General features: G+C 64.5%; 59 protein-coding genes. 31 read left to right on the plus strand and 28 right to left on the minus strand.

Annotated elements, in window-relative coordinates; translation table 11 throughout:
* The 7 genes from BN948_RS27500 to BN948_RS17010 all read right to left on the minus strand — a co-directional run.
* Positions 1-100: DUF2761 domain-containing protein (locus BN948_RS27500; RefSeq protein WP_035622719.1), on the minus strand; the 100-nt coding region annotated here is incomplete at its 3' end.
* Between the two features lies 1 nt (position 101).
* On the minus strand, positions 102-428 hold the full coding sequence (gene kleE, locus BN948_RS16985) for a KleE stable inheritance protein (RefSeq protein ID WP_035622721.1): 327 nt from the start codon (positions 426-428) through the stop codon (positions 102-104).
* Positions 429-636: 208 nt separating this feature from the next.
* Positions 637-873, minus strand: a complete 237-nt coding sequence (kleA, locus tag BN948_RS16990; RefSeq protein WP_011255200.1) for a stable inheritance protein KleA — start codon at positions 871-873, stop codon at positions 637-639.
* Between the two features lie 157 nt (positions 874-1,030).
* Positions 1,031-1,288 (minus strand): transcriptional repressor KorC, encoded by a 258-nt coding sequence (gene korC, locus BN948_RS16995; RefSeq protein ID WP_035622726.1) that lies wholly within the window; start codon positions 1,286-1,288, stop codon positions 1,031-1,033.
* A 16-nt stretch (positions 1,289-1,304) separates the two neighbouring features.
* The gene (locus BN948_RS17000; protein WP_035622729.1) at positions 1,305-2,492 is read right to left on the minus strand and encodes a hypothetical protein; all 1,188 of its coding nucleotides are present in this window, start codon (positions 2,490-2,492) and stop codon (positions 1,305-1,307) included.
* A 10-nt stretch (positions 2,493-2,502) separates the two neighbouring features.
* Entirely contained in the window at positions 2,503-2,721 is a 219-nt protein-coding gene (locus tag BN948_RS17005) for a hypothetical protein (protein ID WP_174545038.1), read from the minus strand.
* Between the two features lie 44 nt (positions 2,722-2,765).
* Positions 2,766-3,197, minus strand: a complete 432-nt coding sequence (locus BN948_RS17010) for an antirestriction protein (protein WP_035622735.1) — start codon at positions 3,195-3,197, stop codon at positions 2,766-2,768.
* Positions 3,198-3,369: 172 nt separating this feature from the next.
* Here BN948_RS17010 and BN948_RS17015 point away from each other — a divergent pair, with 172 nt between their 5' ends.
* The gene (locus tag BN948_RS17015; RefSeq protein WP_015913623.1) at positions 3,370-3,633 is read left to right on the plus strand and encodes a type II toxin-antitoxin system RelB/DinJ family antitoxin; all 264 of its coding nucleotides are present in this window, start codon (positions 3,370-3,372) and stop codon (positions 3,631-3,633) included.
* Complete coding sequence (locus BN948_RS17020) at positions 3,620-3,901, plus strand: type II toxin-antitoxin system YafQ family toxin (protein WP_015913622.1); 282 nt, start codon at positions 3,620-3,622, stop codon at positions 3,899-3,901. The genes BN948_RS17015 and BN948_RS17020 overlap by 14 nt, the downstream gene beginning before the upstream one ends.
* A 1,053-nt stretch (positions 3,902-4,954) precedes the next feature.
* Here the strand turns inward: BN948_RS17020 and BN948_RS17025 are convergent.
* Positions 4,955-5,389 carry a mercury resistance transcriptional regulator MerR gene (locus BN948_RS17025; RefSeq protein ID WP_000414383.1) on the minus strand — a complete coding sequence of 145 codons (435 nt, stop codon included), beginning with the start codon at positions 5,387-5,389 and terminating at the stop codon, positions 4,955-4,957.
* Positions 5,390-5,460: 71 nt separating this feature from the next.
* On the opposite strand from BN948_RS17025, the gene BN948_RS17030 reads away from it, so the two are divergent.
* The 8 genes from BN948_RS17030 to BN948_RS17065 all read left to right on the plus strand — a co-directional run bounded on the left by BN948_RS17030 (position 5,461) and on the right by BN948_RS17065 (position 13,117).
* Entirely contained in the window at positions 5,461-5,811 is a 351-nt protein-coding gene (locus BN948_RS17030) for a mercuric transport protein MerT (RefSeq protein ID WP_001294666.1), read from the plus strand.
* Between the two features lie 15 nt (positions 5,812-5,826).
* Positions 5,827-6,102, plus strand: a complete 276-nt coding sequence (gene merP, locus BN948_RS17035) for a mercury resistance system periplasmic binding protein MerP (protein ID WP_000732290.1) — start codon at positions 5,827-5,829, stop codon at positions 6,100-6,102.
* 71 nt (positions 6,103-6,173) lie between these two features.
* The gene (gene merA, locus BN948_RS17040; protein ID WP_003090700.1) at positions 6,174-7,859 is read left to right on the plus strand and encodes a mercury(II) reductase; all 1,686 of its coding nucleotides are present in this window, start codon (positions 6,174-6,176) and stop codon (positions 7,857-7,859) included.
* 17 nt (positions 7,860-7,876) lie between these two features.
* On the plus strand, positions 7,877-8,242 hold the full coding sequence (gene merD, locus BN948_RS17045) for a mercury resistance co-regulator MerD (protein ID WP_035622741.1): 366 nt from the start codon (positions 7,877-7,879) through the stop codon (positions 8,240-8,242).
* Complete coding sequence (gene merE / locus BN948_RS17050) at positions 8,239-8,475, plus strand: broad-spectrum mercury transporter MerE (RefSeq protein WP_003090697.1); 237 nt, start codon at positions 8,239-8,241, stop codon at positions 8,473-8,475. The genes merD and merE overlap by 4 nt, the downstream gene beginning before the upstream one ends.
* Positions 8,472-9,461, plus strand: a complete 990-nt coding sequence (locus tag BN948_RS27320) for a DUF3330 domain-containing protein (protein WP_035622743.1) — start codon at positions 8,472-8,474, stop codon at positions 9,459-9,461. The genes merE and BN948_RS27320 overlap by 4 nt, the downstream gene beginning before the upstream one ends.
* A gap of 129 nt (positions 9,462-9,590) precedes the next feature.
* A complete protein-coding gene (locus BN948_RS17060; RefSeq protein WP_035622746.1) occupies positions 9,591-10,148 on the plus strand; it encodes a recombinase family protein in 558 nt (185 codons plus the stop codon).
* Positions 10,149-10,150: 2 nt separating this feature from the next.
* Positions 10,151-13,117, plus strand: coding sequence for a Tn3 family transposase (locus tag BN948_RS17065; RefSeq protein WP_035622749.1), 2,967 nt, complete (start codon positions 10,151-10,153; stop codon positions 13,115-13,117).
* Between the two features lie 425 nt (positions 13,118-13,542).
* Here the strand turns inward: BN948_RS17065 and trfA are convergent, their stop codons facing one another.
* Both trfA and BN948_RS17075 read right to left on the minus strand, forming a co-directional pair.
* Positions 13,543-14,766 carry a plasmid replication initiator TrfA gene (gene trfA / locus BN948_RS17070; protein WP_031942977.1) on the minus strand — a complete coding sequence of 408 codons (1,224 nt, stop codon included), beginning with the start codon at positions 14,764-14,766 and terminating at the stop codon, positions 13,543-13,545.
* 46 nt (positions 14,767-14,812) lie between these two features.
* Positions 14,813-15,151 (minus strand): single-stranded DNA-binding protein, encoded by a 339-nt coding sequence (locus BN948_RS17075; protein ID WP_035622753.1) that lies wholly within the window; start codon positions 15,149-15,151, stop codon positions 14,813-14,815.
* A gap of 108 nt (positions 15,152-15,259) precedes the next feature.
* On the opposite strand from BN948_RS17075, the gene BN948_RS17080 reads away from it, so the two are divergent.
* From BN948_RS17080 to BN948_RS17165, 18 genes are all read left to right on the plus strand, one after another.
* Positions 15,260-15,619 carry a transcriptional regulator gene (locus tag BN948_RS17080; RefSeq protein ID WP_011013260.1) on the plus strand — a complete coding sequence of 120 codons (360 nt, stop codon included), beginning with the start codon at positions 15,260-15,262 and terminating at the stop codon, positions 15,617-15,619.
* Positions 15,620-15,934: 315 nt separating this feature from the next.
* On the plus strand, positions 15,935-16,900 hold the full coding sequence (trbB, locus tag BN948_RS17085; protein ID WP_035622756.1) for a P-type conjugative transfer ATPase TrbB: 966 nt from the start codon (positions 15,935-15,937) through the stop codon (positions 16,898-16,900).
* 21 nt (positions 16,901-16,921) lie between these two features.
* Positions 16,922-17,344, plus strand: coding sequence for a conjugal transfer system pilin TrbC (gene trbC, locus BN948_RS17090; protein WP_035622759.1), 423 nt, complete (start codon positions 16,922-16,924; stop codon positions 17,342-17,344).
* A gap of 3 nt (positions 17,345-17,347) precedes the next feature.
* Positions 17,348-17,659 (plus strand): conjugal transfer protein TrbD, encoded by a 312-nt coding sequence (locus tag BN948_RS17095; protein WP_035622761.1) that lies wholly within the window; start codon positions 17,348-17,350, stop codon positions 17,657-17,659.
* Positions 17,656-20,214, plus strand: coding sequence for a VirB4 family type IV secretion/conjugal transfer ATPase (locus BN948_RS17100; protein ID WP_035622764.1), 2,559 nt, complete (start codon positions 17,656-17,658; stop codon positions 20,212-20,214). Before BN948_RS17095 ends, BN948_RS17100 begins: the two co-directional genes overlap by 4 nt.
* Complete coding sequence (locus BN948_RS17105) at positions 20,211-20,999, plus strand: conjugal transfer protein TrbF (RefSeq protein ID WP_035622767.1); 789 nt, start codon at positions 20,211-20,213, stop codon at positions 20,997-20,999. The genes BN948_RS17100 and BN948_RS17105 overlap by 4 nt, the downstream gene beginning before the upstream one ends.
* 17 nt (positions 21,000-21,016) lie before the next feature.
* On the plus strand, positions 21,017-21,910 hold the full coding sequence (trbG, locus tag BN948_RS17110) for a P-type conjugative transfer protein TrbG (protein ID WP_035622770.1): 894 nt from the start codon (positions 21,017-21,019) through the stop codon (positions 21,908-21,910).
* A gap of 2 nt (positions 21,911-21,912) precedes the next feature.
* A complete protein-coding gene (locus BN948_RS17115; RefSeq protein ID WP_035622773.1) occupies positions 21,913-22,365 on the plus strand; it encodes a conjugal transfer protein TrbH in 453 nt (150 codons plus the stop codon).
* A 3-nt stretch (positions 22,366-22,368) separates the two neighbouring features.
* Positions 22,369-23,745 carry a TrbI/VirB10 family protein gene (locus tag BN948_RS17120; RefSeq protein WP_035622776.1) on the plus strand — a complete coding sequence of 459 codons (1,377 nt, stop codon included), beginning with the start codon at positions 22,369-22,371 and terminating at the stop codon, positions 23,743-23,745.
* A 16-nt stretch (positions 23,746-23,761) separates the two neighbouring features.
* A complete protein-coding gene (trbJ, locus tag BN948_RS17125) occupies positions 23,762-24,535 on the plus strand; it encodes a P-type conjugative transfer protein TrbJ (protein ID WP_035622779.1) in 774 nt (257 codons plus the stop codon).
* A gap of 6 nt (positions 24,536-24,541) precedes the next feature.
* Positions 24,542-24,766 (plus strand): entry exclusion lipoprotein TrbK, encoded by a 225-nt coding sequence (trbK, locus tag BN948_RS17130; RefSeq protein ID WP_238327243.1) that lies wholly within the window; start codon positions 24,542-24,544, stop codon positions 24,764-24,766.
* 17 nt (positions 24,767-24,783) lie between these two features.
* On the plus strand, positions 24,784-26,493 hold the full coding sequence (gene trbL, locus BN948_RS17135; RefSeq protein ID WP_035622783.1) for a P-type conjugative transfer protein TrbL: 1,710 nt from the start codon (positions 24,784-24,786) through the stop codon (positions 26,491-26,493).
* A gap of 17 nt (positions 26,494-26,510) precedes the next feature.
* The gene (locus tag BN948_RS17140) at positions 26,511-27,092 is read left to right on the plus strand and encodes a TrbM/KikA/MpfK family conjugal transfer protein (protein ID WP_035622786.1); all 582 of its coding nucleotides are present in this window, start codon (positions 26,511-26,513) and stop codon (positions 27,090-27,092) included.
* 1 nt (position 27,093) lies between these two features.
* Positions 27,094-27,729, plus strand: coding sequence for a transglycosylase SLT domain-containing protein (locus BN948_RS17145; RefSeq protein WP_035622789.1), 636 nt, complete (start codon positions 27,094-27,096; stop codon positions 27,727-27,729).
* Between the two features lie 29 nt (positions 27,730-27,758).
* Positions 27,759-28,028, plus strand: a complete 270-nt coding sequence (locus tag BN948_RS17150; protein ID WP_035622792.1) for a hypothetical protein — start codon at positions 27,759-27,761, stop codon at positions 28,026-28,028.
* Entirely contained in the window at positions 28,025-28,723 is a 699-nt protein-coding gene (locus BN948_RS17155) for a TraX family protein (RefSeq protein ID WP_081921986.1), read from the plus strand. Before BN948_RS17150 ends, BN948_RS17155 begins: the two co-directional genes overlap by 4 nt.
* A 15-nt stretch (positions 28,724-28,738) precedes the next feature.
* The gene (locus BN948_RS17160) at positions 28,739-29,182 is read left to right on the plus strand and encodes an OmpA family protein (RefSeq protein ID WP_035622794.1); all 444 of its coding nucleotides are present in this window, start codon (positions 28,739-28,741) and stop codon (positions 29,180-29,182) included.
* A gap of 191 nt (positions 29,183-29,373) precedes the next feature.
* Positions 29,374-30,048 (plus strand): DNA adenine methylase, encoded by a 675-nt coding sequence (locus BN948_RS17165; protein ID WP_035622796.1) that lies wholly within the window; start codon positions 29,374-29,376, stop codon positions 30,046-30,048.
* Between the two features lies 1 nt (position 30,049).
* Here BN948_RS17165 and BN948_RS17170 read toward each other — a convergent pair whose 3' ends face one another.
* The 11 genes from BN948_RS17170 to BN948_RS17220 all read right to left on the minus strand — a co-directional run bounded on the left by BN948_RS17170 (position 30,050) and on the right by BN948_RS17220 (position 45,099).
* Entirely contained in the window at positions 30,050-30,700 is a 651-nt protein-coding gene (locus BN948_RS17170; RefSeq protein ID WP_035622842.1) for a recombinase family protein, read from the minus strand.
* Positions 30,697-30,906, minus strand: a complete 210-nt coding sequence (locus tag BN948_RS26715) for a hypothetical protein (protein ID WP_138820307.1) — start codon at positions 30,904-30,906, stop codon at positions 30,697-30,699. Before BN948_RS26715 ends, BN948_RS17170 begins: the two co-directional genes overlap by 4 nt.
* Complete coding sequence (locus BN948_RS17175; protein WP_346265422.1) at positions 30,903-31,889, minus strand: arsenic resistance protein; 987 nt, start codon at positions 31,887-31,889, stop codon at positions 30,903-30,905. Before BN948_RS17175 ends, BN948_RS26715 begins: the two co-directional genes overlap by 4 nt.
* Positions 31,890-32,317: 428 nt before the next feature.
* Positions 32,318-37,291 carry a zincin-like metallopeptidase domain-containing protein gene (locus tag BN948_RS25760; RefSeq protein WP_051756170.1) on the minus strand — a complete coding sequence of 1,658 codons (4,974 nt, stop codon included), beginning with the start codon at positions 37,289-37,291 and terminating at the stop codon, positions 32,318-32,320.
* Positions 37,292-37,294: 3 nt separating this feature from the next.
* Positions 37,295-37,675, minus strand: a complete 381-nt coding sequence (locus tag BN948_RS17190) for a hypothetical protein (RefSeq protein ID WP_035622799.1) — start codon at positions 37,673-37,675, stop codon at positions 37,295-37,297.
* A gap of 24 nt (positions 37,676-37,699) precedes the next feature.
* A complete protein-coding gene (locus BN948_RS17195; protein WP_035622801.1) occupies positions 37,700-39,760 on the minus strand; it encodes a DNA topoisomerase III in 2,061 nt (686 codons plus the stop codon).
* Positions 39,761-39,774: 14 nt separating this feature from the next.
* Entirely contained in the window at positions 39,775-40,311 is a 537-nt protein-coding gene (gene traF, locus BN948_RS17200; protein ID WP_035622804.1) for a conjugative transfer signal peptidase TraF, read from the minus strand.
* Positions 40,308-42,212, minus strand: coding sequence for a type IV secretory system conjugative DNA transfer family protein (locus BN948_RS17205; protein WP_035622806.1), 1,905 nt, complete (start codon positions 42,210-42,212; stop codon positions 40,308-40,310). Before BN948_RS17205 ends, traF begins: the two co-directional genes overlap by 4 nt.
* On the minus strand, positions 42,209-44,467 hold the full coding sequence (gene traI, locus BN948_RS17210) for a TraI/MobA(P) family conjugative relaxase (protein ID WP_035622809.1): 2,259 nt from the start codon (positions 44,465-44,467) through the stop codon (positions 42,209-42,211). Before traI ends, BN948_RS17205 begins: the two co-directional genes overlap by 4 nt.
* Positions 44,468-44,501: 34 nt before the next feature.
* Positions 44,502-44,873 carry a conjugal transfer transcriptional regulator TraJ gene (gene traJ / locus BN948_RS17215; RefSeq protein WP_035622812.1) on the minus strand — a complete coding sequence of 124 codons (372 nt, stop codon included), beginning with the start codon at positions 44,871-44,873 and terminating at the stop codon, positions 44,502-44,504.
* A gap of 4 nt (positions 44,874-44,877) precedes the next feature.
* Positions 44,878-45,099, minus strand: coding sequence for a hypothetical protein (locus tag BN948_RS17220; RefSeq protein WP_011798730.1), 222 nt, complete (start codon positions 45,097-45,099; stop codon positions 44,878-44,880).
* 364 nt (positions 45,100-45,463) lie between these two features.
* Between BN948_RS17220 and BN948_RS17225 the strand changes: the two genes are divergently transcribed.
* The 3 genes from BN948_RS17225 to BN948_RS17235 are packed head-to-tail and all read left to right on the plus strand — an operon-like array spanning position 45,464 to position 47,048.
* Positions 45,464-45,883, plus strand: coding sequence for a TraK family protein (locus tag BN948_RS17225; RefSeq protein ID WP_035622817.1), 420 nt, complete (start codon positions 45,464-45,466; stop codon positions 45,881-45,883).
* A complete protein-coding gene (locus BN948_RS17230; protein ID WP_035622820.1) occupies positions 45,883-46,608 on the plus strand; it encodes a nucleotide-binding protein in 726 nt (241 codons plus the stop codon). Before BN948_RS17225 ends, BN948_RS17230 begins: the two co-directional genes overlap by 1 nt.
* Entirely contained in the window at positions 46,608-47,048 is a 441-nt protein-coding gene (locus BN948_RS17235) for a conjugal transfer protein TraM (RefSeq protein WP_035622823.1), read from the plus strand. The genes BN948_RS17230 and BN948_RS17235 overlap by 1 nt, the downstream gene beginning before the upstream one ends.
* Positions 47,049-47,220: 172 nt before the next feature.
* Here BN948_RS17235 and BN948_RS17240 read toward each other — a convergent pair whose 3' ends face one another.
* The 7 genes from BN948_RS17240 to BN948_RS17270 all read right to left on the minus strand — a co-directional run.
* Positions 47,221-47,859: an IncP plasmid survival protein KfrC family protein gene (locus BN948_RS17240; RefSeq protein ID WP_035622826.1), complete on the minus strand. Its 639-nt coding sequence runs from the start codon at positions 47,857-47,859 to the stop codon at positions 47,221-47,223.
* 29 nt (positions 47,860-47,888) lie between these two features.
* Positions 47,889-48,236 carry an IncP plasmid survival protein KfrB gene (gene kfrB, locus BN948_RS17245; RefSeq protein ID WP_011304101.1) on the minus strand — a complete coding sequence of 116 codons (348 nt, stop codon included), beginning with the start codon at positions 48,234-48,236 and terminating at the stop codon, positions 47,889-47,891.
* A gap of 170 nt (positions 48,237-48,406) precedes the next feature.
* Entirely contained in the window at positions 48,407-49,435 is a 1,029-nt protein-coding gene (locus BN948_RS17250; protein ID WP_035622832.1) for a DNA-binding protein, read from the minus strand.
* A 201-nt stretch (positions 49,436-49,636) separates the two neighbouring features.
* Positions 49,637-50,695 (minus strand): transcriptional repressor gene korB, encoded by a 1,059-nt coding sequence (locus tag BN948_RS17255; RefSeq protein WP_051756173.1) that lies wholly within the window; start codon positions 50,693-50,695, stop codon positions 49,637-49,639.
* Positions 50,692-51,456, minus strand: a complete 765-nt coding sequence (locus BN948_RS17260; protein ID WP_035622835.1) for a ParA family protein — start codon at positions 51,454-51,456, stop codon at positions 50,692-50,694. The genes BN948_RS17255 and BN948_RS17260 overlap by 4 nt, the downstream gene beginning before the upstream one ends.
* Positions 51,453-51,761 (minus strand): transcriptional regulator KorA, encoded by a 309-nt coding sequence (locus BN948_RS17265; protein ID WP_011114062.1) that lies wholly within the window; start codon positions 51,759-51,761, stop codon positions 51,453-51,455. The genes BN948_RS17260 and BN948_RS17265 overlap by 4 nt, the downstream gene beginning before the upstream one ends.
* A gap of 120 nt (positions 51,762-51,881) precedes the next feature.
* Positions 51,882-52,269, minus strand: a 388-nt coding sequence (locus tag BN948_RS17270; protein ID WP_081921988.1) for a DUF2761 domain-containing protein, incomplete at its 5' end; no start/stop codon positions are given.

A 52,269-nucleotide genomic window follows, 5' to 3' on the forward strand; every position in this document is an offset into this window, starting at 1 on the left:
CGTTCAAGTCGCTGGCCGCGTACTCGCGCACCAGGACAGCCACGCGGCCCGTGGTCGGCTCCACGAAGCCCGGCGGGTAAGGGAGGGTCTGCTTTGCCATGTCAAAGCCCTTTCGGTTTGTAGATCGAAACGAAGTAGGTGATCGCGGTCAGCACCGCGAAGTACGCCAGGAACGTCCAGCCGGCATACACGCCGGGCGTGTTCCAGTGGTAGAGCATCCGCACGAACTGGAAGAAGGTGGCTATCGACAGCACCCACTTGAGGATCGGCCAGACCAGCACGGTCGCCACCCATACGAACTTGACCAGGCCGGCCAGCAGGCCAGCGCCGGGGGCCTTCGCGGGGGCAGCAGGCGCGGCGGCAGGCTGCACCGGCTCGGGCGCGGCGGCCTGCTCGATCTCCTTGGGAAACTTGATGATGTTGGACATAGCTTGACCCTCCACACGCTTACGTGTTGAATGCTGGGTGCTCCCACTCGGAAGCATGGTTACGGTGTTCCAGCACCAGGCCAAGCGCCCCGGATCACTCCGGGGCGTTCCTCCACCTGGGGCCGCCCTTGATCTTGCCTCGGTTCACGCAATACTCCTTCTTGGCGTCCACGATAGGCCCGGCCGTCGCCGACCGGGCCATGTGCTCTTACCAGCCAGCCCGGCGCTTGGCCTGCTCGACGGCTTCCATCGACCAATGACCCTTGGCCTGGCCCTCCAGGGAACACCCGGCGAAGTACGCCTTGCCGCGCAGTTCCTCGGCCTTGCGCACCAGCTCGGCGGCTTCGGCCATCATGGCCGCGATCTCGTCACGGCGGGCCGGGAAGTCGGTCGCTGCCGCACCTTCCAGCTCGTCAATCCAAGGCATGATCTTGTTGTCGCTCATCGGACTTTCTCCGGTAGTTGACCTGGGCGATATGCCCGGCCTTCAAGTGCTATATTAGGGCAAAATGTCCTAGTCTGTCAAGCACTTTAGCTAAACTTTTTTCGCTTTACCGGAATCCGAAGGCTAAACTTTAGCCGCTAAAACCTTTCCCTTGGCGTCAATCCTCTTTCCAGATCACGCCCAGCCCGGCCAGGTCGCACAAGATCGCCCATGCCGCATAGGGAATCGGGGTGTCCTCGCCGATCCAGCGGCGGATCGTGCGGTCGCCCTTCGCGCCCAGCCCCAGCGCCTTCGCGGCCTTGCTACCGCTGAACCCGGCCAGGCGCAGCACCTCGCGGACTTCCTCCCCGGTCGGCTGCGTCCATCGTTCGGCCGGCTTCAAGCACTCCAGCCGGATATTGGCGTCGTTCGTCATTCGTTCGTTCTCCTGGTCAAGTGATAAGCCGCAACTGGTCGAAGCCGTAGCACGACTGGATGCAGCTCGGGTCTGAATCGACCACGCGCCGGCCTGCGCGATTGGTCTTGTACGTTACCGGCCTGTCATCGTGCGCCCACACCTGGCGGGTGTCGGGATGCACCTTCACGATGATGATGCGCTTGCCGATGTAGTGGGCGAACACCGGATGATGGACGCTCACGATTTCGCACCGCTGGCCGGGCTTGAACTCCACCAGGTCGGCCGGGCCTCCATCGTCATTCCTGGCGATGCTGCAGGTCGCCGTGCTGCCTCCGGGTATCGTTGCTTCTGGCGATGCAGGCCCGCCCTGGGCCGGCTCGGCATCGTCGGCTTTGACGGTGCTGCAGGTCATCGTCGGTTCCGGCGATGCGGGATCTCGCTCCGGGCCTGCGCCCTTGATCTTTCCCTTGGCGTTCGACCTGGCGGCCCTGGCCGCCTTGACCTTAGCGGCCGCCTCGGCCGCCCAGCGCCTGGCAATGAAGGCTCGATGCGAGGGCAACACCACATCGACCAGGACGAACCCCGGCGGCACCGTGACGGTCGCCGGCTCGCGCCGCGCCGGCGGCTCCAGACCGGCCAGCCAGGCGGGCAGGGGATCATCGGCCAGACGGTCGCGGTAACTGGCCTCGACCATCACCGGGCGCTTCTTCTCGGCCCGCAGCGCGGCCAGGATGCCGCGCGCAACCTCGTCCACCGTCATGAGGCCCCGCGCCGTGTCGAAGTGCGAGCGGTAGCCCGTTTCGGAGATAAACGGGCTGTCCAGGTCGATGACGTGGAACTGGAAGTGGGCACCCAGCGGCCCGCCATAGCCGGCCTCGTACTCCACCAGGGCGCGCATGTCGCCAACTGTGACCAGGAACTGGCCGCGCTGGCCCCACAAGGGCACGTCGCCCGGCACCGCCGCGCAATGGCGCTCGATGACCTGGCCGGGCGCGTCGTGGTCGGCCATGCTGCCCACGTGCGTTCCGCCGTTCATTTTCCAGATGATGGCCTCGTACTTGTCGCTGGCCGCCTCGGCGGCAGCGCCGTCGCCGCGCATGATGGCCGCGTCGATCTCGACCACGGCGGCCGCCAGCAGCTCGTCGCGGTCGCCCGGCAGTTCGGCCGCCGGCGCGCTCCAGTCTTGGCCCGGCTGGGCCGGTGGCTTGCGTTTCTTCGCCATCGGCCGCCCCTCAAGTGTCAACGTGATGCCACGCGACCACATCGCGGGCTTCGTAGCCGTGGCGCTTGCAGTCGTCGCAGAATCCCGAGCTAAACCCTCGGTGGTTCGTGCCGATCCACGCGGCCGGCTTGCCGCATTCGTGGCCGTAGGTGCCCGCCTCGGCGTTGTGGCACTTGCCGTCCGTCGCGTAGCTTCCGGCCGGCTGCTGTAGGGTGGTGTTCGTGGTCATGGTTCGCTCCTGAAAGCCCCGACCGAAGCCGGGGCCGCCCCTCATCAGTCAATAGCGCGGTGGATTGCGCTGCTTTCGGGGTGAGTCGTGGCGAACTCGACCAGCTTGTAATACTGCTCGATCAGGTGGTCTTGGGCCTCGCCCTTGGCCTCGTGCGTGAGCTGGTTCAGCGCGAACAGGCTGGCAACGATGCCGGCGGCGTCAGCGGACAGGTTGCCCTCGTAGCCGTTACCATCGACCAGCACCGCCAGGCGCGCATCGCCCATGTCCGGGGCCATGTAGTGCCCGCCGTTGGTCAGCGTGTAGTAGTGCCAGAAGCCGCCGCTGTAGTCCTTGGACAGTCGGCGCATCCAGGAATACACCAGCGACTCGCCGCGCATGAAGTAGCGGCCGAACGTCGCCGGCAGGTAGTTCATGCGCTTGGCATCGGGGATCAGGGTAGCCGTGACGGCCTCGGGGACAGGTTGCATGCTCATCGGAAGTTCTCCGGTAGTTGACCTGGGCGAAATGCCCGGCCTTCAAGAGCTATATTAGGGCAAAATGTCCTAATCGTCAAGCACTTTAGCTAAACTTTTTAGCCGCTAAACCTTGTCCTTTCCCTTGGCGTGCATTACAATGTAATTCACGAACCCAACCGGAGAACCGATCATGGCTGCAAACCAGCTCGTACAAACGCGCATCGACGGCGCGATCAAGGAAGAAGCGGCGGCCGTCCTGGCCGCGATGGGCCTTACCGTGTCCGACGCGGTGCGGCTGCTGCTCACGAAGGTTGCCCAGGACAAGGCGCTGCCCTTCGAGCCGCTGATTCCGAACGCCACCACCATCGAGGCGATGAAGGAAGCCCGCAAGGGCAAGCTGCCGCGCTTCGCCACCGTGGACGCTCTGATGGCCGATCTGCATGCGGCAGATTGAGCGCACCGGCCAGTTCAAGCGCGACTACAAGCGCGAGGCGAAGGGGCAGCACCGGGCCACGCTCGATGCCGACCTGGTGCCTGTCCTGGTCGCGCTGGCCTCCGATCAACCGCTGGAACCTCGGCACCGCGACCACGCGCTGACCGGGGACTGGAAAGATCACCGGGATTGCCACGTCAAGCCCGACCTGGTGCTGATCTACCAGAAGCCCGACGCCGACACGCTGCGCCTGGTGCGCATCGGCTCTCACTCCGAACTCGGCTTGTGATCGGCGCGGGCCTGGCCCCGCGTCTCACGTTTCTTTGACACTTGAGGGGCGCTTTCCACGCCATCGCCCGAGCTGGCCGACCCCCTTCCTTGGCGTAAAACCTGCGGCGGTGGAGTTGCCGCGATGTTTGAGGATCGCGCAGACGGTCGAACCGCGGCGACCTGGTTGGGGAGTGTGAGGGGGTTTTGCCCCCTCGCAAGTTCTCGAACTTATTGCCTTTCGCCAGGCGCTTGCGCCTGGCTTTCTTAAGCCGCAGCGCCGAAGGCGCTCCATTTGTGGGGTGAGGCCGCTTGCGGCCGAGGGGCGCAGCCCCTGGGGGGATGGGAGGCCGCTTGCGGCCGGGTGGGATCGAGAAGGGGGGTTTCCCCCCTTCGGCGGCCGGTCATGCTGCGCGACAGCTTGGGCCGTATTGCCGTTTTTTTCGCCAGCTTCTAGGTTAAATACCAAGGTTTATAAGAAATGGTTATAAAAACGGTTAAAAACCTGGTTAGCATGGCCGAGAAACGCGCGTAAGTCGTTGTCACGCCAAGGAAAAATGCAAAGGGGCCGCCCCTCAAGTGTCAATGGATAAGCCCCCCATGTGTCAATACGCTGCCCCTCAAGTGTCAAGAACCGCGCCCCTCAAGTGTCAGTAGGGCCGCCCCTCAAGTGTCAATAGCGGGGCAGGGTTCCTAACAGGGTTATCCACAACTTCGGTGGATAAGTCCATGCCGATCAGGAACTTAGGCCACCTTTGCGGCCGCCTGGACGGCTCGACCAGGCCGAAATCGGCCGCTGCCCCCCAAATGTCAGCATCGCGCCGGCCTCGCTGCCCCTCAAGTGTCAACGCCAGGGCTGCGCCGGCCGGAATCGGCCGACTTGTCCCGAAACTGTCCACAACGGCCGCGCCGGTGGGGCAGGGCAGGGCAGGCCCCGGAAACGGGCCAGGAAGGCCCGTCAGGGCCGCAAAGCCCAGCGGCGAGGGCCACCGGCCCGGTGAGCGTCGGGAAGGCGCTGGAAGGGGTCGTCTCAGAAAACGGAAAATAAAGCACGCTAAGGCGTAACTACCCTCGGCTACACCGCGTCGGCACCACGCGGCTCTTTCTCCCCTTGCAGCGAAGCAATCAGCGGGCAAGAAACGTTCCCTTGCCGCGCATGGCAGGCGAACACAAGTTCGGATAGCACGGTTTCCATGCGCGCCAGGTCGGTCATTTTTTCGCGCACGTCCTGAAGCTTGTGCTCGGCCAGGCTGCTGGCTTCCTCGCAGTGGGTGCCGTCATCCAGCCTCAGCAGCTCTGCGATCTCGTCGAGGCTGAATCCGAGCCGCTGGGCTGATTTCACGAAGCGCACCCGCGTCACATCCGCCTCGCCATAGCGGCGGATGCTGCCATAGGGCTTGTCCGGCTCCGGCAACAAGCCCTTGCGCTGATAGAACCGGATTGTTTCCACGTTGACCCCGGCCGCCTTGGCGAAAACGCCAATAGTCAGATTCTCCAAATTTTTTTCCATATCGCTTGACTCCGTACATTGGTACGGAAGTAAGCTTAAGCTATCCAATCCAGATTTGAAAGGACAAGCGTATGTCTGAACCTCAAAACGGGCGCGGGGCGCTCTTCACTGGCGGGCTAGCCGCCATCCTCGCCTCGGCTTGCTGCCTGGGGCCGCTGGTTCTGATCGCCCTGGGGTTCAGCGGCGCTTGGATCGGCAACTTGACGGTGTTGGAACCTTATCGCCCGATCTTCATCGGCGCGGCGTTGGTGGCGCTGTTTTTCGCCTGGCGGCGCATCTACCGACCGGCGCAAGCCTGCAAACCAGGGGATGTGTGTGCGATTCCCCAAGTGCGCGCTACTTACAAGCTCATTTTCTGGGTCGTGGCCGCGCTGGTTCTGGTCGCGCTCGGATTTCCCTACGTCATGCCATTTTTCTATTAATCACAGGAGTTCATCATGAAAAAACTGTTTGCCTCTCTCGCCATCGCTGCCGTTGTTGCCCCCGTGTGGGCCGCCACCCAGACCGTCACGCTGTCCGTACCGGGCATGACCTGCTCCGCTTGTCCGATCACCGTTAAGAAGGCGATTTCCAAGGTCGAAGGCGTCAGCAAAGTTAACGTGACCTTCGAGACACGCGAAGCGGTTGTCACCTTCGATGATGCCAAGACCAGCGTGCAGAAGCTGACCAAGGCCACCGAAGACGCAGGCTATCCGTCCAGCGTCAAGAAGTGAGGCACTGAAAACGGCAGCGCAGCACATCTGACGCCCTTGTCTGCTACCACAAACGAAAAAGGATCTGTCGCATGACCCATCTAAAAATCACCGGCATGACCTGCGACTCGTGCGCGGCGCACGTCAAGGAAGCGCTGGAAAAAGTACCCGGCGTCCAATCTGCCATAGTGTCCTATGCCAAGGGCGCGGCCCAGCTCGCCCTTGATCCAGGCACAGCGCCGGACGCACTGACCGCCGCCGTGGCTGGCCTGGGCTACAAAGCGATGCTCGCCGATGCCCCGCCGACCGACAACCGCACTGGGCTGTTCGACAAGGTGCGCGGCTGGATGGGTGCCGCCGACAAGGGCAGCGGCGGCGAGCGCCCGTTGCAAGTCGCCGTGATCGGCAGCGGTGGAGCCGCGATGGCGGCAGCACTGAAGGCCGTCGAGCAAGGCGCGCAGGTCACGCTGATTGAGCGCGGCACCATCGGCGGCACCTGCGTCAACGTCGGTTGTGTGCCGTCCAAGATCATGATCCGCGCCGCCCACATCGCCCATCTGCGCCGGGAAAGCCCATTCGACGGCGGCATGCCACCCACACCGCCGACGATCTTGCGCGAGCGGCTGCTGGCCCAGCAGCAGGCCCGTGTCGAAGAACTCCGTCATGCCAAGTACGAAGGCATCCTGGACGGCAATTCAGCCATCACCGTTCTGCACGGTGAAGCGCGTTTCAAGGACGACCAGAGCCTTATCGTTAGTTTGAACGAGGGTGGTGAGCGCGTCGTGATGTTCGACCGCTGCCTGGTCGCCACGGGTGCCAGTCCGGCCATGCCGCCGATTCCGGGCCTGAAAGAGTCACCCTACTGGACTTCGACCGAGGCCTTGGTCAGCGACACCATTCCCGAACGCCTGGCCGTCATCGGCTCGTCGGTGGTGGCGCTGGAACTGGCGCAAGCCTTCGCCCGGCTGGGTAGCCAGGTCACGATCCTTGCGCGCAGCACGCTGTTCTTCCGCGAAGACCCTGCCATCGGCGAGGCCGTCACAGCCGCCTTCCGTGCCGAAGGAATCAAGGTACTGGAACATACGCAAGCCAGCCAAGTCGCCCATGTGGACGGCGAATTCGTGCTGACCACTGGACAGGGCGAAGTGCGCGCCGACAAGCTGCTGGTCGCCACCGGCCGGACACCGAACACGCGCAGCCTGGCATTGGAAGCGGCGGGGGTAGCCGTCAATGCGCAGGGGGCCATCGTCATCGACAAGGGCATGCGCACCAGTAGCCCGAACATCTACGCGGCCGGCGACTGCACCGACCAGCCGCAGTTCGTCTATGTGGCGGCAGCGGCCGGCACTCGTGCGGCCATTAACATGACCGGCGGCGACGCCGCCATCAATCTGACCGCGATGCCGGCCGTGGTGTTCACCGACCCGCAAGTGGCGACCGTGGGCTACAGCGAGGCGGAAGCGCACCACGATGGCATCGAAACCGACAGCCGCACGCTGACGCTCGACAACGTGCCGCGTGCGCTCGCCAACTTCGATACCCGCGGCTTCATCAAGCTGGTCATCGAGGAAGGCAGCGGACGGCTGATTGGCGTACAGGTGGTGGCCCCGGAAGCGGGCGAACTGATCCAGACGGCTGTTCTCGCCATTCGCAACCGCATGACGGTGCAGGAACTAGCCGACCAGTTGTTCCCCTACCTAACGATGGTCGAGGGCTTGAAGCTCGCGGCGCAGACCTTCAGCAAGGACGTGAAGCAACTGTCCTGCTGCGCCGGATAAGGAAAAGGAGGTGTTCGATGAACGCCTACACAGTGTCCCGACTGGCCCTTGAGGCCGGGGTGAGCGTGCATATCGTGCGCGACTACCTGCTGCGCGGATTGCTGCGGCCAGTCGCCTGCACCACGGGCGGCTACGGCTTGTTCGATGACGCCGCCTTGCAGCGGCTGTGCTTTGTGCGGACCGCTTTTGAGGCGGGCATCGGCCTGGACGCATTGGCGCGGTTGTGCCGGGCGCTGGATGCGGCGGACTGCGATGAAACAGCCGCACAGCTTGCCGTGCTGAGTCAGTTCGTCGAACGCCGACGCGAAGCGTTGGCCGATCTGGAAGTGCAGTTGGCCGCGATGCCGACCGCGCCGGCCCAGCAAGCGGAGAGTCTGCCATGAACAGCCCCGAGCGCTTGCCGACCGAGACACACAAGCCGTTCACCGGCTACCTGTGGGGTGCGCTGGCGGTGCTCACCTGTCCCTGTCATTTGCCGATTCTCGCCATTGTGCTGGCCGGCACGACGGCCGGCGCGTTCATCGGCGAGCACTGGGGTATTGCAGCCCTCACGCTGACCGGCTTGTTTGTCCTGTCTGTGACGCGGCTGCTGCGGGCCTTCAGAGGTCGATCATGAGCGCTTCCCAGCCAATTGAATGGACAGTGGCGCAACTGGCGCAGGCGGTCGAGCGCGGGCAGCTTGAGCTGCACTACCAGCCGATTGTCGATTTGCGCAGTGAGCAGATTGTCGGCGCGGAAGCCCTGTTGCGCTGGCGTCATCCGACGCTCGGACTGTTGCCGCCGGGCCAGTTCCTGCCCGTGATCGAATCGTCCGGCCTGATGCCGGAAATCGGCGCATGGGTGCTGGGCGCAGCCTGCCGTCAAATGCGCGACTGGCGGGTGCTGGCATGGCAACCGTTCCGGCTGGCCGTCAATGTTTCGGCGAGCCAAGTGGGGCCAGATTTCGACAAGTGGGTAAAGGGCGTGCTGGCCGATGCCGGGTTGCCCGCCGCGTATCTTGAAATTGAGCTGACCGAATCGGTTGCGTTCGGTGATCCGGCGATCTTCCCCGCCCTGGAAGCTTTGCGACAGATCGGTGCGCGCTTCGCCGCCGACGACTTCGGCACCGGCTATTCCTGCCTGCAACACCTGAAATGCTGCCCCATCAGCACGCTCAAGATCGACCAATCGTTTGTCGCCGGACTCGCCAACGACCACCGCGACCAGACCATCGTGCGCACCGTGATTCAGCTTGCGCATGGGCTTGGCATGGAAGTAGTGGCCGAAGGCGTGGAAACATCGGCGAGTCTTGATTTGTTGCGACAAGCGGACTGCGACACAGGACAAGGCTTCCTGTTCGCCAAGCCGATGCCGGCGGCGGCATTCGCCGTCTTCGTCAGTCAATGGAGGGGTGCCACCATGAATGCAAATGATCCGACTGCCACCAGTTGCTGCGTGTGCTGCAAGGAAATCCCGCTCGATGCCGCCTTCACCCCGGAAGGCGCGGAATACGTCGAGCACTTCTGCGGGCTGGAGTGCTATCAGCGCTTCCAGGCGCGCGCCAAGACCGGGAGCGAAACCGATGCCGATCCGAACGCCTGCGACTCATCACTGTCAGACTGAGGCATACCCTAATGCAACGTCAGGGGAGAGACTAGAATCACGTCAGGATAGAGTCCAATACTCTATTTATTGACATCATCAGTCAAGAGTCATAGATTTCAACTTGACACATCACCCCTTGGAGGCACTTTGTACGGTCAACGCATCGGCTACGTTCGCGTCAGCAGCTTCGATCAGAACCCGGAACGGCAATTGGAAGGGGTTCAGGTGGCGCGGGTGTTTACCGACAAAGCATCTGGCAAGGACACTCAGCGCCCCGAGCTGGAAAGGCTGCTCGCCTTCGTGCGCGAAGGCGACACCGTGGTGGTTCACAGCATGGATCGGCTGGCGCGCAATCTGGATGACTTGCGCCGCATCGTGCAGGGTCTGACCAAGCGCGGCGTGCGCATCGAATTCGTCAAAGAAAGTCTGGCCTTCACCGGCGAGGACTCGCCAATGGCGAATTTGATGTTGTCGGTCATGGGTGCGTTTGCCGAGTTCGAGCGGGCATTGATCCGCGAACGGCAGCGCGAAGGAATCTCGCTGGCCCGGCAACGGGGTGCCTACCGGGGCCGCAAGAAGTCGTTGAACGATGAACAGATTGCCGAACTGAAACGGCGCGTCGCGGCGGGTGAGCAAAAAGCCCTGATCGCCCGCGACTTCGGCATCAGTCGTGAAACGTTGTACCAGTACCTGCGCGAGTCCTGAGCATGCCGCGTCGTTCCATTCTGTCCGCCACCGAGCGCGAAAGCCTGCTGGCATTACCCGATGCCAAAGACGATCTGATCCGGTACTACACGTTCAGCGACAACGATCTGTCAGTCATCCGACAGCACCGTGGCCCGGCGAATCGGCTGGGCTTCGCCGTTCAGCTTTGCTACCTGCGATTCCCTGGCGTCATCCTGGGCGCTGATGAGTCGCCATTTCCGCCCCTGCTGCGCATCGTGGCGTCGCAGCTCAAAGTGCCGGTCGAAAGCTGGGACGACTACGGGCAGCGGGAGCAGACCCGGCGCGAGCACCTGGTAGAACTGCAAACGGTGTTCGGCTTCCAGCCGTTCACCATGAGCCACTATCGGCAGGCGGTGCATACGCTGACCGAGCTGGCCCTGCAAACCGACAAGGGCATCGTGCTGGCCAGCGCCTTGATTGAGCATTTACGGCGGCAGTTGATCATCCTGCCCGCGCTCAACGCCATCGAGCGCGCCAGCGCCGAGGCCATTACCCGCGCCAATCGGCACATCTACGAAACCTTGTCCGAACCGTTGTCGAACGGGCATCGCCATCGACTCGATGAACTGCTGAAACGCCGCGACAACGGCAAAACGACCTGGCTGGCTTGGCTGCGCCAGTCGCCCGCCAAACCGAATTCCCGGCACATGCTGGAACACATCGAGCGTCTGAAAGCCTGGCAGACGCTCAACCTGCCTACCGGCATCGAGCGGCAGGTTCATCAGAACCGGCTACTCAAAATAGCCCGCGAGGGCGGCCAGATGACGCCTGCCGACCTGGCCAAATTCGAGCCGCAACGACGCTACGCCACCCTCGTGGCTCTGGCCATCGAGGGCATGGCCACCGTCACCGACGAAATTATCGACCTGCACGACCGCATCCTGGGCAAGCTGTTCAATGCGGCTAAGAACAAGCATCAGCAGCTGTTCCAGGCATCCGGCAAAGCCATCAACGCCAAGGTGCGCTTGTACGGACGCATCGGCCAGGCGCTGATCGACGCCAAGCAATCGGGTGGCGACCCATTCGCTGCCATTGAGGCCGTCATGTCCTGGGATGCGTTCGCTGTAAGCGTCACCGAAGCGCAGACGCTCGCCCAGCCCGAGGACTTCGATTTCCTTCACCGCATTGGCGAGAGTTACGCTACCTTGCGCCGCTACGCGCCAGAATTCCTCGCTGTTCTTAAACTGCGAGCCGCGCCCGCTGCCAAGAACGTGCTCGACGCCATTGAGGTGCTGCGCGGCATGAACATCGACAATGCCCGTAAGGTGCCCGCTGATGCACCGACCGACTTCATCAAGAAACGCTGGGAAAAGCTGGTGATGACCGACGCCGGCATCGACCGACGCTACTACGAACTGTGTGCGCTGTCGGAGTTGAAAAACTTGCTGCGCTCGGGCGACATCTGGGTGCAAGGTTCACGGCAGTTCAAAGACTTCGAGGACTACCTGGTGCCTCCCGAAAAATTCGCCAGCCTCAAGCTGTCCAGCGAATTGCCGCTGGCCGTGGCCACCGATTGCGACCAGTACCTGAGCGAGCGCTTGGAACTGCTGGAAGCGCAACTTGCCACGGTCAACCGCATGGCGGCAGCCAACGACCTGCCGGACGCCATCATCACCGAATCGGGCTTGAAGATCACGCCGCTGGATGCTGCGGTGCCCGACACCGCGCAGGCATTGATCGATCAGACGGCGATGATTCTGCCGCACGTCAAGATCACCGAGCTGCTGCTCGAAGTCGATGAGTGGACGGGCTTCACCCGGCACTTTACGCACTTGAAATCAGGCGACCCGGCCAAGGACAAGAACCTGCTGTTGACCACCATACTGGCCGACGCGATCAACCTGGGCCTGACCAAGATGGCCGAGTCGTGCCCCGGCACGACCTACGCCAAGCTCGCTTGGCTGCAAGCCTGGCATACCCGCGACGAAACCTATTCGACAGCGTTGGCTGAATTGGTCAACGCCCAATTCCGGCATCCCTTCGCCGGGCACTGGGGCGACGGCACCACGTCATCGTCGGACGGCCAGAACTTCCGAACCGGCAGCAAGGCGGAGAGCACTGGGCACATCAACCCGAAGTACGGCAGCAGCCCAGGACGGACTTTTTACACTCACATCTCCGACCAGTACGCGCCATTCCATACCAAGGTGGTCAATGTCGGCGTGCGCGACTCGACCTACGTGCTTGACGGTCTGCTGTACCACGAGTCCGACTTGCGCATCGAGGAGCACTACACGGACACGGCGGGCTTCACCGATCACGTCTTCGCCTTGATGCACCTGCTAGGCTTCCGCTTTGCGCCGCGCATCCGCGACCTGGGCGACACCAAACTCTATATTCCAAAGGGCGAAACCGTCTATGACGCTCTGAAGCCGATGATCGGCGGCACACTCAACATCAAGCACGTCCGTGCCCACTGGGATGAAATCCTGCGGCTGGCTACCTCGATCAAGCAGGGCACGGTGACGGCCTCGCTGATGCTGCGCAAGCTCGGCAGCTACCCACGCCAGAACGGCTTGGCTGTCGCCCTGCGCGAGCTGGGGCGCATCGAGCGCACGCTGTTCATCCTCGACTGGCTGCAAAGCGTAGAGTTGCGCCGCCGCGTGCATGCCGGGTTGAACAAGGGCGAAGCGCGCAACGCGCTGGCCCGCGCAGTGTTCTTCAACCGGCTGGGCGAAATCCGCGACCGCAGCTTTGAGCAGCAGCGCTACCGGGCCAGTGGCCTCAACCTGGTGACGGCGGCCGTTGTGCTGTGGAACACGGTCTACTTGGAGCGGGCGACACATGCGCTGCGCGGCAATGATCATGCCGTCGATGACGCGCAGTTGCAGTACCTGTCGCCGCTCGGCTGGGAGCACATCAATCTGACTGGCGATTACCTCTGGCGCAGCAGCGCCAAGGTCGGCGCGGGGAAGTTCAGGCCATTACGACCGCTGCAACCGGCTTAACGTGCTTTATTTTCCGTTTTCTGAGGCGCCCCCTGGAAGCCCGCCAGGGGCGAGACGGGCGGCTCTGCCGCCTGGCTCGATGCGCAGCACGACATAGCCGGTTCTCACGGCCGCAGGCCGGGAGAATCCCCCGCAGCTCGGCCCCTCAAGTGTCAAAGGGTGGATCTCATCGTCAGAAGCGGCGATGCGAGATCCAGCGCCGGCGTCGGCCGTCATCGTCGGAACTGGCGATGGGGCCCTCGGTGCATCGTCAAAGGCAGCGATGGTCGACCGTGGCCAGGACGTGGCCAGCCTCGCCGGAAATGACGATGCTGCAGCTCGACGTGCGCGCGACCAGGTGGCCGGTACTCCCTCGCCAGAAGTGGCGATGCTCGAGAAAAAAAGCCGCCTCGATCTCGGGCGGCTCTCCAGGGACAGGGCGGCGCTCATCGCTTGCAATGCACCAGGTCATCATTGACCCATGCGCTTTCCACCAGGCCGTTTTCGCGCAGCTCGTCGCACGCTTCGCCAACCTGCTCGCGCCACTTCTTCGCGCGGGTGGAATCCGAGCCGCACATGAGCCGGAACGTCTCCAGCTTGAGCGGGTACGGCTCCTTGTGGGTGGCAAAGTAGTCGAACATCCGCCGGGCGGTGGGTGACAGCTTGCGGTACTTCTCCCACACGAATTTCGTGTAGTGGTCGCCGGCGAACAGCACCACCATTTCGGTGTCGATCTCGACCTGGCAGCGCGACGTGCGCTTGCCGCGATCCAGGATGCGGAAGCGCCGGATCAGCGACACGGATTCCAGGCGGCCCAGCCGCTGGGACGAGAACTGCATCGCGGATGCTTGCAGCCGCGAAAGGCAGTCCTCGGCCTGCTTGTAGTAGCGGCCATTGATCGACCAGCCCAAGTCCTGGCAAATCTCGTAGAAGGTGAACGTGACCGGCTCGCCCAGCGGCGTGCGCTTCGCGTATTCGAGCACCTGGGCAAACACCAGCTCGTCGCTGTCGGCCCGCAGCTCGACGCCGGTAAAGGTGATCTCCACGTCCTTGCTGATGTGGTAGATCGCCTCGCGCTGCAAGGCGGCGCGGGGCACCTTCTTGTTCCTGGTCGTGAAGATCGCCGACCGGCCGAAGTCGTTGGGCATCGCGCGCATGTGGTCGGGCCACGGCGCGAGGTCGAACAAGGAAAGCTGCATGTCCTTGATCTGCTGCTTCGTGTGCTTGAGCAAGGCGGCCTGCTTGGCCTGGCTGACCTGCTCGGCCAGCTCGCCGCCGGCGCTGGCTGGCTTCTCGGTCGTTTTCTTGGTCGCCATCTGTTGCGTTCTCCGTTCGGCGGTCACGCCGCTGACTTTCTCGGCCAAGGTGTTGACCACGGTTCGCGGCTCGGGCGGAAGGCCCATAGTCCGCGCCAGCTCGGCCGACTCGGCCGCCATCCGCTCGGAGCGCGCCACGGCCGCGCTGGGCGGCGGTGGCGGCGGCTCCGGTGCTGCCGGCCCGTCCGGCAGCTCGAAGAGGGAACCGGCGGGGCGGAAGGCCCCGCCGGCGGTGCCGGCCTGCGCGTTGCGCTCGGCCGCGTAACGGCGGGCAAGCGCCGTCGCGTCGGCCTCACTCAACCCGCCGTCGATGAGCTTGCGGCGATAGCCCTGCTCGTCGAAACTGTCCGGCATATCTTCGTCCTCCTAGGATAACGCCCGGCCTGGCCGGGCGCGTTTTTCATTTGCTGCCGGGTTCCTTGGTGTCCAGGTACTCGATCACGTCGGCGATGAAGTCGTGGCCGTACTCGGTCTGGCCGTCCTTCTCGAATTTGGTCGGCTCGATGCGGCCCTGGACGAACACCTTGGAGCCTTTGCCAAGGTACTTGCCCGCGTTCTCGGCCAAGCCAGCAAACGACTTGATGCGGAAGAAGTCGGTCTGCTCTTTTTTCTCGCCAGCGCGGTCGCGCCACACACGGTTTACAGCCAGGTCGAAAACGGCGCGGGCGCTGTTTTCGCTATGGCGAACATCGGTATCACGGGTAAGATTGCCGATAAACTGGAATTGGTTGTGGCTCATGCCTAGCTCTCCTGGCTGTGATGGAGCTTAGAGTTTAGCTAAACCTAATTCCAAGGTCAAGAACTTTAGCGGCTAAAATTCGAGCCGCCCACGCGCAAGGCGACGCCTTTGTATAACTACATCTTCTTCACGAATGTGCTCCGGCTGCTCGATGAGCGCCACATGACAAAAAAGGAGCTATCGGACAGGTCGGGGGTTTCGATCTCCTTCCTGTCCGATCTCACTACGGGTAAGGCAAATCCGTCTCTCAAGGTTATGCAGGACATTGCCAAGGCCCTTGATGCGCCGTTGCCCCTTCTGCTTGAATCAACCGACTTGGACAAGGACACGCTCGATGCCCTGGCCGGCGGCAAGGCTCCGCAGAGCCTCCCGGCCGGTTTCGAGCGAGTGGCGGCGGTGCTACCGTCGCACCAGGCATTCATCGTCAAGAAATGGGGCGAAGCCGCCCGCAAGAAGCTCCGGGGGTAGGGCGCCAAGAGAAGAGACAGGGAAGGGACGCGGCAAGGAACTGCGCCAGCAGAAGCCAGCACTTTTTAGCCGCTAAAAGCCCGCCGGGGTGGCTCAACCCCCGGAACACCCACAACGCAAGCCATAGGTTCGGTGCGAGGCGCACGGAGCATGCGCCGCGTTGTTTCTATTGCGATCAGCTCGGGACACGATTGAAAACACTCAATCCGTCATTCCGTTTGCTTGCTCGCTAAAAGACTTCGGTATATCGTATGAACCTGTGTAGAATGCGAGCGATCAGGGCCGCACGCAAATCACATACATGGGATACACGGAATGACCGAACAGAAGCTGGAACACAACACGATCAAGGAACGGGCGAAGAAGAAGCTCGAACGTGACATGGGGCCGGAGCTGCTGGCAGCTCTGAACGATCCCAAGACCGTTGAAATCATGCTCAACGCCGATGGGAAGGTCTGGCAGGAGAAGCTGGGCGAGCCGATGAAGTGCATCGGCACCCTTCGCTTCGCGCAGGCGCAAGCCATGATCGAAACCATTGCCGGCTACCACGGCAAGGAAGTCACGCGGCAGCGGCCGATCCTGGAAGGGGAGTTTCCGCTAGACGGAAGCCGCTTCGCCGGCCAGCTCCCCCCGGTAGTGCCTGCCCCGACCTTTGCGATCCGCAAGAAGGCCGTCGCCATCTTCACCCTGGAGCAGTACGTCGAGCGCGGAATCATGACCGCGCACCAGCGCGATTCCTTGATTGCCGCCGTGCGCGCCCACCGGAACATCCTGGTGATCGGCGGCACCGGCTCGGGCAAGACCACGTTGGTGAACGCGATCATCAACGAGATGGTTCTTCAAGACCCGACCGAACGGGTTTTCATCATCGAGGACACCGGCGAAATCCAGTGCGCCGCCGAGAACTACGTCCAGTACCACACCAGCATCGACGTGACCATGACGGCGCTGCTCAAGACCACGCTGCGCATGCGCCCCGACCGAATCCTGGTCGGCGAAGTGCGCGGCCCCGAAGCCCTTGATCTGTTGATGGCCTGGAACACCGGGCACGAAGGAGGAGCCGCAACCCTGCACGCAAACAACGCCAAAGCGGGCCTTGATCGGCTCGCCATGCTCATCAGCATGCACCCCGATTCACCCAAACCCATTGAACCGCTGATCGGCGAGGCGGTTCACGTGGTCGTTCACATCGCCCGCACCCCTGACGGCTCGCGGCGCATCCAGGAAATCCTTGAGGTTTCCGGCTACGCCAACGGCCAATACGCAACCAAAACCCTGTAACCCTGTAAGGAGCTTAGACCCATGCAATCGACCCTTCCCGCGTTCCGCTTCGACAGCCGCGCCGTGTTCTACCTGGGCATGTTTGCCCTCTTGGCGTTCTTCCTGCTGGCACCCCAGCACGCTTTTGCCTCCGAAGGCACCGGCGGTTCCCTGCCGTATGAAGGCTGGTTGACCAACCTGCGCAACAGCGTCACCGGCCCGGTGGCCTTCGCGCTCTCGATCATCGGCATCGTGGTCGCCGGCGGCATCTTGATCTTCGGCGGCGAACTCAACGGCTTCTTCCGCACGTTGATCTTCATCGTCCTGGTCATGGCCCTGCTGGTCGGCGCGCAGAACATGATGAGCACCTTCTTCGGCCGTGGCGCGGAAATCGCCGCCCTGACCGATGGCGTGCTGCACCAAGTCAACGGCCTGGCCGCCACCTACGCGGCGCGGATCGCATAAGTCATGGCACTGCGCGCGATCCCCATCCGTAGGGCTGGCAACCGAGAAAACCTGTTCATGGGTGGCGACCGCGAGCTGGTGATGTTCTCGGGCCTGCTGGCCGGTGCGCTGATTTTCAGCGCCCAAGAACTGAGGGCAACGGTGTTCGGCATCGCCTTGTGGTTCGGCGCGTTGTTCGTGCTGCGCCTCATGGCGAAGTCTGACCCGAAGCTGCGACACGTGTACCTGCGGCACCGCCGGTACAAGCCGTATTACCCGGCTCGCAGCACGCCCTTCCGTGAAAACACGCCGAGTCAAGGGAAGCAATACAAATGATCGAAGCAATCGCAATTGGCATTGCTGTACTCGGTGCGGTTCTGTTGCTCATCCTCTTTGCCCGTATCCGTCAGGTCGATGCCGAGCTGAAGCTCAAGAAGCATCGGTCGAAGGACGCGGGCCTGGCCGACTTGCTCAACTATGCCGCCGTGGTCGATGACGGCGTGATCGTGGGCAAGAACGGCTCCTTCATGGCCTCATGGCTGTACAAGGGGGATGACAACGCCAGCAGCACCGAAGAACAGCGGGAAATGGTGTCCTTCCGCATCAACCAGGCCCTGGCGGGCCTGGGCAGCGGCTGGATGGTTCATGTCGATGCCGTGCGCCGGCCGGCACCCAACTACTCCGAGCGCGGCGTCTCCACCTTCACCGATCCAGTGTCGGCCGCCATAGACGAGGAACGCCGGCGGCTCTTCCAGGGCCTGGGCACGATGTACGAAGGGCACTTCGTGTTCACCGTGACCTGGTTTCCGCCGGTGCTGGCCCAGCGCAAGTTCGTTGAGCTGATGTTTGACGACGATGCGGTGACGCCCGACCACACGGCCCGCACCGTGGGCCTCATCGACCAGTTCAAGCGCGAAATCCGTAGCCTGGAATCGCGCCTGTCCTCGGCCGTCAAGCTCACGCGCCTGTGCGGCCACAAGATCGCCACGGAAGAGGGCAGGGAAGTCACGCATGACGACTTCCTGAGCTGGTTGCAGTTCTGCGTGACGGGCAACTTTCACCCGGTGCAGCTCCCCAGCAATCCGATGTACTTGGACGCCGTGATCGGCGGGCAAGAGCTGTGGGGCGGCGTCGTGCCCAAGATCGGCCGCAAGTTCATCCAGGTGGTGTCCCTCGAAGGCTTCCCCTTGGAGTCAACGCCTGGCCTGCTGTCGGCCCTGGCCGAGCTGCCGAGTGAATATCGCTGGTCGAGCCGCTTCATCTTCATGGATCAGCACGAGTCCTTGAAGCACCTGGACAAGTTTCGCAAGAAGTGGAAGCAGAAGATTCGCGGCTTCTTCGACCAGGTTTTCAACACCAATACCGGCAGCGTCAACCAGGACGCGGCAACGATGGTGGCCGATGCCGAGGCGGCTATCGCCGAGGTCAACAGCGGCTTGGTGGCCGCCGGCTACTTCACCAGCGTTGTCGTGCTGATGGATGAAGATCGGGAGCGCCTGGCGGCCGCCGCGCTGTCGGTCGAAAAGGCCATCAACCGGCTGGCCTTCGCTGCGCGCATCGAGACGATCAACACGATGGACGCCTACCTGGGCAGCTTGCCCGGTCACGGCGTCGAGAACGTGCGCCGCCCGCTCATCAACACGATGAATCTGGCCGACCTGCTGCCGACAAGCTCCATCTGGACGGGCAGCGCCACCGCGCCGTGCCCGATGTACCCGCCTCTGGCCCCGGCGCTCATGCACTGCGTCACTGTGGGCGCTACGCCCTTCCGGCTGAACCTGCACGTGCGCGACCTGGGCCACACCTTCATGTTCGGCCCGACCGGCGCGGGCAAGTCCACGCACCTGGGCATCATCGCGGCGCAGCTCCGGCGCTACGCCGGCATGTCGATCTACGCCTTCGACAAGGGCATGTCGATGTACCCGCTCGCGGCCGCAATCAATGCCGGCTCGAAGGGCAAGACCGGCCTGCACTTCACGGTGGCCGCCGACGATGACCGCCTGGCCTTCTGCCCGCTCCAGTTCCTCGATACGAAGGCGGATCGGGCCTGGGCGATGGAGTGGATCGACACGATCCTTGCGCTCAACGGTGTGGACACCACGCCAGGGCAGCGCAACGAGATCGGCCACGCGATCATGAGCATGCACGCCAGCGGCGCGCGCACGCTCTCCGAGTTCTCGGTGACGATCCAGGACGAAGCGATCCGCGAGGCCATCAAGCAATACACGGTGGACGGCTCGATGGGCCACCTGCTCGATGCCGAAGAGGATGGCCTGTCGCTCTCCGACTTCACGGTGTTCGAGATCGAAGAGCTGATGAACCTCGGCGAGAAGTTCGCGCTGCCGGTGCTGCTGTACCTGTTCCGCCGCATCGAGCGCGGCCTTAAAGGCCAGCCTGCCGTCATCATCCTGGACGAAGCCTGGTTGATGCTGGGCCACCCGGCGTTCCGGGCCAAGATCAGGGAATGGCTCAAGGTGCTGCGCAAGGCGAATTGCCTGGTGCTGATGGCAACGCAGAGCCTTTCCGACGCGGCCAACTCGGGCATCTTGGATGTGATCGTGGAATCGACCGCGACCAAGATTTTCCTGCCGAACGTCTATGCCCGCGACGAGGACACGGCGGCGCTCTATCGCCGCATGGGCCTCAACAAGCGGCAAATCGAAATCCTGGCGACGGCGGTTCCCAAGCGTCAGTACTACTACGTCTCGGAGAACGGCCGCCGGCTCTATGACCTCGCCCTGGGGCCGCTTGCCCTGGCCTTCGTCGGCGCGTCCGACAAGGAATCGGTCGCCGCCATCAAGAGCCTGCAAGCCAAGTTCGGCCATGCGTGGATCGATCACTGGCTGGCCGGCCGCAATCTGAATCTCAATGACTACCTGGAGGCCGCATGAGCTTTGCCGACACCCTCAAGGGCTTGATCTTCAAGAAGCCCGCCACGGCCGCAGGACGCGACAAGCGCGACCCTCGGCACACGGATGAAACGCTGGAAGGCGGCCGCCGCGAGGGCGAAGCCGAGAACCCTTATCTGGCCGCTCGTCGCACCTGGAACGATCACGTGGGCGGCGTCGTGTCGTCTCGCCAGACCTGGCAAGTGATCGGCATCTTGTCGCTGTTGATCGCGCTCGCCGGCGTCGGCGGCGTGATCCACATCGGCAGCCAGTCGAAGTTCATCCCCTACGTGGTGGAAGTGGACAAGCTCGGCCAGACCGTGGCGGCCGGCCCGGTGCAAGCGGCCTCGAAGGCCGATGCGCGGGTCATCCATGCGACGGTCGCCGAGTTCATCACCGATGCCCGCACGGTCACGCCGGACGTGGCCTTGCAGCGCCGCTCTGTGTTCCGCGTGTACGCCAAGCTGTCGCCCAACGATCCGGCCACGCCAAAGATGAATGAGTGGTTGAACGGCACCCCGGATTCCAGCCCGTTCCGTCGCGCCGAAAAGGAAATGGTGAACGTCGAGATCAAGACGGCCATCCCGCAGACGCCGGACACCTGGCAAGTCGAGTGGGAAGAAACCGCCCGCGACCGCCAAGGCACACCGAAGGGCAAGCCCGCGATCTGGCGTGCGCTGGTCACTGTGTACGTCGCCGAAGTCACGCCGCAAACCACGGATGAGCAACTTCGGAACAACCCCCTAAGCGTGTACGTGCGGGACTACTCCTGGTCGCGCGTTCAATGAACCCAAGGACATTCACCATGAAGAAAATCTTTTCCGTTGTCGCCTTGGGCGCTGCGCTGCTGTCGCCCACCCTGGCCCTGGCCGCCGATGACCTGGCCGACAAGTATTTCACCGGCAAGAACCCGACGCTGACGCCTCAAGAGCGCGCGGCCATCGACATTGCGAAGCGATGGAACGCGGGCGCTGCCACCGGCATGAGGCCCGTCGCCGGCTCGAATGGCGCGATCAAGTTCCTGTTCGGCGCGCAGCAGCCCAGCATCGTGTGCGCAGTGCTCCAGGTGTGCGACGTGGCCTTGCAGCCCGGCGAGCAAGTCAACTCGATCAACCTGGGCGACACGGCCCGGTGGACGGTCGAGCCGGCCATCACCGGCAGCGGCCCCAACGAAGTGCAGCACCTGGTCATCAAGCCGATGGACGTTGGCCTGGAAACCAGCCTCATCGTGACGACGAACCGCCGTGCCTATCACCTTCGCCTGCGCTCGCATCGCACCGAGTACATGCCGCAAGTCTCGTTCACCTACCCCGAGGACGCGCTTGCGAAGTGGGACGCGATCCAGCGCCGCGAAACGCAGGAGCGCACCGACCGCACGATCCCGCAGACCGGCGAGTACCTGGGCGATCTCAACTTCGACTATGACCTGTCCGGCTCAACGAGCTGGAAGCCGGTGCGCGTGTTCAACGATGGCCGCAAGACCATCATCGAAATGCCGGGGACGATGGAGCAAACCGAAGCGCCGACGCTCCTGGTCGTGCGCCGCGAGGGTGGTCTGTTCCGCGACGAGGAAACCGTGATGGTGAACTACCGCGTGCAGGGCAATCGCTACATCGTGGACACGGTGTTTGACCGCGCGATCCTGATTGCCGGTGTTGGTGGAAGCCAAGACCGCGTGACCATCACCCGGAGGAAATGACTATGCGCAAGATCATCATCGCCGCGCTGTTCGTCCTCGCCCTGGGCGGCTGCGCCACTACCGGCCAATACGGCAACTTCGTCCCGCCGACTGCTGCGGTCGATCAGCAGCAGCTCGCCCGCGAAGCGGTGCAGCAGCTCGCCGTGCTGTACCCGCCGGCCAAGACCCGCCTGGAGCTTCAACAGGCCACGCCTGATGCCTTCGGCCAGGCCCTGGTGCTGACGCTGCGCGAGCGCGGCTATGCCCTCCTGGAGTTCAACCCGGCCAGCGCGAAGGTGCAGGCCACGGCGGGCAGCGAGCCGGCGGGCCTGCCGTTGCGCTACGTGCTCGACCAGGCCGGCGACTCCAACCTGTACCGCCTGACTCTGTTGGTCGGCAATCAATCCATCACCCGCCCGTACCTGGTGCAAGACGGCAGCTTTGCGCCGGCTGGGTATTGGGTGCGCAAGGAGTGACCTATGAGTGACCAAGCCGATCAAATGGCACCTGACGCCTCGCCGGGCGCGGTGTCGAAGAAGTCCGGCGTGCGGCGTGTCAACAACGTGCCGATGTACATCCTCGCGGGCGCGCTGGGTGCCTTCCTGTTGGTGATGATGCTGGTCGCGGCGGATCGTGCTGCGAAGCAGAACGCCCCGGCGCAAGGTGCGGCCGAGAAGGCGGGCAACACGTCGATGTTCGCCAAGGAAATCGTCGGCGACAGGCAGGGCGGCACCGTAGAGCCGGCCTCGATGCTCAAGCCGCCGGAGCTGCCAACCGGGCAAGAGCCTGCGCCGGTGCTTGTCGCGCGCCCCGATCTGGACGCGCCGCCACCGCCGCCCGGCGGCAACCTGGGCCAGCCGGTGCATGACGATGAAGCCGACCGCATCCGCATGGCGAAGCTGCAAATGTTCCAGGAAGCGGTCAAGGCCAAGACCGGCGTTCGTGTGGACGCGCCGCGTAGCAGCGGCTCCACGGGCACGCAGCCGGGCACGCCGCAGACCCGCGACGAAATGCTGTCTCGCCTGGCCGCTGTGCGGTCGCAGATAAGCGCGCAGCAGGCCACCGACCCGACCGCCGCCTATCAGGCACGGCTCGCGCAGCTTCGCGCCTCGGGCGTCGGCGGCCAGCAGGCCGGCGGCGGCATGGGTGGTGGTGCGCCGCAGCTCCTGCAAACGGCCAACAGCCAGGGTAAGAACTACGGGCAGTTCGCAGCGAGCGGCGAGGGCGACCGTTGGCGGCTGGACTCCCAGCCCGAAGCGCCTCGTTCGCCCTTCGAGCTGCGCGCCGGCTTCGTGGTGCCGGCCACGCTCATTTCGGGGATCAACTCCGACTTGCCGGGCCAGATCATGGCCCAGGTCGCGCAGAACGTGTACGACACGCCGACCGGCAAGCATCTGCTCATCCCGCAAGGCTCGCGCCTGGTCGGGTCGTATTCGAGCGATGTTGCCTACGGCCAGCAGCGCGTGCTTGTGGCCTGGCAGCGCATCGTGTTCCCGGACGGGAAGGCGATGGACATTGGCACGATGCCAGGCGCGGACGGTGCCGGATACGCGGGCTTCAATGACCAGGTGAATAACCACTACCTGCGCGTGTTTGGCTCGGCCTTCCTCATGTCCGGCGTCGTCGCCGCCGTGAGCATGAGCCAGGACAACAGCAATTCAACCGGCAATCAGCAGCGCGCCAGCGATGCTTTGAGCGAAGCACTTGGGCAAGTGCTGGGCAACACCATCGCTCAAATTATTTCCAAGAACCTGAGCATTGCTCCGACCTTGGAAATCCGCCCCGGCTATCGGTTCAACGTCATCGTGACCAAGGACATGACGTTCTCGAAGCCGTATCAATCCTTTGACTATTAACGCCAGGAGAAAGCACATGAAGCAGAAGTTTTTAGCCGCTAAAGTCGCTCTCGCCGTCACTCTGATGGCCGGGTCGATCACCACCATGACGCCCGCGCAGGCCGGCATTCCCGTCATCGACGGCGGGAACCTGGTTCAAAACGTCATGTCCGCCATCGAGAACGTGGCGCAGACGCTCAAGCAAATTGAGCAATATCAGACGCAGCTCCAGCAGTACGAAAACATGATCCAGAACACGGTCGCGCCGGCGGCCTATATCTGGGATCAGGCGCAGTCCACCATCAACGGATTGATGGCCGCCACCGACACGCTGAACTACTACAAGAACCAGCTCGGCAGCGTCGATAGCTACCTGGGCAAGTTCCAGGACGTGGCCTACTACCGCAGCTCGCCGTGCTTCAACGGCACGGGGGGTTGCACGCCCGCCGAACAGGCCGCGATGGCTGAAAACCGCCGCCTGGCGAGTGAGAGCCAGAAGAAGGCGAACGATGCCATGTTCAAGGGCCTGGATCGGCAGCAGGACGCCTTGAGAAGCGACGCGCAACGGCTCCAGCAGCTCCAGTCCGCCGCCCAAGGTGCCACCGGCCAGATGCAGGCCATCGGCTACGCCAACCAGCTCGCCAGCCAGCAGGCAAACCAGCTTCTGCAAATCCGTGGCCTCCTGGTCGCGCAGCAGAACGCCATCGCCACGCGGATGCAGGCCGAAGCCGACCGTGAATCCCAGCAGCAGGCCGCGTCCGAGGCGCTGCGCAAGGGCGAATACAAGCCCAGCGCGGCCCGTAATTGGTAAGGGGGAATGATGCGATTAGCTAACCCGTTGATCCTGGCAGCGGCCGCCCTCGCGGCGGCCCTGCTGGCCGGCTGCGAGAAGAAGCCCGAGCCGGTGACGCTGCCCGAAGTGAGCGCCGAAAACTGCAAGCCCGAGAACATCGCCAAGCTCGATAAGAGCGTGCAAGAGGCGTTTTCATCGCAGTGCCTGCGGGCCGGCTCGTTCAAACCTAGCGAACCTAAATCCTGGTGAGGTGCTGACGTATGAGAATGCCAGCCAGCTTGAAACTCGCCCTGCCGCTGCTCGTTTGGCTGGCGTTCTTTGTCGGGGACGCACAAGCCCAAGCCTTGGACAGTGCGGGCCTCTTCGATGACGTTCTGAATCGCTACAACACCGCCGCCAGCGGCTGGGCCGGGGTCATCACCGATGCCGCGTCCTGGTTGTTCTGGCTGCTAGTGGTGATCTCGATGGTCTGGACGTTCGGCATGATGGCCTTGCGCAAGGCCGACATTGGCGAGTTCTTCGCGGAGCTTGTCCGCTTCACCATCTTCACCGGCTTTTTCTGGTGGTTGCTGACGAACGGGCCGAACTTCGCTTCAACGATCTATGCGTCGCTGCGCCAGGTGGCCGGCAACGCGACCGGCCTGGGTCAAGCCTTGTCGCCTTCCGGCATTGTCGATATCGGCTTTGCGATCTTCTACCAGGTGATGGATCAGTCCTCGGTGTGGTCGCCGGTGGACAGCATGGCCGGCATCCTCATGGCCGTGGCCATCCTGGTCGTGCTCGCCCTCATCGGCGTGAACATGCTCCTTCTCTTGGCGTCCGGTTGGGTGCTCGCCTATGGCGGTGTGTTCTTCCTCGGCTTCGGTGGAAGCCGTTGGACTTCCGACATGGCGATCAACTATTACAAGACCGTGCTGGGCGTGGCCGCGCAGCTCATGGCGATGGTTCTCTTGGTCGGCATCGGAAAGACCTTCCTGGATGACTACTACGCCCGCATGAGCGCAGGGATCAACCTCAAGGAAATGGGCGTGATGCTCATCGTCTGCGTGATCCTGCTGGCCCTGGTCAACAAGATTCCGGCACTCATTGCCGGGATCATCACCGGCGCGAGCGTCGGCGGTGCCGGCATCGGCAACTTCGGCGCAGGCGCAGCCCTTGGTGCCGCAGGCATGGCCGCAGCAGCAGCGGCAACCGGCGGTGCTGCCTTGGCCGCCGGCGCGGCCTCGGCCGCCGGCGGTGCGTCGGCGGTCATGGCCGCCTTCTCGAAGGCAAACGAGAACGTCTCTTCCGGCTCGGATGTGATGTCCATGCTGGGCGGTGGTGGCGGCGACTCGGGCGGCGGTGGCGGTGGCGGCGGTGAAGCCGGCACAAGCACGCCCCTTGCTCAAGCCGCCGGCTTTAGCGGCGGCGGCGGTGGCGACTCGGGCGGCAGCGGCGGCGGCGGCGGCGAGTCGAAGGGCGGCGACAAGGGCGGGGACAAGGGCGGCTCCAGCTCGAAGGGCGGCGATGCCGGCGGCTCCAAGGCCAGCGGCGGCGATGGTGGCAGCTCTAAGCCCGGCCAGGGTTCCGGCGGCCAGCAGGGCCAGGGGGCAGGGCAGGGCGGCCAGCAGGACGCACCAGGCAGCACCGGCCCCGGCATGCTGGCCTCGGCCGCATCGGCGCTTGGCAAGGCCGGCCGCGTAACGGCCGACGCCGGCGCGAACTTGGCGAAGGGTGTGGGCGCGGTCGCGGCCGCGAAGGCCGCCGGCATGCGCGACTCGGCGATGGAGCGCATCGCCGACACCACCGGCGGAAAGATCGCCGCCGCGATCAAGGCGCAGGGCGGCAGCTCGGCCGACACGAACATCGACGTTCCCGATCAACAACCCTCGCCGACCTTCGGCGACAACAGCCTGGCGGGAGCTAACAGCTCTGCCGATCCCGAGTCCGAAGTGGCCGCGTTCCGCGATGGCGGCCGCAACGACAAATCTGCGTAACCAAAGGAGTGTTCATCATGAAGAAGAAGTTGCTTTCCATCGTGGCCGCTGTGGCGGCCCTTTGCTCGGCCGGCACGGCCAGCGCGCAAGACGTATTGACCGGCGACACGCGCCTGGCTTGCGAGGCGGTCTTGTGCCTTGCCAGCGGCACCCGCCCCAGCGAGTGCGCCCCTTCGCTGCAACGCTATTTCAGCATCACGGCGCGGAAGCTGTCCGACACGATCAAGAGGCGCAAGAACTTCCTCGACCTGTGCCCGGCGTCGAATCAGACGCCGGAAATGTCGGCGCTGGTGTCCGCCATGTCGCGCGGTGCAGGCCGATGCGATGCGCAGTCGCTGAATCAGACGCTGGTGTTTTGGCAAGGGAGCTACGACGACGGCAGGACGTACATCAGCAACTCGATGCCCGACTACTGCGCGGCCTACACCAACCACGCTTACACCGATCTCAACAGCACCAAGCCGCGCTATGTCGGGACGCCAGAAAGGGGCGGGTATTGGGTCGAAGCAGCCGACTATGACCGGGCGCTGGCCGAGTACAACGAACGCATCCGGCGCGAGGACGAAGAGCGCCGCCGCGCTTCCTGGGGGGGTTACTAAGATGCCCTTTGCTGCCGACCTTCCGCCGCAGCTCCAGGAGCGCGTTGTGTGCTCGATCTCTGCGGCCGTGAAGTACGAAGTGCCGGCAAATATCGTGCTGGCCGTCGCGGAGAAGGAAGGCGGCAAGCCGGGCCAGTGGGTGCGCAACTCGAACGGCACCCATGACGTGGGGCCGATGCAGTTCAACACGACATACCTGCGCGACCTGGCCCGCTACGGCATTACGGCGGACGATGTAGCAGCCGCCGGCTGCTACTCGTTCGACCTGGCCGCTTGGCGCTTGCGAATGCACATTCGCAACGACAAGGGCGATCTCTGGACGAAGGCCGCTAACTATCACTCGCGCACGCCGCAGTACAACGCGGTGTATCGCGCCGACCTGATGCGCAAGGCCGTCAAGTGGGCGGACTGGCTCGAAGCTCGGTTCGTCACGCTGGACGTGACGAAAGCAGGGGCCATGCCCTCGATACCGACCGGGCCAGCGCCGGCGGTGCAAGCCGCCCAGCAGGCCACGGTAGCGGCCCCAGCGGCCGCACCGGCGACCAGGCCGGCAGCAGCTCCATCTATCAACGTCGCGGGCGGCTACGTGCCGCGCTCGATCTCCTTCAACACCAGAAGCGAAGGCTCGCCGGAGTAGGGCGGGCTTTCCGATTTAGCGGCTAAAACATGGACAAATTCCACACCTTCATGATGCGCTACACGCTCGGGTTCGGCCGGGTGCTGACCGCGTATTGCAACTGGGCCGAATCGCAGGCCAAGGGGCAATTCGATCTGCTCTTGCTGGGCCTCGGCCCGATCTTCGCGCTCGGCCTGCTGTTGTGGTCGCTGCCGGCGTGGATCGGCAAGCCCATTGCCTTTGTGCTGTCGCTGCCCGCGCTGTACATCATCTTCCTGGTGCTGCGCGCCTACGCCTCACGCGGGGGCAAGCGCGGATGAAGCCCTTGCACGTGCCGGATGGGACGGTCGAAGCGTTGAAGTGGATCGCGCTGGCCCTGATGACCGGCGATCACGTCAACAAGTACCTGTTCAATGGCACGCTGCCGTTTCTCTTCGAGGCGGGCCGCCTGGCGCTGCCGCTCTTCGTTTTCGTGCTGGCCTACAACCTGGCCCGACCTGGTGCCTTCGAGCGCGGCGCGTACACGCGCACGATGAAGCGCCTGGCGGTGTTCGGCGCGGTGGCCTCGGTGCCATTCATCGCCCTGGGCGGCCTGGCCGCCGGGTGGTGGCCCCTCAATGTGCTGTTCACGCTCCTGGTCGTGACGGCGTGCGCCTACCTGGTGGAAAAGGGCCGCCCGCTGCACCTGGTCGGCGCCGGCCTGGTGTTCCTGGTCGGCGGTGGCCTGGTCGAATACTGGTGGCCGGCCGTGGCCTTCGGCCTGGCTGTGTGGTCGTACCGCAAGCGGCCCACCTGGGCCGCCGCGGTCGTCGCGCTGCTGGCCTGCGCGGCGCTGTGGTTCATCAATCGCAACCTGTGGGCGCTGGCCGCGCTGCCGCTGCTCCTGGTCGCTTCTCGCGTCGATCTGCCCATGCCGCGCCTGCGCTGGGCCTTCTACGCCTATTACCCGCTGCACCTGGCCGCTCTGTGGTTGATCCGCATCCCCATGAGCAAGGCCGGCTACCTGTTCTTCTGATTTGGAGTCCGCACCATGCGCAAAGCCCTTTTCCTGACCCTCTCCTTGGCGTCCCTTGCCTTCGCGCCTGGCGCGATGGCCGCCGGCGTAGCCGGCATGGCCGCCGTGAGCTACGGCGAGCCGGTCTTGACCGCCGTTTCGGTGTCCTTTCCCGACAGCAGCACCACGTTCCGGCCGGATGCGTCCACGGCCGAGCTGCTGGCCGAGGCGAAGGGAGCCACGATCATCTACGTCAGCGGCCGCACCAGCACGCTACGCCCCAGCGCGTCCGATGAAGCCCTGGCCTTGCGCCGGGCCTTGTCGGCCCGCCAGTACCTCATTGCGCGCGGCGTGTCGCCGCTCAAGATCATGGTCAACTTCGCTTCGGCCGCCGACTTCGTGGCCGACAACTCGACGCCAGAAGGGCGGTATGAAAACCAGCGCGTGGACATTGAAGTTATCTACGTTCCCACGTACTAAGAGGAAAGCCGCTCGCTTCGGTCTAGCGGCTGCGTCACCTGCCTAGTGGTGAGCAGTCGGGGGCAACCCGACACCCATTCAAAGCGGGCCTCCATCGTCGTTCCTGGCGATGCTGCAGGCCCGTTTTCCTTGACAGCATCGCCATTTCTGACGATGCTGGCCATGTCCGATTTACTCCAAGGGAAGAAGCGATGCGTTACCCCGGCGGCAAAGGCGGTGCCGGCGTCTATCAGACGATCATCAACAACATTCCGCCGCACGACACCTACATCGAAACGCACCTGGGCGGCGGGAACATCCTGGAGCGCAAGCGCCCGGCCGTGCGCAGCATCGGCATCGACATTGACCGGGAAGTGATCCAGGCGTGGCAGCAGCTCGACGTGGACGGGCTGGAGCTGCATTGCGGTGATGCGGTGGCCTGGCTCGAAGGCCACGCCTTCACCGGCCGCGAGTTTGTCTATGTCGATCCGCCCTATGTGATGGACAGCCGGCGCGGCGGCAAGCTGTACCGGCACGAGTACGACGACGCCGACCACGTGCGGCTGCTCGACGTGCTCGCCGGCCTGCCCTGCGCGGTGATGGTGTCGGGCTACGACTCCCCGATCTACGACAGCTCGCCCCTGGCGACTTGGCGCACCATCGAGTTCAACGCGATGACGCGCGGCGGCCTTGCCATTGAACGGCTCTGGATGAACTACGCCGAGCCGGACGCGCTGCACGATCTGCGCTACCTGGGCAGCAACTTCCGCGAGCGCGAGCGCATCAAGCGGAAGAAAGCTCGCTGGCAAGCGAAGCTCGCCAAGCTCGACCCGCTGGAGCGGGCGGCGATCATGGAATGCCTGCGCGAGCTGGAAGCGGCCGAGTAGGTCACGCCTCGGTCTGCTCCTGGTTGTGCAGCGCCCATACCCGTTTCACCTGGCTTTCGCTGCATCCGGCCAGCTTGGCCGTCTCCGGGATGCTGTGGCCTGCGGTGCGCAGGGCCACGATCCGATCATGTACCTTCGTGTTCGCCTTCCGGCCGGTGTAGCGGCCGGCGCTCTTCGCCAGCTCGACGCCCTGCCGCTGACGCTCGCGGCGATCCTCGTAGTCGTCGCGGGCCATCTGCAAGGCCAGCTTCAAAAGCATGTCCTGCACGGACTCCAAGACCACCTTTGCAACACCCTTCGCCTCGGCCGCCAGGTCGGAAAGATCGACCACGCCAGGAACGGCGAGGCGTGCGCCCTGCGCGCGGATCGACGCCACCAGGCGTTCGGCCTCGGGCAGCGGTAGGCGGCTGATTCGGTCGATCCGTTCGGCAACGACAACTTCACCAGGTTGTAGGTCGCCGATCATGCGCAGCAGCTCGGCGCGATCGGCGCGAGCACCCGAAGCCTTTTCGCGGTAGATGCCGGCGACGTAGAAGCCGGCGGCCCGCGTGCTCTCCACGATGGCGTTCTGGCGGGTCAAGTCTTGCTCGTCGGTGCTCACGCGCATGTAGATGCGCGCGACCTTGAGGATGACTCCGCTGCTCTTGCTCATGGATTGGCTTCGCTGCATGAACAAACGTCCTTGATAGCCGTTCCCTTGGCCCACTCCTTCCAGCCGTCCGGGCAAAGCACGTAGGCTTTGTCTCCCGGTCGCTGGAACCACAACTGGATTTCATGCGGAAAGCCCTTGGACAGCGGCGGCGCGGTCGGCGAGACATGCACGGTCACCGGCACCTTGGGCTTGTCCGACGTGCTCATGCTTGGGCCGCTTCTCGGGCCGCCCCGAGCCTCGGTATCAGGCGCATGTAGATCACCGAGGCGACCAGCTCGACCATCGTTTGCGTCACGATGATGGCCGGCAGCACCGGAATAGCTCCCGGCACCGCCAGGGCCAGCGGCAGCACCACCAGGGAATTGCGCGTGCCCGCACTGAACGCCACGGCCCGGCCAGCCGGTGCATCGAGGCGCGATAGACGGGCAACCGTCCAGCCAATGAGGGGTGCGACCACTGCGAACGCCACATAGAGCGGAATCACCCGCAAAGCGGGTTCGATGGCGGCCCCGAGCTGGGGCACCATCGCAGCCACGACGACGAACAGAACCAGCGCCGTCGCCGGCACCGGCAGCAGACCAAGGCCCGCCGCGACCCGCTGGCCGGCCCCGCTGCGGGCCGCCCACAACTGCACCAGGGCGGCCAGGACAAGCGGGATGGCGATCAGCCACACAAACGCATGAACAAACGGGCCTAGATGCACCAGCTCGGCCGCTGCGTCGCCCAGGAACACGCGCAGGTAAGCCGGCAGCAGCAGCATTTGCGCAATGAGCAGCGTCGGGGTGGCGGCCAGCAGCAAACGGGCGTCGGCGCGGCCGATGTGCGAGAACGTCACCACGTAGTCGATGCAGGGCGTCAGGAGCACGAACAGCACGCCGAGCCTCACCATCGGGTCGGCCGGCAGGAACTGCACCAGGAGCGCGACCAGCAACGGCACGATCAGGAAGTTGGTGGTCAGCAATGCACCCAAGAAGCGAATGCGTGTGAAGGCGCGGCCCAGGTCAGCAAGCGGCACCTGCAAGAAGGTGACGAAGAGCATCAGGGCCAGCGCCGGATTGATCGCCCCTTCCAGCGCGTCGGTGCCCGGTACCAAGAGCGCGACGGCCGCCGCGACTACGACGGCCGCGAAGTAGATGATGATTTGATGGTGTTCTAGGCGATCTCGGAGCGCCAGGCTGATGTTTGTCAACGCACTTTCCTTTCGGTTCATTTGGGTATAGGCAATTTGTCCCCCCATGCTACCCCCGGCCAAGAATGCCGTCAGCGGATTTATCTTGGCCGGGTCGTTTTTGCCGGGTCTAAATGACCGCTGTGGATCTCATCGTCAGAAATGGCGATGCGAGATCCAGGAGGGCAGGGCGGCCGCCATCGTCGGAACTGGCGATGGTCGACCACGCCGGCGTGCATCGTCAGAAGCGGCGATGCCAGCTCGAGCGCCGGCGGCCCCCCGTCATCGTTGGAGCTGGCGATGCTGCAGCTCGACGTGCGCGCACCTGGTGGCATCGTCGGATGCGGCGATGCTCGAGCAAAAAAAAGCCGCCTCGGGTTGCGAGGCGGCGATGACTGCCAGCGGTCAGGGAGGGAGGAAACCGCGTGTGGTTGCAGCCCTCCGGGACTTTAGCCGATGCGCGCAGCGCGGCGCGGGCGCTCGGGCTGCTGCTGTTGCTTCTCTGCACGCTGTTCCTGCTGTTGCCGCCGACCTTCCTGGATCAATACCTGGCCCACGGCTGCGCTGACCTGGCGATTGAGGCCGTCGCGGCCCAGCTCGCTTTTCTGCGCCAGGTCGTTGTAGTCGGTGTGCTGCTTCATCGTGGACAGCGCGGCGAGCTGGGCACCGCTCAACATCGACGCCTTGAGCTTGGCCGCCTCGGCGTCGGCCAGCTCGGACTTGCCAGCCGCAGCGTCGGCAAGGCGCTGCTCGGCCCGCAAGTGGGTCTTGTAGCTCTCGGGCGTAATGGCCGGCAGCTCGCGCGGGTAGCTGTTCTCGGCCGGCGCGAAGATCGGGAAGATTGCCTTGCCGCCCACGGCCTGGGCGGCCGCCTCGGCCTTCTCGCGTCCGGGGTTGTTGCCGTGGGTCATGACCAGGTGGCGGTCATCATCGCCGGCGATGATGATGGGCTTGTCCGGGTACTTGGCGTGCAGCGCCTTCGCTACCGCCTCCAGGTTGCCGCTGTCGAAGGCGGCGACCGTGGCATGGCCCACGGCCCCGGCGACCTGGGCCGCCGTGGCGTAGCCCTCGGAGATCACCAGCGCCGGCGCTGCGGCCAGCGCATCCATGCCACCGACCGGGTGGAAGCATCCTTCCTTCTTGCTGTCCTTGGCGAACCGCTTGGTGCCGTCCTCCTGGATGTACTGCATCGTCCATTGCTTGCCGTCCACGTCGAAGGCGGGGATGTAGGTTTTCTGGCCCTCGCGGTCGGTGAACACGCCGGCGTGGGCCTCGATGCCCTTGGCTTGCAAGTAGGGGGTCGGCTGCTCGACCGGCACCAGGTCGGCCATCTGGCGGCCGACACGCTGCGCGGTGGCTTCCTGGAGCTTGTCTTGCTCGACGGCACGCTGGGCCAGCTTCTCGGCCGCCTCGGCCTGGAGCTTGGCCTTCTCCTGGTCGCTCAAGGCGTAGCCCTTGCTCTTCCAGGTAATGTCCGCGCCGGTCTTGTTGTTGATGATCCGGCCGGCGGGGTGGCCGTCCAGGTGGCCGACATAGAAGCCATCGAGCGCGCCCTTCTTGCCGCCCTCGACCGGCACGCGATGCCGCTTGCCGTCCATGATCGGGTGATCGCCCTGGGCGTTGCTGCCGGTGAACAGGCCGGCGCTGCGCATGGCCTCGGCGAACTCTTCCCTTGGCGTCATCGCTGGCCCCTGCTGGGCCTGCACGTTCTCGGGCTTCCACTGTTCCAGCTTCGCCATGTCGGCGCGAGGGCCGGCATACCAGGACTTCGCGGCCTTGTCCCATTGCGCGCCGGCGGCCTTGGCGGCGTTGCGCTGCTCGTAGGGCACGGCGAGGTACTGCCGGGCCTGCTGCGCGGCCTTCTGGCCGCCTTCCTGGGGTTCGGGTGCCTGCTGGATCGGCTTGGCCTCTACGGCCGGCGTAGCGGCTCCCTGCGCCCATTTCTCGAAGCGGGCCGTGTCGATCCCCACGCCCGCCGGCACGTACCAGGACTGTTCTTTGCGATCCCAGCGCGCCCCGAGACTCTTGGCCTCGTCCTTCTCCTTGAAGGGCACGTTGATGTAAACCTTCTCATCGAACTTGACCAGGCCGGCGTCGGCCCCGAGAGTGGCCTTCATTTCGCCAAGGTAGGCCGCAATGTCATCGGTGACATTGATCGACCTGTTCTGCACCACCGGGTACATGCGTTCCTTGATGGTCGGGTTCAGATAGACGTTCTCATGCAGCCAGGTTTCGGCGTCGTCGATGCCGGCTTGCAGCTCCTTCTCTTCCTGGGCCTCGGCCGCGCTAGGGGTTCGGCCATCCCAATGAATGTCCTCGATGCGATCCTTCGCGCGCTCGACGTTGCTGAAAAGCTCCCGGGCCTTGTCGTACTGGCCGCCCATGCGCTGCGCCATTTCTTCATCAAACACGCGGCACGCCTCGCCCTGCCAGGCGCTCGGTACAGGGTGAGGGCCTGCGGCGGCCGCCACGCGCTGTTCGTCGCCGGCCTGCTGGGCGTTCTTCGCTTCCTCGGCCGCGACGAACGCCTTGGCTTCCATCGCCTTCCGAGTTTCTTTAGCCGCTGAAATGTCCTCGTCGGTGCTGTTCGGGTCGCGGCGGACGCGATCCTCTTGCACGCGGGCAAGCCGGGTCGCCTTCTCGTACTCGTCGGTCTGCGAATTGGCGTCGATCAGCGCCAGGCGGTCGGCCAGCTCGTCGGCCTCGCCCAGCGTGCGGGTGGCGGTGAGGTAGGCAAAGGCATCCTCGCCGAACTGCGCTTCGCCCTTGCGGGCGTACAGGTGGAACGCCTCCGGCGTCTCCGTCGCCAGGTCGGCGGGCCGCGTCTCGCCGTCACGCTCGACCACGCCGACAACCCGCACTTCGCCTGTCCAGTCGTGGGGCAGGGTGAAGCCCAGCGCGTCGTCGGCCGCCGTGTCGAAGGCTTGGCGGTCGCGCTCGCGCGAATTGGTGTTGCCGGTCGCCAGGTCAAGGCGGGTCGCCGCGACAACGGCATCCGGCCGCCGGTTCTCGATCAGGTCATCCATCGCCGCGTTGATCTTGGTTTCCAGCGGCTCCAGGTCGTAGGGCAGTTCGTGCCGCGTCCAGAACTCGTTTTGCGTGTTCATCGGCTGCATGCGATCCAACACGTCCAGGGCACGGTCGATCTGCTCCAGGCTCGCGCCTTCAAGCGCACGGCCCACCGTGCCCAGCTCGACGTGCTTCAACATCCAGGCTTCGGCCTGGTCGGCGGTCTGTTCGGGTGCTTGCATCTTGGCCTCCTGTTCCTGCTCCTGGGCCAGCGCCGGCAGGGCCAGCAGTTGGTCGGGTGCATAGCTCTCCAGCTCGGCCAGGCTCCTGACCTGGTGCGGTTGTTCGTCCTGTTCGTGGAAGGCAAAGATGCGCTCGCCATCTGCCCACCGCGATTGCGCGTCCAGGTGCGAGACGATCTCCTGGCCGTGCTCGCGCAGCTCGTCATTGAGCTGCTGGGCCTCGGCCTGCTGCGAGGCAATGCTGTAGATCGGCTCCAGGCCGTTCTTGACGCGCCGCTCGTCGGCGTACTGCTCGGCCTTGGCGTTGATCTGCCGGGCGATCTCTTCCGGGTTCTGGTCGCGGCCATCGGCATCGCCGATCACCTGGTCGCCCAGCTTCAACGTGACGTAGCGCCGGCGCTCGGCGTCGTCGTGGTAGCCGGCCGACAAGCGCCGCTCGCCGTTCGGTGTGGTCATGGTTCCAAGCGGCCCGACACCCTCAAAGGTGCGATGGACAGAATCCACGCGGCCAGGCTCTTGCAGGCCGGTGTAGGCAACCTCCCAGCCGTGTTTCTCGACCAGGGCCTGGAGCGTCAAGTCGGAATAGTGCTGCTCCGGCTGCTGCGCCTGGGCCTGCTCTTGTTCCTGAACTTGCTTCTGCTCGAAGGCCAGCACGTAGTCGTGAATCTTCTCCGCGTCGGCAGCGGCGCGGAACACTTCCAGCGGTTCATCTTGCAGGGCCTTGATCCAGGAGCCGACATAGGCGGCGTGCTGGCCCGGATCGTGGCCGATGCCCAGCTCGTCGCCGACGATCATGGAAGCGATCTCGGCGCGCAACTCTTCCTTGGCGTACCCCTCGGAACCGAAGGGATGGGCCAGGTCACGGTCGAGGCGGGACGGGTGGCCCGTCCAGTGGCCCAGCTCGTGCAGGGCGGTCGCGTAGTAGTTGTCGGCGCTGGGGAACTGGCCCCGGTCGGGAAGGTGGATGCTGTCGGTCGCCGGCCGGTAGAAAGCGCGATCACCAGGCGCGTGCGTGATCGACGCGCCGGACGCTTTCAGGATGTGCTCGGCGCGGTCGATGGCGTTCCAGGTCTGCTCCTGCTTCTGGATCGGCGGCAAGCCGTCGATCTGCTCGGCATTGAACACCGTGGCGAAGAACACGCGCGGGCGTTCGAGCTGGACGGTTTCCTTGACCGGCTCGCCCTTCGCGTTGAGAACGGGCCGGCCGTTCTCATCGACCTTGTTCTGTTCCTCGCTGAATTTCCAGTATTGAACGGGCGTGCCTTTCTCGCCCTTGCGAACCTGCGCGCCCACGGCGGCGGCCTGCTTGTAGGTCATCCAACGGCCATCACTGCGGCCCTGGGCCATCAAGTGAATGGCGTTGATGCCCTTGTACCGCTTGCCGGTGGTTGGGTTCATCGGCAAGTAGGCGTTCGGCTCGCCAGGCTCCCACGGCCGTTGCCACGGCGCGGTGCCGGCCTTGAGCTGCTCGATCAGTTTTTCGGCAACGACTTCATGAAATGGCTTCTTAGGTTCCATTGCTTCGTCCCTTCGGAATAGTTTGTCGATCTGCGGAAAGGTCTGCTGCGTCCTGGAACGGTCGTGTAGGCCCTGGGCGACCATGCACGCGATGTTGTGCAGGTCGTCGGCCTGCATGGGCCGCAGGCGGGCGATGCAGGTTTCATTGAATGACTGCCGCCCGAGCTGCTGCACCTGGTCGCGGCCCATGTGATGGCTAGGAGCGATACCTTCGCAATGCAGGCAAAACACTTCCTCCGCGCGCGCGTCCTGCGTGCTGCTGGCATAGCGGCGGTTGATGTCATCCCATAGTGGTTTCAGGCTCGGCTCTTCGCGGGCGGCGACCAGGCCATCGAGCAAGGCGCGCTTCTCGGCCGGCGCGAAGGTGTTGGCCCCGTAGTGGCCCAGCACCTCATGCCGCAGCGTCACCAGCAGGTCGCGGGCATCGGTCATGTTCTCCAGCGGAACATCGACCCGGCCCCGATACGTGCGGCCGTTGTGCTCGGTCGGCTTCGGGATGTAGCCGCCCTTCATGTCGCCGGGCACTTCGGCCGCTCGCGGCCCGTACAGCTCGGCCGTGTTGTCGCGGAACTTGTAGGCCAGCTCCAGCGCGCCGGGGTAGTCGCGGATGAAGAGCCGCGTTACCCCCTGCGCTTCGGCCTTCGTCATGGGCATGGGTTAGCCCTCCTTGGCCTTGCGTGCGATGGCCTCGGGCACCGTCTCGCCGGGGCGAAGGTCGTACAGCTCGCGGGCGTTCGTGGTCGTGATGAAGGGCGGAATGTCCGCGCTGGGGCCTTCGTCGTCCAGGAACGCCGGTTCTTCATCCCCGACCAGCGCGGCCAGGTCGTCGCCACTCTCGGCGGCATCCTGCTCGCTCAAGGCATCCTCTACGAACGCGCCGGCGTGCTCGGCTTCCTCGGGGTCGAACTCGGCCTGGTAGCCGGGCGTCGCCGCGTCGGCCAGCTTCTCGCGCAGCGCGCCGGCGGCGGCCGCGTTGTCGTCAATGGCGGGCAGCTCGGGCAGCACGTCATCGGCCTGGGTGGTGGTTTGCTGGGTCATGGTCATGCTCCTTCGTCTCGGTGGTTACTCGGCTGGGCCGTTGCGGCCCTTGCTGTAGTCGGGCCGGCCTTTCAGGTCGGGATAGGTCTGTTTGCATGTGGGGAAGTTGCTGCATCCCCACCAGAATTGCCCCTTGCGTTTGGCCGGCCGGCGCGACAAGCCATTGCCGCAGGCCATGCACTTATGCAGGGACGAAACCGGCGTGGCTTCCTTGCCGCCGGCGATGCTCACGGCTCCGCTGTTGGCCTTCGCCACCTGGTCGCGGATAAACGTCTCTTGCTTCGTGATGAAGGCGTCCAGGGCCGCCGTGCCCAGCTCGACGCCCTTCAACATGCGCTCGTAAAGGGCGGTGAGCACCGGGCTTCGCACTACCTCGGGCAGCGCGTCGATGACACTGCGGCCCAGCGTCGTGCTGACGATCTGCTTGCCCTTGGTTTCCAGGAACTCGCGGCGTTTCAGCTCGGAAATGATGGATGCGCGCGTGGCGGACGTGCCGATGCCGTCGCCCTCGCGCAGCATCTTCTTGTGCTCCGGGTCGCTCACGAACTTATGGATGTTCTCCATCGCCCGAATCAGCGTGCCCTCGGTGAAGCGGGCCGGCGGCTTGGTTTTCGCGTCGCGGCGGGTGGCCTCGGCGCAATTCACATCGTCGCCTTGCTTCATCGGTGGCAGGGTTTGCGCGCCGTTCTCGTCGTCGCCTTCCTTGGCGTCCTCTTCGTCGGCCTGCTCGAACACGTCACGCCAGCCGTTGCGCGTGACAACCTTGCCGGACGCGGCGAAGTTCTCGCCGGCGATCTCCACGCCCACGGTGGTCTGCATGTACTCGTGCAGCGGATAGAACTGCGCCAGGTAGGCGCGGACGATCAGCTCGTAGATGTTGCGCTCGCGCTCACTCAAGCCGGCCTTGCTGCCCTTCTGCATCGTCGGCACGATGCCGTGGTGGGCGGTGATCTTCGAGTCGTCCCACGTCTTGGACTTGATGCGTGGGTCGGCACCATCGACCAGGCCGGCCAGCTCGGGGTTCACGTGCTTGACGGCCTCCAGGACGCGCGGCGCGTCGGCGTGCTGCGACTCCGGCAGGTAGGCGCAGTCGGTGCGCGGGTAGCTGGTCAGCTTGTGCGTCTCGTAGAGCGCCTGGCAGGTGTTCAGCACGTCCTCGGCGCTGTAGCCGTACCGCGCGGAAGCCAGCGCGGTAATGTCCGACAGCGCGAAGGCCAGCGGCTGGTTCTTCTTCTTGGCCTCCTGCTTGTAGGTGGCGATGGTGCCCGGCTGGCCCTTGACGGCGGCCACTAGGCCATCGGCGACAACCGTATCGACAAGGCGGCCTTCGCTGTCCAGGCCGGCTTGATCTTCCTTCGCCTTCCAGGTGGCGGCAAAGCTGCCGCCGGCGTGCTCGATCACGGCCTTGATGGTGTGGTACGGCACCGGCTTGAACGCCTCGATCTCGCGGTCGCGGCCGACCACAAGCGCGAGCGTCGGTGTCTGCACGCGGCCCACGGTCAGCAGGGCGCGCGAACCGCCGCGCTGCGCCCGCAGGGTGTAGGCGCGGCTTAGGTTCATGCCGATCAGCCAGTCGGCCCGCTGCCGCCCGCGTGCGGCATCGGCCCAGCCCTTGTACGTGGTGTTTTCCTTCAAGGCGGCCAGGCCGCGCTTGACGGAAACCGAATCCTGGGCGGACACCCAAAAGCGGCGCGTCGGCTTGCTGCTCTTGAAGTGCTCCAGCACTTCATCGACCAGCAACTGGCCTTCACGGTCGGGGTCGCCGGCGTTGACGATCTCCTTGGCTTCTTTCAGCAGCTTGCCGATCACGGTGAGCTGCTTCTTAGCATCGTCCTTCGGGTGAAGAATCCAGGTCTGCGGGATGATGGGCAGCTCATCGACGCGCCATAGCTTCTTGCCGGATTTGCCGGTCGGCACGTCATCGGGCGTGTACTCGTCCGGGTCGGCCTGCTCCAGCATGTGCCCGAAGCACCAGGTCACTTTGTCGCCGCCGCACTCGATGTAGCCGTCGCCCTTGCCGGTGATGCCCAGCTCGCCGGCGATGGCTTTTGCGACGGATGGTTTTTCCGCGATGAACAGTCGCATGGTGGTTTCCTCCCCTACCAGGTGATGACCGGACGGATCACGGTCTGAACTTGAGAACGATTGACCGGGCCGAAGTAGCGGCCGTCGAATGACGTGTCGCTCACGTCCGACATAAGCAGCAGCTCGGCATTGCCCAGCGTGTAGGTGCTGGCCTGGAAGCGCGGCAAGGGCCGCCCGGACTTGTCGGCCTGGATGGGCTTGCTGTGTGGCAGCAGCTCGCCATTGACGCGCACGCCGTCATCGGCCACCGATACGGCATCGTCTTTAGCGGCTAAAACGCGCTTCATCATGTAGCCGTAGTCGCCTGGGCAGAACCCGGCCCCGATGTAGCCCCTTTCCTTGGCGTCATCGAACACGCCGACCTTCGGCGGGCACCAAAGCACGTAAGCGCCCTTCTCCACCGGCGCGCTGCTCGTCCAGTACAGGCCGACCGGAATGCTCTTGGTGGTGTTGATGCGGGCACCGGCGGCATAGCTGCCGGCGGCCAGCACCAGGACGGCTAGGCCAGCGATGGCAACGCCTTTCGTGATGTGTTTCAGGATGCGGCTCATATCGTGATGCCCTCCCCTGCCTCAACCACTTGGCGCAGCCGGTCGGTGGCCTTCGGTGCGGGAATCGAAGCCCGCGCCTGAAACACCGGGTCTTTGAAGTACAGCGGCTGCTTGCCGTAGATGGCCGGGTAGCCCGCGACGTAGATCACCATGTCGCCGGCTTCCTCGATCTCGCCCTTGTCGTTCTTCTTCGGCCCCGGCATCCGCAGGCACTCATCGGGCGTCAGCAAGGGGCGCTGCACTTCCTGGAAGGTGCGCGACACCTGGCCCAGCATCGCCGCCGTGCGGCGGCCGCTGGTCGTGATCTGCTCCTTCACTACTGTGGTCTGCCCGGTCAGTCGGGACAGGTGTTCCGCCGTCTCGACACGGTTGGGCGGATAGGCGTTCTGCACGTGGCAGTTCGACGTGATCTGCTCGTCGTGGCCGTAGCCCGTCTCGCGGCTTCGGAGCTGGTTAATGTCCTGGCAAATCAGGTAGCACTTGATGCCGTAGCCGGCGACGAAGGCCAGCGACTCTTGCATGATTTCGAGCTTCCCGAGGCTCGGGAACTCGTCCAGCATCATCAACAGCCGGTGCTTGTAGTGGGCCACCGGCCGGCCGTTCTCGAAGTCCATCTTGTCGGCCAGCAGGCGCACGATCATGTTCACCATGACGCGCACCAGGGGCCGCAGGCGGGCCTTGTCGTTCGGCTGGGTGACGATGTACAGGCTCACCGGGTCGTCGGAGTGCATCAGGTCTTTGATGCGGAAGTCCGACCGGCTCACGCTGCGCGCCACCACTGGATCGCGGTACAGGGCCAAATAGGATTTGGCCGTGGACAGCACCGATCCGGCTTCTTCGTCGGGTCGATCCATCATGTCGCGGGCGGCCGATCCGATGGCGTGGTGGTTCTGACCGTCCACGTGTCCGTAGGTGGTCATTTCCATCCATAGCTCGCCAATGTCCCGGTTCGGGTCGGCCAGCATGGCATCGACCGATGGCAGCGTGGCCGTGCCACCGTCGTTCCTGGCCTTGTAGAGCGCGTGCAGGATGACGCCGACCAGGAGTGCGAAGGCGGTCTTTTGCCAGTGCGAATCCAGGCCCTTGCCGTCCGGGTCAACTATCAAAGTTGCTAGGTTCTGCACGTCGCCGACTTCGGCCTCGGTGCCGACGCGGATTTCGTCCAGCGGGTTCCAGCACACGCCGCCCGCGCTGCTGGCCGGCTCGAAGCGCAGCACCTTGTTCTTCGCGTGCTTCTGCCGCCAGCCGGCCGTCAGCGCCCACAACTCGCCTTTCAGGTCGGTGATGACGCTGCTTGCGCCCCACGAAAGCAGGGTCGGCACCACCAGGCCAACGCCCTTGCCGCTTCGCGTCGGGGCGTAGGTCAGCACGTGCTCGGGGCCGCTGTGCCGCAGGTAGAAGAAATTGCCGTCCTTGTCTTGCCAGCCGCCGACATAGACGCCGGTGGCGGTCGGTGCGTCCTTGCCGGTGACGACCTCCAGGACGCTCCGCCCGCGCGGCAGCAGGCCGGCCGCCTGAATGTCCTTTTTCTCGGCCCAGCGGGCCGAACCGTGCAGGTATTCGTTCGCCTTCGAGCTGTTGGACGTGACGACTTTCGCCACGGCCACGCCCAGCAGGCCCACGGTGGCAGTCACCATGCCGATGCTGCCGGCCCGCATGATCTCGTCGGGGTACTGGCCGTACCACTTCGCCGACCAGGACAGGATCGACCAAGGCGCGTACACGTGCCCGAAGTTGGCCCCGAGGCTCGCGTGATACTGGAACGTGTAGGCGAAGAACTGTGTCGCGGCCTGGAGGCCGCCGACCAGGGACACACCGCCGAGGATCGGCAGCAACTTGCTGGGTTTCGGCTTCGCGTTGCGAACCTGCGGCCCCACGGCGTTGTTCATCTTGATTTTCATCTACTCCTTCCTTTCGACGTTTTGATGGAGCCTTTCGGCGTGATCGTCACGGCCTCGCCGACCGCGATGCGCGACAAGCGCCGGGCCGTGGCCTGGTCAATGGGCATCACCATGACCTCATCGCCTCGTTTCAACAGGGCCAGCGCCTGGCCCTCGATGTTGCGGACGCCCTGGAAAGCAAGGGCACCGTCACCGGCAGTATATCGCGCGTGCTTCGGTATATCGAAACCTTTTGAGCGTTTCGCCTCGCGTTCAGCGATGTATTTATCCGCCGCAGTGAGGCCCGGCGGGGCGGCTGCTACCCCTGTTCCTGGCCGAGAAATTCCCCGTCGCAGTTGGTGATCTGGCTGGGTTCCTTGCTGCTCCAGGTGACGAGGAACATCACGCGGCAATAGCACTTCACTTCCGCCGGCGATGCGAACCACACCGAGTTGGGACAGCGTTCGCAAACGGTGCTGGCTTTGGGGCGGCGGGACTCGTCCAATGCGTCCAATGTCGGGCTTCCGGTGGACGGCTCCGGCGTGAACGCCGGCGGCGTCGGCTCGCCCTCTACCTGGTCGCCCGATGCCTGCTCGGGCGATGGCGACGGGTCGGGCAGCGTCGTCGTGGGCAGCGGTGCGCTGTCCAGGGCCGCCAGCGCCGCGTCCAGCTCGTCCTCGATGTTCTGCGGGTCGCTGGTCGGCTCGTTCGGTTCGGTCGGGTCGCTCATGGGTGTTCTCCTTCTTCAATAGCGCAAGCCGCCGGCTCTCCAGGGCCGGATCGGCGAACGTGATGGGTAGCTGGGAATCAACGGCCGCGCGGATGATCTGCGCCTGGAATTGCGTGGTGCCGTTGACGGTGATGCGGCTGCCGTAGCGTTCCATCGCCAGCCGTAGAGCTTCTTGCAGGCCCTCGCGCGTGGCCTCGCGCGAGACTTGCAGCTTGTCGCCATCGTCCCGAACGGCCGTCAGGCCGGCGCGGAAGATGATGGTGCCCTTCTTGGTGATGTTGTCCGTCACCGGGGCGTGGCCGGGGCGCGGATCGCCCCGGCCCTGGATGGTGTTGCCTTTCAGGCCCTGCGCTGCCTCGCGGGCGCGCAGGGCGGTCAACGCCTCGGCGTTGCCGTGGGTCGCTTCCTTCTTGAGCCAGTCGGCCCACGTGCGGCGGCTGTGGCTCTCGTAGAGGGCCTGGCGGTCTTGCTGGTACTGCTTGTTGATCGCCTGGATTTCGTCGCGCAGGGCCTTGCTGGCCTGGGCATACAGCAGCTTCTTGTTCGCGCCGTTCTCGCCAATCACCTTGATCGTCGCGCGGCGCAGACGACCGGAACGCTTCGCGGCCTCGACCAGCCGATCCTTGCGCCGGCGGGCCTGCTCCAGCGCCTGCCCACGTGTCGCGGTCAAGGTCTGCTGCTGGGCCTTGTACCGGGCGTACAGCTCGACGGTGTTCACGCGCAAGCGGATCGGGTCTTTCTGGTACTGGCGCTTCGCTTTGGTTCGTGTATGCCGTTCGGGCGAAGCCTCGAACGGGCCAAGCCGTGCCTCCAGCTTCGGCTTGGAAAGGTCGCGGGCTAGGGTGCTCGCCTTGACCATAGTTCCGTCGCCGGCCTCGATCACCAGGCCGTTCGCGCGCTCGCGCAGCTCCAGGCCGTTGTCGCGCATGACCTGGTGCAGTTCCTGCCAGGACTGCGCACCCTTGATCTCGTCCAGGCATTCGCGCTTGATCCAGCCGACCAGGCTTTCCACGCCTGCGTGCCGCTCCATGTCGGCCGCCCTGCCCTCGGCACCGCGCTGGCGTGGTTCGTGGTTGTCCCGCTCCAGCCCGTAGTCGTGCTCCAGGGTCGTGCAAAGCTCGGCCAGCGCCCGATGCGAGTAGTACGGCTCGTGCATCGTGTTTCGCGTCGGGTGAATCTTGTTGATGGCGATGTGGATGTGCAGGTTGTCGGTGTCGTTGTGCACGGCACTGACGCGCTGGTGTTCGCCGTAGCCCAGCCCTGCGCAGATACGTTCCTCAATCGCCCGCAGGGTGTCGGCGCTGGGCTGCTCGCCGGCCCGGAAGCTGACAATCAGGTGATAGGTCTTGTCGCCCTTGGCCCGCGTGTTCGTGTGCTGGGTCGCCAGAACCTCGGTGATGGCGTCTTGCACCGACACGGCATCGCAGTTCGTGATCTGCACCTGGCCCAGCCGGTGATCCTTGCTCTGCGCGTCGGTGACGTAGTTCACCAGGCCGGCGAAGTCGGACTTGCCCAGCGACCGCATGGGTACGTGCTTGGCGATCATCGGCCGGCCCTCGGCTTTTTAGCCGCTAAAACGCTCAAGGCTCGGCCCTCGGCTGCACCACGGACTTCATGAGTCGGCTCATTTCGTCCTGGGTGGCTTCGATCCGGGCCAGCAGGGCAAGGATCGTGGCGTCTCCGAAGCGGGCCGTGCGCGCGTCGTCGGTGAGCCATAGCTTGAGCAAGCCGCCCAGCCGGCCGAGGTCGCCATTCACCCGCACCAGCTCGCGCACGTACTCGTAATCCATGACGCCCTTGATCTGGTAGCCCTGGCCCACGTCGCGCAGGTAACGCGCCACGCTGACCCCGGCCCTCTTGGCGTTCGCCTCGATCAGCGCCTTCTCTTCGGGGAACACCGGCACCCGCAGGTGCTGCCGCCGCTTCGCGGTCGGCTGTTCGTCTGCTTCCATGTCGCTACCCCTTGAGCGCGTGCGCCGTGTGCCGCGCGTAGGTCGCCACGGCTCGCCAGTAGGCGGCCATCGGCCCCTTGCGGCGTGCCCATGCCTTTTCCGCCTCGTCGTTGGCCTGCGTGCGCAGCTCGCGCAGCACGCGGGCAAGGCGCTGCCGGTCGGCCACCGGCAGCGCCTGGAGTTCGCGGCCTGCTGGAAGCTCCAGCAGCGGATTGATGTAGCCCATGTCGTTCGTCTCTCGCTTCTTGGCCGGCGGTAGCCGGCAGCCTCGCAGAGCAGGGTGCCCGTTGAGTGCCGCAGGCGCGAATAAGGGACAGCGAAGATAGATAACCGGCTCGCCCGGTTAGCTAACTTCGCACATCCTGCCCGCCTTACGGCGTTGATAACACCAAGGAAAGTCTATACCGAAACCTTCGCATCTGTCTGCATTTAGCGCGAAAAGATGGCGGATATATCGAATGAAGGCGTACAATGCCCAGGAAGCGCGCCACATGCAGCGGTGTCAAGCTGCTATCCACGCGCTTTACATAGACTTTCCACGGGTCGATACATGAAAATGACGGCTATTTACAAACCACGGAAGCGAGGCGATGGCAGAAAGCAGCTTTCCCGACGAGCTGGCCGCGTGGATCGAGAAACGAGCGGCCAAGAAGCGCCGACAGGACGCGGCCGCTGTCGCGTTCCTGGCGGTGCGTGGCGATGTGAAGGCCGCAATGGACTCGGGCTATGCGGTGACAACGATCTACGAGTACATGCGCGAAACCGGCCGGGTGAAGTGCAGCTACGAGACGTTCCGCAAGCACGTCCAGCGGTTCATCAAAGCCGCACCAGCAGCACCCGCGCCGGCACCTCCCCCGGCGGCCGACCAGGCCAAGGGGGAGAAGCCGGCGCAACAGGTAGGGGGATCGAAGGCGAAGAAGCCGAAGGCACCCGAGCCGAAGAAACCCGAGTCGGCAGGGATCGCCGGCTTCAACTACAACCCGAAACCGAATAAAGAGGATTTACTGTAATGGCGAAAATTCACATGGTCTTGCAGGGCAAGGGCGGCGTCGGCAAGTCGATGATCGCGGCCACCATTGCGCAGTACAAGGCGAGCAAGGGGCAGACGCCGCTTTGCATCGACACCGATCCGGTCAACAGCACCTTCGAGGGGTACAAGGCCCTGAACGTGCAGCGCCTGAACATCATGGACGGCGACGAGATCAACACCCGGAACTTCGATGCCCTGGTGGAGCAAATTGCCTCGACCAAGGGCGACGTCATCATCGACAACGGGGCCAGCTCGTTCGTGCCGCTGTCCAGCTACTTGATCGGCAACCAGGTGCCGGCGCTGCTCCAGGACATGGGGCACGAACTGGTGGTGCATACGGTCGTCACCGGCGGGCAAGCCTTCCTGGACACGCTGAACGGCTTTAGCACGCTGGCCCGGCAGTTTCCGGCCGAATGCGTGTTCGTGGTTTGGCTGAACCCGTATTGGGGGCCAATCGAGCACGAAGGCAAGGGCTTCGAGAAGATGAAGGCGTACACCGACAACAAGGCTCGGGTGTCGGCCATCATCCAGATTCCGGCCCTCAAGGAAGAAACCTACGGCCGCGACTTCTCGGAAATGCTCCAGGAGCGCCGGACGTTCGATGAGGCCCTGGCCGACCCGGCGCTCACGATCATGACGCGGCAGCGGCTCAAGATCGTGAAGTCGCAGCTCTTCCAGCAGCTCGACAACGCGGCGGTTCTCTGATGGCGAGCGACGACAAGATCGAAGAGCTGATACGGGAGATCGCGGTCAAGCACGGCATCGCCGTGGGCCGCGACGACCCGATCTTCATCCTCCAGACGATCAACACCCGACTGATGCAGGACAGCCAGGCCGCGCAGCAAGAAATCCTGGATCGCTTCAAGGAAGAGCTGGAAGCCATCGCACACCGTTGGGGGGATGACGCCAAGGGAAAGGCCGAAAGGACGCTCAATGCGGCCCTGGCGGCCTCCAAAGAGGCGATGGCGAAGGGGATGCAGGACGGCGGCAAGGCCGCCGCCGAGGCGGTGCGACGCGAGCTGGAAGCGGCCGCCGCGCAGCTCGCCGCGCCGATCCGCGAAGCGCGGCGCGTGTCGTACATGAACATCGTGGCGGCCGGCATGGCGGTTTTCGCGGCCGCCCTCGCGCTGTGGGCCTCGCTGTAAATGGCGATGCGGGATCTCATCGTCAGAAATGGCGATGGTCGACCGCGCCGGCGGCATCGTCGCTTCTGGCGAGGCTGGCCAGCCCCTTGCATCGTCGGGAATGACGATGCTGCAGGTCATCGCCGGAACTGGCGATGCTCGAGAAAAAAGCCCGGCATCGCCGGGCTTTCGTTTAGACGGCCCGCGTGAGGCCCAAGCTCTGCGACCGGCCTGGTCGCTCCAGGGTCTGCGCCTGCTTTTTCTCCTGTTCCTCGCGGCGTAGCAGCGCCTGGTGCCGGCGTGCCGCTTCGCGCATGGCATCCCAATCAGATGCCAGCTCGGGGTTCTCGGCGCGCATCTTCCTGGTTGCCAGCTCTTCGACCTTCGGCGAGTGCAGGCCCATGCCCTCCTTGATCTCGCGGACGGCCTCCAGGCGCACATGCAGGGACTGCAAGCGCGCCTGCTGCTGCATCTGCTGGTTCTGCCAGGCGCGTTTCGCGCCTGGCCGGGTCAGTAGGCCCGGCTGGTTCGCCTGGGTCTGCTGCAAACGCGCCTGCTGCCGGTCGATCAGGTTTTCAAGGCGATCCTCGATGCGCTCCACCTGGTCGTGCTTGGCCTGGACGTACAGGGCAAGGGCTTCCTGGTAGGTCTGGTCGAGCGGTGCGGCCTCCAGGGCCGCTTGCTGCTCGGCCTCGGTGGCTTCGGCAGCGGCCAGCAGGCCATCGCCGGCGGCGTCGGTTCTGCTGGTCGTGCTTGTTGCGAAGCCGGCGGATGCCGGCTGCTGGGTGCGGCGGGCGTCTGCCCGGCCGGCGGTGGGTGTGAGTCGTTTCAAGGCGTGGCCCTCCTTTTAGCCGCTAAAAGCTATCGGGATCGGCCTCGCGTGAGTTTCGGGGCCTCGGCGGCAACGGTAGCTTTGCCTTGTGCGCTGTAGCTGATGCTCTTCGCGCTCCCGATTTCAGGTACTTTATCGAAATCTGACCGGGCGTGCATGACAAAGTTCTTGCCTACCTGCTGGAACACCTGATTGTTGTCGGCGTGAACGATCACGCCATCGTGAGTCTGCTTTTTGTCGGCCTGCTGGGCCATGTATAGGTTGTAGATGCCGGGCTTCAATGCGCCCGCCTTGTCAACCTTCTGATTGGCCCAAGCCCCTTCTTGCTCGGTCTGAACGATCCGCTGTCCGTTCATGACCAAGAGGCGTTGTTTCATAGGGCGCTCCTATCGTTAGTGTTTCGCAAAATGTGGGAATCCCTCCTTTGGCCTTCTAGGTGCTCCGTCTCCGGCAATAAAAAAGCCGACCTCGGCACGCGAGGCCGGCTCGTCCTTGGGGCCGGGGAGATACGACTAAAGCACCATTTTATTGAAAATCTGCATAGTCGTCAGGCGTTTTTCGTGCTATCGCCCTTGCCCTTGCCCTTGCCGCCGGCCATGACGGTTTCCAGGGCCTCCAGGCGGCCCCGCAGGGTAGCGGCGTCCTCTCGGGCCTGGGCGGCCTCCTTGCGCGCCGCATCGCGCTCGCCCTGGGCCGCCGTCAGTCGCTCGGCCTGGCGGTGCGCCTCGGCGGCCATCTGCTTGCGCTGCTCCTGGTGCGCAGTGTCGCCGGCTTCGGCCTTGGCCTGCACCTTCGCCAGTTCGCCGCGCACCTGGTCAAGCTGACCGGCGGCCGCCTCGGTGGCCTTCTGCTGCTCGGCCAGCGCCGCCCGCGCCTGGTCGGTCGCCTGGTTCGCGCGCTCCAGGTCGGCGCGCAGCTCGCCGGCCCGGCGCTCGATCTCGGTTGCCCGGCTGTTCGCGGCTGCAAGCTCCGCGCGCATGGCCTCCACCTGGTCGGCGCTCGCGGTGGCCTTCTCCTGGGCCTTGTCGCGCTCCGTGCGGGCCTGGCGCGCTTCCTGGTGGGCGTGATCCAGCTCCGTGCGCAGCTCGCCGGCGCGGGCCTCTGCCGTAGCGGCCCGCTCGCTTGCCGCCGCCAGCTTCTCGCGCAACCCCTCGGCCTCCCCCTTGGCGGCCGCTTCTGCGGCCTCCAGGGCCGCGATACGACCCTTGGCATCGTCCAGCTCGCCGGTGAGCTGGTCGGCCAGCTCTGCCGCCTCCTGGCGTGCTGCCTCGGTTTCCTGCCGCACGGCCTCCAGCGCCTCGCGCTCGGCAGCCAGCCGGTTGTTCGCCATTTCCAGGGCCACGGCCCACAAGTCGCCGCCCAGCTCGGCCAGCTTATCGGTGATCGACGCCGGGGCCGGCTCTCGGATCGGTGCCGTCTGGCTGGCCTTGCGCGCCCGCCACTCGTTCATCGCCTCGGAAATGGTCGTGAAGCTCCCGCTGCCGATCTGCTTGCGCACGCTCGCCAGGGTGGGGTTCTGGCCGGCGGCGTCCAACTCGTCGGCGACCGCAAATATCTGCTCTTTCGTGATTGCCATGATGGGCCTCCTTTCGGCCGGTGTTGTATGTTGTAGCGTGTAGCATACTACAACATACAACATAGTGCAAGGGTTTAGCTGAACTTTTTTTAGCGGCTAAAACGGGGCCAGCCCGGCGCAGGGCGCGCAGGCAAAAAAAAGCCCCGCTCGATGGCGGGGCGACGGGGTGGGGTGGTCGGTGGGGGTCTGGTGCAGGGGCTTCTAGCCCTCCAGCAGCGCGACAAGCTGCACGGTGCCAAGGTCGGCCTCGAACTCCTGGCCGTCATCCTCGTACTTGAGCCAGGCCCAGCCCTCGGCCGGCGGCCGGCGGTTGAGGATCAGGCGGGCAGGGCGGTCGTCGTGCTTGACCTGGATGATCGCCTTCTTGAGCCTGTCCGGGTCGGGTTCCTTCGGCTCCTTTCCCTTGGCGTCATCCTGCGAGCCTTGCTCGCCTTCGCCGTCCTCGCCATCGGTCTTGCCGGTGAAGGCATCGACGGTGTTGGGATCGCGGTCGCCCTCCTGGTTGCGCTTGTCCTCCAGGTACTCGCGCAACAGCTTGACCGATCCGCGCGTCAGCTCCTGGCTGTCGTCGGCCAGCCACGCACCCACTTCCTCGGGGTTCTTCTTGAAGGCTGTCACCAGCTCGTTGATGACAGTCACATCCTTGGCGCGGCCGGTGTTGAACGCCTGGGCAATCGGCTCGGGCAAGTCCAGCAGCGTGACGTGCTGCGTGACGAACGCCGGCGACTTGCCGATCTCCTTGGCGATCTCCGACTTCTTCTTGCCCTTCGCCAGCTCGCGGCCGATGAAGTCCGCGATCTCGCGGGCCGTCAGCTCGTTGCGTTGCAGGTTCTCGATTACCTGGTCGGCCTCGTTGTAGTCGTTGTCGATGAAGGCCGGAATGGTGGTCTTTTCGGCCCACTTCGAGCCACGGTAGCGCCTCGCGCCGTGGTTGATGAGGTAGCGGCCCGGAACATCCGGGTTGTCGCGCACGCTGATGGGCGACTTCACGCCGCGCAGCTTGATCGTCTCCCCGATCTCGGCGATGGACTCCGGCGTGAAGCCGGGGTTGTCCGCCGTGCGCGGCTGATGCGGGTCTTCGTCGATGAGGTCAAGCGGCAGTTCCTGGGGGCCTCCAGGGGCCGCATTCGCGGCCTGTGGCTCGTCCAGCAGGCTCGACAGGTCGCCGAGGCCATCCAGGCCCAGCCCGCCGCCCTTGGGCTTCTCTGCGGCCGCTTGCGGGGCCTTCTTCTTGGCGTTGGTCTTTACGGCGCTGGTCATTGCGCGATCTCCATCTTCGTGAATACGTAATCCGCCAGGGCGCGCACTTCCTGGGTGGCCTTGCGCGCGGCGGTTTTCTTGATCTTCCACACCGGCATCTGCTCGCCCAGCGCCTCCGCGATGCTGTCTCGCGCGCCGACACTGAACGGCAAGATCAGTTGCGGGTATGCCTGCTGCAAGGTCGCCAGGTTGCTGACGTGGCGCGGCTTCCGCGCGTCCACCTTGTTGGGCACCATGCCAAGGAAGCGCAGCTTCGGGTTCTGCTTGCGCAGGTTGCCGATGATGGCAACCATCTTCTTCATGCCCTGCAAGCTGTACGCCTCCATTTCGACCGGCGAAAGCATGTAGTCGGCGGCCAGCACGGCCGCCGTCATGGCGACGCCAAGGGAAGGGGCGGTGTCGATCAGGCATACGTCGAAGAACTCGCCCAGCGCCTCGATGCTGGCCCGCAGCGCGCCGGCGGCCTGGGCCAAGTCCATCTTGTCCAGGTTGGCCAGGCTGGCATCGGCCGCGATCAACGTCAGGCCGTCGTCCTCGCGGCCAGCGAACCAGGCTCGCAGCTCGTCGCCGCCGGCGGTGAACATGCGACTGGCGGGATAGCCCGAATCGTGGCCGGCCAGCGTCCAGCTTGCATTGCCCTGGGTGTCCAGGTCGATCACTGCAACCCGAAGGCCGCGCTCCTGGAAGTCGAACGCCAGGTGGCAGGTTGCGAACGTCTTGCCTTGACCGCCTTTCTGAATTGCAGTGACCAGTGTTTTCATGAGTTGGGTTCCTGTTTCCTCTTTCCCTTGGCGTCGGCTTCCCAACGCTTGACGATGAACGCTTGATGCTCCGGCAGTACCGCCGTCACTCGCTCGAAGCCCTGCGGGAGCACTTCCCCCGCCACTGCCCATACGCGACTGACCGCCTGCGATACCGCCCCCTTGGTTAGCCCCAGCGAGGCCACAAACTCGGCCTGGGGCCTTCCATCGACCAGCACGCCGCGCGCTATGTCGATGGTCTGTTGCCCGATCTCCAGGCCCTTGATCGCCGCCTGGAATTGGGCTTCGGTTAGCCGTTTCTTCATGGAGAACACCCATATAAACTCCACACCCGGTTGTTGAACAAAAGGCGGTTCCAGCCGCCGACCATGTGCAGAAGTTTAGCTAAACTCGCCGGGTGCGTCAAGCGTTTTAGCGGCTAAAAATCATTCCTTCTTGGCGTCATCCGCATACAGCTCGGCCAGGCGCTTGAGGTCGTCGGGGCCTTGCTGAACCTCGATCACCCGCATGCCGTAGCGCCCCATCTGCGATGCGGCGCGCGAAACTGCGAGCTGCTGCGCGTGGTCGGCGCTCACGAAGAACGTCATCAGCGGCCCCACGGTGCGCGTGCCGCCGCTCGCAAAGCACACGTCGAACGAACCCCCATGTACGTGCGGATCGACGCCTTCAACGAGACGCCAGGGGTCAAGGCCCCATTCCTCGGATTGCGCGCTGTACCAATAGGCCGGCGCATCGCCGTTCAAGTCGCTGGCCGCGTACTCGCGCACCAGGACAGCCACGCGGCCCGTGGTCGGCTCCACGAAGCCCGGCGGG

The sequence above is a fragment of the Hydrogenophaga intermedia genome, assembly GCF_000723405.1.
GTDB classification, from domain to species: Bacteria; Pseudomonadota; Gammaproteobacteria; order Burkholderiales; family Burkholderiaceae_C; genus Hydrogenophaga; species Hydrogenophaga intermedia.

Coding starts and splice junctions, on each gene's coding strand:
- kleE (WP_035622721.1), bottom strand. CDS start 428: ATGTCCAACATCATCAAGTTTCCCAAGGAGATCGAGCAGGCCGCCGCG.
- BN948_RS17190 (WP_035622799.1), bottom strand. CDS start 37,675: ATGACCCAGCAAACCACCACCCAGGCCGATGACGTGCTGCCCGAGCTG.
- merE (WP_003090697.1), top strand. CDS start 8,239: ATGAACAGCCCCGAGCGCTTGCCGACCGAGACACACAAGCCGTTCACC.
- BN948_RS17020 (WP_015913622.1), top strand. CDS start 3,620: ATGCGGCAGATTGAGCGCACCGGCCAGTTCAAGCGCGACTACAAGCGC.
- BN948_RS17025 (WP_000414383.1), bottom strand. CDS start 5,389: ATGGAAAAAAATTTGGAGAATCTGACTATTGGCGTTTTCGCCAAGGCG.
- BN948_RS17075 (WP_035622753.1), bottom strand. CDS start 15,151: ATGAGCCACAACCAATTCCAGTTTATCGGCAATCTTACCCGTGATACC.
- BN948_RS17265 (WP_011114062.1), bottom strand. CDS start 51,761: ATGAAGAAACGGCTAACCGAAGCCCAATTCCAGGCGGCGATCAAGGGC.
- BN948_RS17120 (WP_035622776.1), top strand. CDS start 22,369: ATGAGTGACCAAGCCGATCAAATGGCACCTGACGCCTCGCCGGGCGCG.
- traJ (WP_035622812.1), bottom strand. CDS start 44,873: ATGGAAGCAGACGAACAGCCGACCGCGAAGCGGCGGCAGCACCTGCGG.
- BN948_RS17235 (WP_035622823.1), top strand. CDS start 46,608: ATGGCGAGCGACGACAAGATCGAAGAGCTGATACGGGAGATCGCGGTC.
- BN948_RS17095 (WP_035622761.1), top strand. CDS start 17,348: ATGGCACTGCGCGCGATCCCCATCCGTAGGGCTGGCAACCGAGAAAAC.
- kfrB (WP_011304101.1), bottom strand. CDS start 48,236: ATGAAACAACGCCTCTTGGTCATGAACGGACAGCGGATCGTTCAGACC.
- trfA (WP_031942977.1), bottom strand. CDS start 14,766: ATGCCGGACAGTTTCGACGAGCAGGGCTATCGCCGCAAGCTCATCGAC.
- traF (WP_035622804.1), bottom strand. CDS start 40,311: ATGAGCCGCATCCTGAAACACATCACGAAAGGCGTTGCCATCGCTGGC.
- BN948_RS17155 (WP_081921986.1), top strand. CDS start 28,025: ATGAAGCCCTTGCACGTGCCGGATGGGACGGTCGAAGCGTTGAAGTGG.
- BN948_RS17260 (WP_035622835.1), bottom strand. CDS start 51,456: ATGAAAACACTGGTCACTGCAATTCAGAAAGGCGGTCAAGGCAAGACG.
- BN948_RS17165 (WP_035622796.1), top strand. CDS start 29,374: ATGCGTTACCCCGGCGGCAAAGGCGGTGCCGGCGTCTATCAGACGATC.
- merA (WP_003090700.1), top strand. CDS start 6,174: ATGACCCATCTAAAAATCACCGGCATGACCTGCGACTCGTGCGCGGCG.
- BN948_RS17015 (WP_015913623.1), top strand. CDS start 3,370: ATGGCTGCAAACCAGCTCGTACAAACGCGCATCGACGGCGCGATCAAG.
- trbL (WP_035622783.1), top strand. CDS start 24,784: ATGCCAGCCAGCTTGAAACTCGCCCTGCCGCTGCTCGTTTGGCTGGCG.
- BN948_RS26715 (WP_138820307.1), bottom strand. CDS start 30,906: ATGAGCACGTCGGACAAGCCCAAGGTGCCGGTGACCGTGCATGTCTCG.
- BN948_RS17105 (WP_035622767.1), top strand. CDS start 20,211: ATGAGCTTTGCCGACACCCTCAAGGGCTTGATCTTCAAGAAGCCCGCC.
- BN948_RS27320 (WP_035622743.1), top strand. CDS start 8,472: ATGAGCGCTTCCCAGCCAATTGAATGGACAGTGGCGCAACTGGCGCAG.
- kleA (WP_011255200.1), bottom strand. CDS start 873: ATGAGCGACAACAAGATCATGCCTTGGATTGACGAGCTGGAAGGTGCG.
- korC (WP_035622726.1), bottom strand. CDS start 1,288: ATGACGAACGACGCCAATATCCGGCTGGAGTGCTTGAAGCCGGCCGAA.
- BN948_RS17195 (WP_035622801.1), bottom strand. CDS start 39,760: ATGCGACTGTTCATCGCGGAAAAACCATCCGTCGCAAAAGCCATCGCC.
- BN948_RS17140 (WP_035622786.1), top strand. CDS start 26,511: ATGAAGAAGAAGTTGCTTTCCATCGTGGCCGCTGTGGCGGCCCTTTGC.
- trbC (WP_035622759.1), top strand. CDS start 16,922: ATGCAATCGACCCTTCCCGCGTTCCGCTTCGACAGCCGCGCCGTGTTC.
- BN948_RS17100 (WP_035622764.1), top strand. CDS start 17,656: ATGATCGAAGCAATCGCAATTGGCATTGCTGTACTCGGTGCGGTTCTG.
- BN948_RS17145 (WP_035622789.1), top strand. CDS start 27,094: ATGCCCTTTGCTGCCGACCTTCCGCCGCAGCTCCAGGAGCGCGTTGTG.
- trbG (WP_035622770.1), top strand. CDS start 21,017: ATGAAGAAAATCTTTTCCGTTGTCGCCTTGGGCGCTGCGCTGCTGTCG.
- BN948_RS17170 (WP_035622842.1), bottom strand. CDS start 30,700: ATGAGCAAGAGCAGCGGAGTCATCCTCAAGGTCGCGCGCATCTACATG.
- BN948_RS17065 (WP_035622749.1), top strand. CDS start 10,151: ATGCCGCGTCGTTCCATTCTGTCCGCCACCGAGCGCGAAAGCCTGCTG.
- BN948_RS17010 (WP_035622735.1), bottom strand. CDS start 3,197: ATGAGCATGCAACCTGTCCCCGAGGCCGTCACGGCTACCCTGATCCCC.
- BN948_RS17000 (WP_035622729.1), bottom strand. CDS start 2,492: ATGGCGAAGAAACGCAAGCCACCGGCCCAGCCGGGCCAAGACTGGAGC.
- BN948_RS17220 (WP_011798730.1), bottom strand. CDS start 45,099: ATGGGCTACATCAATCCGCTGCTGGAGCTTCCAGCAGGCCGCGAACTC.
- BN948_RS17205 (WP_035622806.1), bottom strand. CDS start 42,212: ATGAAAATCAAGATGAACAACGCCGTGGGGCCGCAGGTTCGCAACGCG.
- BN948_RS17255 (WP_051756173.1), bottom strand. CDS start 50,695: ATGACCAGCGCCGTAAAGACCAACGCCAAGAAGAAGGCCCCGCAAGCG.
- merP (WP_000732290.1), top strand. CDS start 5,827: ATGAAAAAACTGTTTGCCTCTCTCGCCATCGCTGCCGTTGTTGCCCCC.
- BN948_RS17250 (WP_035622832.1), bottom strand. CDS start 49,435: ATGGCAATCACGAAAGAGCAGATATTTGCGGTCGCCGACGAGTTGGAC.
- BN948_RS17230 (WP_035622820.1), top strand. CDS start 45,883: ATGGCGAAAATTCACATGGTCTTGCAGGGCAAGGGCGGCGTCGGCAAG.
- BN948_RS17225 (WP_035622817.1), top strand. CDS start 45,464: ATGGCAGAAAGCAGCTTTCCCGACGAGCTGGCCGCGTGGATCGAGAAA.
- traI (WP_035622809.1), bottom strand. CDS start 44,467: ATGATCGCCAAGCACGTACCCATGCGGTCGCTGGGCAAGTCCGACTTC.
- trbB (WP_035622756.1), top strand. CDS start 15,935: ATGACCGAACAGAAGCTGGAACACAACACGATCAAGGAACGGGCGAAG.
- BN948_RS17160 (WP_035622794.1), top strand. CDS start 28,739: ATGCGCAAAGCCCTTTTCCTGACCCTCTCCTTGGCGTCCCTTGCCTTC.
- merD (WP_035622741.1), top strand. CDS start 7,877: ATGAACGCCTACACAGTGTCCCGACTGGCCCTTGAGGCCGGGGTGAGC.
- BN948_RS25760 (WP_051756170.1), bottom strand. CDS start 37,291: ATGCCCATGACGAAGGCCGAAGCGCAGGGGGTAACGCGGCTCTTCATC.
- BN948_RS17005 (WP_174545038.1), bottom strand. CDS start 2,721: ATGACCACGAACACCACCCTACAGCAGCCGGCCGGAAGCTACGCGACG.
- trbJ (WP_035622779.1), top strand. CDS start 23,762: ATGAAGCAGAAGTTTTTAGCCGCTAAAGTCGCTCTCGCCGTCACTCTG.
- BN948_RS17030 (WP_001294666.1), top strand. CDS start 5,461: ATGTCTGAACCTCAAAACGGGCGCGGGGCGCTCTTCACTGGCGGGCTA.
- trbK (WP_238327243.1), top strand. CDS start 24,542: ATGATGCGATTAGCTAACCCGTTGATCCTGGCAGCGGCCGCCCTCGCG.
- BN948_RS17150 (WP_035622792.1), top strand. CDS start 27,759: ATGGACAAATTCCACACCTTCATGATGCGCTACACGCTCGGGTTCGGC.
- BN948_RS17115 (WP_035622773.1), top strand. CDS start 21,913: ATGCGCAAGATCATCATCGCCGCGCTGTTCGTCCTCGCCCTGGGCGGC.